Raw genomic sequence first — 48,668 nt, 5'->3', positions numbered from 1 at the left:
ATTGTTGTGGTGACTATATTATACAAAAAAGAGAGCTGAGTAAAACATTTTTTTTAAAATGTTACTCAGCTTTTTTTATATATAATTTTTCTATCACTTCTGTTTATATAAGAAAAATGAATATTTAAAAAATTTTTCTTTTTTTATTGTTGACAAAGAAAAAAAATTATGATAAAATCCTTTTGTTATTGGGGCGTCGCCAAGCGGTAAGGCAACGGACTTTGACTCCGTTATGCGTTGGTTCGAATCCAGCCGCCCCAGCCAACAAGAATTTAAACTCTCTGATTTCAGGGAGTTTTTTTTTCGCCCAAATTTTTTAAAAATATATTGACAAAGAAAATAAAAATGAGAAAATAGGATTACAATATAGATGAAGAAATAAAGATTTTATTATTTTATGGTAAAAGGGGAATTCATTATGAAAAGCTATGAAATGGATATGTGCAGCGGACCTTTGTTCCGTCGTATGCTTGTTTTTACTGTACCTTTAATATGTTCAGGTATTCTGCAGCTTTTTTTTAATGCTGCTGATATAATTGTGGTTGGAAAATTTTCTGGAGAGCATGCACTTGCAGCAGTAGGATCAACCAGCTCCCTGATAAATCTTCTTCTAAATCTTGTTATAGGAGTTTCTTTGGGGGCTAGTGTCATTGTAGGAAGGAATTATGGAGCAAAACATAAATCTGCTGTGAGAAAAAGTGTTCATACAGCAATAGCTGTTGCTTTGTGGTCTGGAGTTATAATGTTATTTATAGGAGTACTACTTTCACCACCTATATTAAAACTTATGGGAACACCTGATGATGTAATAAAACTTTCTACACTTTATATGAGAATATATTTTCTTGGTATGCCTTCTATGATGCTTTATAATTTTGGAGCTTCTGTTTTAAGAGCAGCAGGAGATACAAGGCGTCCTTTGTATATTCTTGCAGGTGCTGGAATGATAAATATATTTTTAAATCTTATCTTTGTAGTTGGAATGAATTTAAGTGTTGCTGGAGTAGCACTTGCAACTATTGTTTCTGAAACAATCTCAGCCTTTATGGTTATGAGAATTTTAATAAAAACAGATGGTTTCCTTCATCTTGATATAAAAAGAATAAAAATTCATAAGAAATTTTTTAAAGAGATGCTTAAAGTAGGGCTTCCTGCAGGAATTCAAGGGGTATTTTTCAATATATCAAATGTACTTATTCAGTCTTCAGTCAATTCTTTTGGTTCAGTTGTGATGGCAGGAAATACAGCTGCTGTAACTCTTGAAGGGTTTGTTGATACTTCAATTCTTGCAATTTATCAGACAACACTTAATTTTACAAGTCAGAATATGGGAGCAAGAAAATACAGCAGAATAGGAAAGATATTTACTTCTTCTCTTATAATGTCAGTAGTTACTGGTCTTATTTTTGGAGGAGGAACATATATTTTTGCAGATAAGCTTCTTAAAATATGTATTTCCACAGAGGAGGCTATATCTTATGGAGCAGTTCGTTTAGGAATAGTTGCAGTAAGTTATCCATTATGTGGAATAATGGATGTGGGAGCAAGTATTTTGAGAGGAATGGGATATTCTATTCTTCCAACAGTAGTTGTTCTTATAGGGGCATGTATATTTAGAGTTGTATGGATTCTTACAGTTTTCAAAGAATATCATAGTCTTGTGGTCCTTTATTTTTCTTATCCTATAAGTTGGTTTCTTACTTCGTTAATTCTTATAGGATGTTATTTATATCTTAAACGCCGTTTTGTTGAAAGGTAAAATAGGCATAAAAACAGAAAAGGATAATCTGATAACGGATTATCCTTTCTGCTTTTAATATATTTTTATGGGTAAAGGGCTTATTCAGCAACTTCTCTTTCCATTTCAAAAAGAGAGTTGTTTTCAAAGATTTCATCTTCCTGTTTTTTATTGCTTTCATCAGGAAGAAATCTTTTATAGAATGGAATAAACACAGAGATGCATGTAAGTACTAAAAGAATTTGTTGATACCAAAGAAGTGGAATTACTTCAAAAGGTGTTACAGCTCCTTTTGTAAATCCTATAAGGATAAGCATCTGAGCTCCATAAGGTATAATTCCTTGAGCAATACATGAGAATATTCCAAGAATACCTGCTATTCTTCTGTTATCAAGTTTGTGTTCTTCTGATATTTTTTTAGCAATAGAACCGTTGATGATAATAGCAACAGTATTATTTGCAACAGCAAAGTCAGTAAGAGCAACAAGGATACCTATTCCAAATTGTGCTGATTTTTTTCCTGTTATCATTTTTTGAATTTTATGCAGAATCCATTCTACTCCTCCAGCTTTTGTAACCATAGTTGCAAGACCTCCAGTAAGAAGAGAAAGGATGAATATTTCATTCATATTTACAAATCCTGTATAAATTTCTTTTGTAAATTGTATAAAAGTAAAAGAATCAGTCATTATTCCAATTATACCAGAGAAAATAATTCCTCCTGTAAGAACTATAAATACATTTATTCCTGCAAGAGAAAGTACAAGAACAAAAATATATGGAAGAATTTTTATAATATTGTAGTCATAATATTGTGCAGCAACAATAGTTTCAGGTTTTCCAAATACAAGGAAAAGAGCAAGAGCAGCAAGAGCAGCTGGAATTGCAATACTTATATTTGCCTTAAATTTGTCTTTCATAAGACATCCCTGAGTTCTTGTAGCAGCTATAGTTGTATCTGAAATCATAGAAAGGTCATCCCCAAACATAGATCCGCTCATTACAGCTGATAAGATTATTGCAAGGGGAACATTAGCTTTTGAAGAAAGTTCAAGAGCTATTGGAGCAATAGCAACAATGGCACCTACTGATGTTCCTGTAGCTGTAGAAATAAAACTTGTAATAATAAATATTCCTGCAGTTATATATTGTGGTGGTATAAAAGTAAGTCCAAGGTTAGCCGTAGATTCCACTCCTCCCATAGCTTTTGAAACTCCAGCAAATGCACCAGCAAGAAGATATATAATACACATAATTATAATATCAGAATGTCCGCATCCGCTTATAAAAGTTTCAAATTTTTCAGTTATAGTACCTTTGAAAAGAAGAAAAGCTGCAATTACACCGCACATTATGGCAACCGGTGAAGGAAGTTGATAGAAAGCCATTTCTACACCTCTTATTTCAAAGAATATCCCGGCTCCAAGATATACAAGAATAAAAACAATAAAAGGAATAAGTCCTTTAAAACTTGGTTTAACACTAGTCATGTATTGAGTCCTCCTGATGTATTGTGTGATAAAAATAGTTTTTAGCAAAACTGATTTTTATTTTATTTTTATGTGTGATATAATATAAAATAGTTCAATTAATAATCACATTATAAGATTTTAGAGTATAAAAATAAATTGGTCAATAAAACACTGTTAAAAGTGTTATGGAACAGAGTGTAAAAAAAGGAGAAAAGCGATGTTAAAAGAAAATGTACTGTTCAGTAAAACATCTGATGAAAAATATTATCTTCAGCTTTATAAAATTTTTAAAAGTGAAATAGATGCAGGGAAACTTTCAGCAGGTTCTAAACTGCCTTCAGTAAGACAAACAGCTATGAAATATAAAGTAAATATGAATACAGTTCTTCAGTCTTATAATCTTTTAGAGCAAAATGGTTTTATAGAAAAAATACCTGGAAAAGGATGTTTTATAAAAAAGGGTTCTGACTTTACTCTTGATACAAAAGTTCATCCTATTTTGGAAAATTTCAGATATGGACAAGAGAAATCAAAAGACATTATAAATTTTTCAAATGGTACTCCAACAGCAGAATATTTTCCTGCTTCTGTTTATAAAGAATTAGGAAAACAAATAATTGAAGAGTACGGGCCTGAAATATTTGAATATCAGAATGTACAGGGGCTTGAGAGTTTAAGAGTTGTTCTTTCGGAAGAACTTGAAAAAGATGATATTTTTGTAACTGAAGACGATATTCTTATAACTTCAGGAACACAGCAGGCTCTTGATATAATACTGAATCTTTTTCATTCAAAAACAGGTCTTACAATAGCTCTTTCAGATCCTTCATATCCAAATGCTCTTAACCTTTTTACAAATTTGTGCAGAGTAAAGGGGTTTGATTTAAAAAATGATGGTTGGGATATGGAAGAATTTGAAAAATTTTTAAAAACAGAAAAGATAAATCTTGTTTATGAAGTTTTTAATTTTCAAAATCCAACAGGAATTAAATGGAGTGAAGAAAAAAAGAAAAAACTTCTTGAACTTGCAGTAAAGTATGATTTTTATATTATTGAAGATGATACATTTTCAGAATTTTATTATGAAGGAGAAAGACCGAGCACTCTTAAAAGTTTTGATAAAACTGGGCATGAAAGAGTTATTTATATAAGGACATACTCTAAGACTATAATGCCTGGAATAGGGACAGCCCTTATGGTTGCTCCAAGAAGTTTTATGGAGAAAGCTGTTCTTGTAAAATATAGTCTTGATACAACAACATCAGGACTTAATCAGAAAATTTTAGAGTATTTTATAAAAGATGGATATCTTGAAAAACATATTTCAGATATAAAAAGTGTTTTTAAGGAAAAATATAACTATATGCTGAATCTTTTAAAAGAAGTTCCTTATCTTCAAATTATGCATGTACCTGCAGGAGGTTTTTTCATTTGGGTACTTTTGGCAGAACATATTGATGGAGAAAAGTTCTATAAAAAATGCCGTGAAAGAGGAGTGGCAGTGCTTCCAGGAAGTGTATTTTATAATGATAAGAGAGCTGAATGTAAAGTAAGACTTACATTTGTATCAGGTGAGCTGGAAGAAATAAAAAGAGGTATAGATGTAATAAAGGATATTTTAATTCATTGCAAACACCCTGAATAAGTAATATAATATCATCATAAAAAGAAAATCAGAATTAAATTAGGAGAGGAACACAGATGAGCAAACTAATAAAAAAAGTAGCAGCAATACATGATTTATCAGGATTTGGAAGAGCATCACTTACAACTGTAATTCCAATATTATCAACAATGGGAATACAGGTTTGTCCTGTGCCTACAGCAATTCTTTCAACTCATACAAGTAATTTTACAGGATATAGTTTTATAGATCTTACAGATTATATGGAAGAGCATATTGCTCACTGGAAAAAACTTAATCTAGAATTTGATTGTATATATTCAGGATTTTTAGGTTCCCCAAGACAAATAAAAATAGTTTCTGATTTTGTAGATCATTTTGGTCATAAAGATAATCTTGTTGTTGTGGATCCTGTTCTTGGAGATAATGGTTCTCTTTATGGAACAATGGGGCAAGAAATGGTAACTGAAATGAGAAAACTCGTTTCAAAAGCTGATATTATAACTCCAAATTTCACAGAAGCAGCTTTTCTTCTTGGTGAAGAATATAAAGAAGTTACAACAGAACAAGAGGTAAAAGAATGGCTTGTAAGAATAGCTGAAATGGGACCTAAAATAGTTATAATAACAAGTGTTCCAGATGAAAAAGTTAATGAATTTGAAAAAAATATGAGTGTAATAGCTTATAATAAAGAAGATGATGTTTTTTGGAAAGTATCATGTAAATATATACCTGTTTCATATCCTGGAACTGGAGATGCTTATACAAGTGTTCTTATTGGAAGTCTTTTACAAGGAGATAGTCTTCCAGTTGCAATAGACAGAGCTATGCAGTTTGTTACTCAATGTATAAAAGCTAGCTATGGATTTAAATATCCAAGTAGAGAAGGGGTTCTTCTTGAAAGAAATTTAAATATTTTAAATGTTCCAGTTCTTTTAGGAGCTTATGAACTATTGAAAAATGGTGAATGATAGTTTAAAAGATTATTTCAAATTGAAATAAAAAAACAAATATAAAATAATAAAAAAGCAGAACATGAAATAAAAACAGTGAGGTGTTTAAGATGAAAGTATTGCTTTTAAACGGAAGTCCCAGAATAAATGGGAATACTAAAACAGCTCTTAAAGCAGCTGCAGAAGGTATAGTAGAAAATTGTGAGCATGATGTTGAACTTATAGATGTATCCAAATATAATGTGAAAGGTTGTATGGCTTGTGAAAGCTGCAAAAAAACAAATGGGATTTGTGTTATAGAAGATGATGGAAGAATTTTAGCTGAAAAAATATATGAAGCTGATGTAGTTATATTTGGTTCTCCTGTTTATTGGTGGGGAATAACTTCACAAATTAAAGCTGTAATAGACAGAATATACTGTAAAGGTGAAAGCCTTAATAAACTTAAGAAAAAAATAGGAATAATCGCTGTTGGAGAAGCAGAACTTTCAGACAGAGAATATGAACTTATAAATGGTCAGTTTCAATGTATATGTGAATATTTAAACTGGGATTTGATTATTGATGAAAAAATTTCAGCTTGGGCAGTTGGAGATCTTGCAAGAGATATAGAAAAAGTAGAGGAACTTAAAAATCTTTGGAAAAAGATATAAGAAAAGGGGATTTTTACCCCCTTTTTTTTATTCTTCAGTTTTTCTTTCTTTTTTTGTAACCAAAAGTTGATCAATTTTGAAATTATCAACATCAACAACTTCAAAAGTATAATTTTCAAATTCAACTTTAGCAGCTTTTTTGGGAATACTTTTAAGCATAAACATCATGAAACCAGCAATAGTTTCATAAGTATCTTCTTCAGGTAATTTTTCAATACCTAGAACTTTTTTTACATCTTCTACAGATGTAACCCCATCAATAAGCCACGATCCTTCTCCCCTTGCTATAATTTGCTGCTCGTCCTGATCTTGATAAACAACATCTCCCATAAGAGTATTTACAACATCATAGAAAGTTACAAGTCCTACAACATGGCCGTATTCATTTAGAATGACAGCAAAATCTTCTCTAGCTTCATTGAACTTATCCAAAGCTTCGGAAATTGTAAGGGTATTAGGAAGAATTAAAAGATTTGTATTAGTTATATCTTTTATATCATTAAGACTTTTAAGTTCACTATTAAGTATTCTTGGAAGAATATTTTTAGAATCCACATATCCTATTACAGAATCAATGTCATCTTTACAGATAAGAAATTTTGAATGAGGATATGTACTTATTTTTTCTTTAATACTCTCTTCAGCTTCATCAACTGTGAAATAGATTATGTCATTTCTATATGTCATAATTGAAGAGACCCATCTTGTGTCAAGTTCAAAAACATTTTCAATAAGAGAATGTTCTTTCTTTTGAATAACTCCTGTTTCTGCCCCTTCATCAACTATAGCAAAGATATCATCATATGTAATTTCATCATTTCTATTTTGCTCTATTTTTAAAATTCTGAAAATGAAAGAAGCTATGCTGTCAAAGAAAATGATAAAAGGTCTGAAAAGGTAAATCAGAAAAAGCATAGGTTTAATAATAGATACAGCAGCTTTTTCAGGAGCAGCCATTGCAAGCCTTCTTGGAATAAGGTCAGCAAATTCTATAAAAAGGCTTGTAATAAATATAAAGGAAATTAAAGAACAAATAGTTTCTGCTCTATATGGAGATACAGAAAACCATGATATTACAGCAGGTTTTATAAAAGGAGTAAGGATATTTTCTCCTAGAATACCTGCAAGTATGGCAATAGCATTTGTTCCAATTTGTACAGCAGCAAAGAAATTTCCAGAAGTTTCTTGAACTTCTAAAACTTTTTCAGCATTTTTATTTCCTTTTTCTTTCATTATCTGAAGTTTCATTTTTCTTGCTGAAGCCAAAGAAATTTCACTGATAGCAAGAAAAACACTTAATACAATAAGTAATATAATTAAAAATATTCTTAAAAAAATATCAGTTTCCGAATTATGCATATTTTCCTCCTATATTAGTTAAAAATTAAGAAATTTTATAACTAATAAATACAACTTAAAAAAGACTGAATTAGTACTATATTATTATATAATTTTTAAAGCTAAAAAACAATATTTGAAAAAAGAGTTATAAAATAAAAAAAGGCTGAGCATAATTTATTTCAATCTTGCCTCAGTCTTTTATAAAAATTAACTTTTATATTATAAAAAATTAACTTGCCATAACTTTTATATCTCTGTTCATTTTTGCAGTGTAAACCTTTGAAAGTTCTCCTTCAGTTATATCTTTGCTTTTTACATCCAGAATAACTCTTCCTTTATCAAGCATGATTATTCTATCAGAGTATTTAACAGCATCTCTTAAGTTGTGTGAAATCATCATAGCTGTAATGTTTTGTTTATCAATAAGCTGCTTTGTTTTTACCATTATCATTTTAGAAGTTTTAGGATCAAGGGCAGCTGTATGTTCATCAAGAAGAAGAAGTTCTGGTTTTTTTAAAGTTGCCATAATAAGTGAAAGAGCTTGTCTTTGTCCTCCTGAAAGAAATTTTACTTGAGTATTTAATTTATTTTCAAGTCCTAAGTCAAGTTCTTTTAAAAGTTCTGTAAATTTACTAATATTATCTTTTTTTATAAGTTTTCTAAGAGAAAATTTTTCACTTTTTTTAGCAGCCAGTGAAAGATTTTCTAAAATAGTAAGAGAAGGAGAAACTCCTTTTGAAGGATCTTGATGAACTTTTCCTATTTTAGCAGCTCTTTCTTCTTCTTTCATTTTACTTATATCAGTACCTCCTAAAATAATATTTCCTCCATTATCCTTAAGAGAACCGCTGATAAGATTAAAAAGAGTACTTTTTCCGCATCCGTTAGAACCAAGTACAGCTACAAATTCACTTTCTTTAACTTCAAGATTAAAACCATTAAAAATATTTACTTCATTTTCTGTACCTTCATTAAAACTTTTTTTAAGATTTTTTATTGTCAGCATATTAATACTCCTTTTTATCTTTTTTTAAAATTTAAAAATGACATATTATTGTATCCTATGAATACAATTACAATTAGTGCACTTATGGCTTTTAAGTCTGTAGGTGCAAAACCTAAATCTATAGCAAGCCCTCCGATAAGTTTATAGCTTATAGCTCCAAGAATTGCTCTGGTAGTTCCTTTTATTCTGTTTGATTTTTTTAATATTGTATCTCCTATTATTATAGAAGCAAGAGCAGAAACAATTATAGATGTTCCCATATTAATATCTGAAAATCCTTGAGACTGAGCCATTAAAGCTCCACTTACTGAAACAATTCCATTTGAAAGAACAAGTCCTAAAAGTTTAAATTTATCACAGCTAACTCCAAGAGATTTAACAAGTGTTTCGTTGTCTCCTGTTGCTATAAGGAGATATCCTATCTCTGTTTTTAAAAACAAATCCATAAGAAATTTTATTATAAGAACTATCACTATAAGAACAAGAATTTTATTTCCATAGTCAAAAACAGAACCATTATTATAAAGAGGTATATTTGCTTTTCCATTTATTCTAAGATTTATTGAATAAAGTATTGTCATTGTAAGGATTCCTGCAAGAAGAGATGCTATTCTCATTTTAATATGAAGAAAATATGTAATAATTCCTGCAAGAGAACCAAAAGCAAAAGCAAGAAGTGTGCTTGAAATGGGATTTATTCCTGCAGTTGCAAATTTTGCAAATATAAATGCTCCTAAAGGGAAAGTTCCTTCAACAGACATATCTGGAAAATCTAATATTTTATATGTTATAAATACTCCCATTGCAAGAACGGCAAATATAAGTCCTTGTTCAACAGATATAGTGATAAGTGAATTCATAATTAAGCTCCTTGTTTTTGTAGATTTTATTTTATAAATATGGCTCCTTCAAAAGCTGGATTTTCTTTATCTAATTTTAATTTTTTCATTGTATTTTCATTAACTATTTTTGTTGTATTTTTTAAACTTTCAACAGGCATATCCTTAGGAGAAACTTTATCAATAAGGATTTTTTTTGCCATAGCTCCTGTTTGTTTTCCTAGTTCATAGTAACTAAGTCCATCAGTCATAAGAAGTCCGCCTTTAACAGGTCCTTCCTCTGCAGCTATTGAAAGAATTTTTCTTTCAATTGTTGATTTAGCTATAAGTCCTGCAGCTGAAGCTACAATATTATCTGTGACAGCATACAAAGCATCAGCTTTTGAAGCTAGGGAATTTACAGCCTGAGGAATATCATTTATATTATTGACTCCAACAGCTATAATTTCCATTCCAAGAGACTCGGCAATTTCTTTTGCCTGAGCAACTTGAATTTCAGAGTTTGATTCACTTGTATTGTATATAATTCCTATTTTTTTAATATTTGAATCAAGCTGTTTGAAAAGAGCAAGTTGTTTGTCCATTGGACTGGCATCAGTTGTTCCTGTAACATTTCCTCCTACATTTTCCATTGAATTAACAAGCTGAGAATGAACTGGATCTGTAACTGCACTGAAAAGTACAGGTATGGTATCAGTTGCTTGTTTAGCAGTTTGTGCAGAAATTGTTGCTATACCGAAAATTAAATCAACTTTATCTGCTGCAAATTTTTGTGCAATGATTCCTGCTACTCCTGTATCACCTTGAGCATTTTTATAAATAATGTCAGTTTCTATACCCTGAGCTTTAAGTTCATCTTCAAAACCTCTTCTTACTTCGTCAAGTGCAGGATGTTCTGCAAATTGACTTATTCCTATTACAAATCTTTCTGCTGCTTTTAAAGGTGTGCACTGCATAAGAAAGATTCCTGCTGTTAGTAATGTTGTGGCTACAAATCCTACTGTTCTACTTTTTAAGTTTCTCATTTTTTCCCCCTTTTGTTTTAAAAATAAAAAAGCCTTTTTACGAATTGTAAAAAGGCAGTTATTATATAAATAAATACAATACATCTAAAATTTATGTACTGTAACAAATATTATATTATTTTTCCTACTATTCTACAATTCTACAAATTTTTTACTTTTAAAACTTCTACTATTCTACATTTCCACTTTTGTGGTACTACTGTTAGAGCGATTATATACCAATCCTATTCTTTTGTCAATTAAAAAATTAAGAAATTTTAATTTTCATCAACAGGAATTGCTCTGTGTCCAAGACCTATTACAACATCATCTAAACGGAACATTCCTATTGTAAGAAAAATACATACAGAAAGGTGTTCTCTGTATCTTGCAATTCCTATTTTTCCTCCAATATTAAATCCTGCAGCTTTATTCATTACTTGTGCTATGGCTTCTCTTGTTGCTCCAGTTATAGCTCCATCATAAACATGAGAATCTTTTACAATTCCATTTCTTTTTGAAGCTACCAATGTTCTTTCAAGAATTTTTGAAATAGACTGAATAATATCTCCTCCTATATCAACAGCAGCACTTTTTATTCCAGTTTTTTTATAACTCTCTTTAAGTTCCATTTCTTCTTCACGGGTAGACATTGCAAGCATTATTGCAGCTCTTGCTATATCTTTACTTTTGTATTCCATTGTATTTTCCTCCGAAAAATTATTTTTAATAAAAAAGGTGTACATTATTTTATACTGCAATATATGGAAGTTGTCAAATGGAAAAATAGAAAAGGTTTTATAAATTTTTTTGTGTTAAGTATAGGTTAAAAATGCTGACTTTGCTTTAAACTTTAATGACATATAAGAAGATTTGTGCTAAAATATATATTATAATCTAATAAGTGTGACCAAAAAACAGGAGATGTGCAGATGGAAAAAATAAAGATACAAACTGAGTATATAAAACTTGACCAGTTTTTGAAATGGACAGGAACAGCAGAAAGTGGAGTAGATGCTAAAGATATGATTTTAGCAGGTGAAGTAAAAGTTAACGGAGAAGTAGAAGAAAGACGCGGGAAAAAGCTTCGTGCAGGTGATATAGTAGAAGCAGCAGGAAAAACTTACCAAGTAGAATAATTGAGGTGGAAAACTTGAAAATCTTAGAGATAAATTATATAAATTTCAGAAACTTATCAGACAGAAATATAAAATTTTCTCCTAAGATAAATTTATTCCTTGGAAAAAATGGACAAGGTAAAACAAGTATAATAGAAGCCGTTTATTTTGGAGCAACTGGAAAAAGTTTTCGGACTTCTAAAAATGCAGATCTTATAAAATATGGGAAATTAAAAACAGGATGCTTTTTAGAATATGAAGATAAACTGAGCGATAAAAATATCTCAGTAAAAATAGATAGCAGTAAAAAAGAATACAGGCTTAATAAAAAAAGGATACCTTATGATGAATACTATGGAAAAGTGAATGTTGTGTCATTTATTCCAGAAGATATTGAACTGATAGTAGGGTCGCCTGGCGTTAGAAGAAAGTTCTTTGACAGCGAGATAGCACAGAGCAGCCATGAATATTTTCAAAATCTTAAACAGTACACAAAACTTTTGAAAATTAGAAATAAGTATTTAAAAAACAGAGAGCATAAAGATCCTATGTTTTCTATATATGAAGATGAGTTTATAAAATATGGGGCAAAAGTTATAAAAAAAAGACTTGAATATGTAAAAAATATTTCCATTATTTTAAATCTTAATTATAGAAAACTTTTTGACAGCAAAAAAGAACTTAATCTTGTATATCATTCAGAAATGGGAGATATAAAAAAATATACTCTTACAGAGCTTGAAGAAAAATTAAGAGAAGATATAACAAGAGAATTTTCAAAAGAATTGAAATATGGCTATTCTATGGTAGGTCCTCAAAAAGATGACTTTCTTTTTCTTTTAGATGGAAGAGAAGCAAAGTCTTTTTCTTCACAGGGAGAAAAAAAGTCAATCATATTTTCGCTGAAACTTTCTGAGATAGATATGGTTCTTAAAGAAAAAAGAGAAAATCCAGTTTTTCTTATAGATGATGTATCTTCATACTTTGATTCTATAAGAAAAGAGAGTATAATAAATTATCTTAATAAGAGAGATATACAGGTAATAATCACTTCAACAGACCTTTTGAATATAGAATCAAAAAACTTCTTTGTAGAAAAAGGAGAGGTTTATGAACGGGATAATTAGTGTAAAAAGAATGATAGAAGATGCAGTTTCAAGAAGTAATACACTCCGTATATCTATTATTAAGGGAGCATGGCCTTCTATAGCAGGAGAACTCGGAATAAAATCAGAACCTCTTGGTATAAAAGATGGAATACTTTATACTGCTGTAGAAAATTCTATCTTTCTCCATGCTATGAATATGAAGAAAGATAAATACATTGAAAAAATCAACAGGCTTCTTAAAGGAGAATATGTTGTTGATATAAAATATAGAGTGAGAAAAATAGATTTAGAAGAGAAACTTAAAAGAGGAGAAACTCTTGAAGTTCCTGAAGCTAAAGAAGAAAAAATTATAGAATACAAGACAAAAGATATGTCAATAGAAGAAAGTATAAAATATCTTGCAGGACTTGCTAAAAAAAGAGAAAAATTTCTTCTTGAAAAAGGATATAAAAAATGTTTAAGTTGCGGAAGTATATTTTTGGGAAATGAAAAATTATGTTCTAAATGCAGAGGAGAAAAAGAAAATCTCACTATAAACAGGTATTAAAAAATTGAATTGAGATAAATTTTTAAGGTTTTTAATGTGAAAATCTTGTTTGTGAAATTCTGAATAAGAATATTTTTGGAGGGTATGTAAAATAATGAGTAATAATTATCAAGCAGAAAACATTACGGTCTTGGAAGGACTTGAAGCAGTTAGAAAAAGACCAGGAATGTATATTGGAACAACATCAGAAAGAGGACTTCACCATCTTGTGTGGGAGATAGTTGATAACTCTATAGATGAGGCACTTGCCGGATACTGTGACAAAATAATTGTTAATGTACTTCCTGACAATATAATTGAAGTTATAGACAATGGTAGAGGAATTCCTACTGGAATTCACCCTAAGTATGGAAAATCAGCACTTGAAATAGTTCTTACAGTTCTTCATGCTGGTGGAAAATTTGAAAATGATAACTATAAAGTTTCAGGAGGACTTCATGGAGTAGGGGTATCAGTTGTTAATGCTCTTTCAGAATGGCTTGAAGTTGAAGTTCAAAGAGATGGGAAAGTATGGTATCAGAAATATAACAGAGGAATTCCTGTTGAACCAGTAAAAACTATAGGAGAAACAACTGTTACAGGAACAAAAGTAAGATTTAAAGCTGATTATGAAATTTTTGAAACTCTTATATATAACTTTGAAACTCTTGATACAAGATTAAAAGAACTTGCATATTTAAATAAAGGACTTAGAATAATTCTTACAGATAAAAGAAAAAATCCTGAAGTTGTAGCAGATCTTAAATTTGATGGTGGAATCATTGATTATATAAAAGATGTAGAGAAAGATAATACAGCTCTTATAAAAGAACCCATATATATGTCAGGGGAAGCTGATGGAATTGTTGTAGAAGCTGTTATGATTTATAATACAAACCAAAGAGAAAATATTTATTCTTTTGTTAATAATATTCATACTATTGAAGGAGGAACTCATGTAAGTGGTTTCAGAACTGCTCTTACAAGAGTTATAAATGATGTAGGAAAGTCTCAAGGATTCTTAAAAGATAAAGATGGAAAACTTCAAGGATCTGATATAAGAGAAGGACTTTCTGCAATTGTTTCAATAAAGATTGCACAGCCTCAGTTTGAAGGACAAACAAAAACTAAACTTGGAAACTCTGAAGTGACAGGAATAGTGTCAAATATAGTTGGAACACAGCTTAAAATGTTTTTAGAAGATACTCCTGGTGACACTAAAATAATAATAGATAAAGTTTTAAATTCTAAAAGAGCGAGAGAAGCTGCTCAAAAAGCAAGAGAACTTGTACTTAGAAAATCAGCTCTTGAAGTTGGTTCTCTTCCAGGAAAACTTGCAGATTGTTCATCAAAAAATCCTGATGAATGTGAAATTTATATAGTTGAGGGAGATTCAGCAGGAGGATCAGCAAAACAAGGAAGAGACAGAAGATTCCAGGCAATACTTCCTTTAAGAGGAAAAATTCTGAATGTAGAAAAAGCAGGTCTTCACAAAGCACTTGAAAATGCTGAAATAAGAGCTATGATAACAGCATTTGGAGCAGGAATGGGAGATAATTTTGATATATCTAAATTAAGATATGGAAAAATAATCCTTATGACTGACGCCGATGTAGATGGTGCTCATATAAGAACTCTTCTTTTGACATTCTTCTATAGATACATGGTTGAGCTTCTTCATAATGGAAACATCTATATAGCACAGCCACCTTTATATAAAATAGCAACTGGAAGAACAGTGCAGTATGCTTATGATGATAAACAGCTTAAATTTATTGTAGATAATCTTGAAGGAGAAAATAAAAAATATGTTCTTCAAAGATATAAAGGTTTAGGAGAGATGAATCCTGAACAGCTTTGGGAAACAACAATGGATCCTGATACAAGAACTTTCTATCAGGTTAAAGTTGATGATGCAAGAGAAGCTGATATGATTTTTGATAAACTTATGGGAGATAAAGTAGAACCAAGAAGACAGTTTATTGAAGATGGAGCACAATTTGTTAAAAACTTAGATATATAGTTATTAATGAAAAAAATGTATATGAACATTAATAATATATATTGTCGGGAGGAAATGAAAGAATGTCTAATATAATTAACAGATATATAGAAGAGGAAATGAAACAATCTTATCTGGATTACTCCATGAGTGTTATAGTAAGCAGAGCACTTCCAGATGTAAGAGATGGTTTAAAACCTGTTCACAGAAGAATATTATTTGCCATGAATGAAATGGGAATGACTTATGATAAAGCATATAAAAAATCTGCCAGAATCGTAGGGGAAGTACTTGGTAAGTATCACCCTCACGGAGATACAGCAGTTTATAATACAATGGTAAGAATGGCACAGGAATTTAACTACAGATATGAACTTGTAGACGGTCATGGAAACTTTGGTTCTATTGACGGAGATTCTGCAGCTGCCATGAGATATACAGAAGCTAGAATGAAAAAAATAACAGGAGAGCTTTTAGAGGATATTGATAAAGATACAATAGATTTTAGAAAAAACTTTGATGATTCTCTTGATGAGCCAGTTGTACTTCCTGCAAAACTTCCAAATCTTCTTCTTAATGGATCTACAGGGATTGCAGTAGGTATGGCAACTAATATTCCTCCTCATAATTTAGGAGAGTTAGTTGATGGAACTCTTGCTCTTATAGATAACAGAGATATAACAACAGATGAACTGATGGAATATATTCCAGGTCCTGATTTTCCTACAGGAGGAATAATAGATGGTACAAAAGGTATAAGAGAAGCATATGCAACAGGAAGAGGAAGAATTAGAGTAAGAGGAAGAATAGAAGTAGAAGAATCAAAAACAGGAAGAGTTTCTCTTGTTGTAAAAGAAATACCTTATCAACTTAATAAATCTGCTCTTATTGAAAGAATAGTAGCTTTAGTAAGAGAAAAGAAACTTACAGGAATTTCTGATTTAAGAGACGAATCTGATAGAGAAGGTATAAGAATAGTAATAGAACTTAAGAGAGGTGAAGAACCTGAACTTGTTCTTAATAAATTATATAAATATACAGATCTTCAAAGTACATTTGGAATTATAATGCTTGCTCTTGTAAATAATGTTCCTAAGATACTTACATTAAAACAAGTATTAGAAGAATATATGAAACATAGATTTGAAGTTATTACAAGAAGAACAAAATATGATTTAGATAAAGCTGAAAAAAGAGATCATATTTTACAAGGATTCAGAATAGCTTTAGAAAATATAGATAGAATTATAGAACTAATAAGAGCATCAAAAGATGGAAATGAAGCTAAGGATGCTTTAATAGAAAGATATGCTTTTTCAGAAATTCAGGCAAAAGCTATTATGGATATGAAACTTCAAAGACTTACAGGTCTTGAAAGAGAAAAAATAGAACAAGAGTTTCAGGAACTTGAAATAAAAATAAGAGAACTGAAAGCTATTCTTGCTGATGAAAATAAAATATATGAGATAATGAAAAAAGAACTTTCTGAATTAAAGGAAAAATATAATGATTCTAGAAGAACAAGTATAGAAGATGAAAGACTTGATATTGATATGGAAGATCTTATAAAAGATGAAAAAGTCTTAATTACTATAACAAATAAAGGTTATGTAAAAAGAATAGAACTTGATAAGTATAAATCTCAGAAGAGAGGTGGAAAAGGAGTATCAACACAGCATACAGTTGAAGACGACTTTGTACAAGACATGGAAGTTATGTCAACACTTGATAGCATGATGATATTTACAAGCAAAGGAAGAGTATTTAATCTTAAAGCTTATCAAATTCCTGAAAGTTCTAAACAAGCAAGAGGAAAACTTATTGAAAATATCATAAAACTTCAAGAAGATGAGAAAGTAAGATTTACTATAAAAATAAGAGAATTTACAAGAAATAAAGAAATTCTGTTCCTTACTCAAGACGGAACTGTTAAGAAAACAAATCTTATGGAATTCCAGAATATTCATAGTGGAGGATTAAAAGCTGTAAAATTAAGAGAAGATGATGATTTAATATTTGTAGGTGTAGTAACTTCTGAAGATGACCAGTTATTTATAGCAACTAAACATGGATATTCTATAAGAATAAGAACAAATGAAGTAAGAAGCATGTCAAGAAATGCCACTGGGGTAAAAGGTATTACATTAAGACATGGAGATAGTGTTGTATCAGGACTTCTTATAAAAAATGGAGATGAAGAAACAATTCTTACTGTAACAGAAAATGGATTTGGTAAGAGAACAAGAGTAAATGAATATCCACTTCAAGGAAGAGGTGGAAAAGGTGTAATAAACCTTAAATGCAGTGACAAAACTGGAAATATTGTAGAAGTTAAACCAGTAAGAGAAGATGAAGAACTTATGGCAATTACTTCGTCAGGAGTAGTTATAAGAACACCTGTAGAGTCCGTTTCTGTTTATGGAAGAGCAGCTCAGGGAGTTAAAATAATGAGAACTTCAGATGATGAAAAGGTTGTGGCGATAGCAAAAGTAAAAAATGAAAAAGATGAAGAAAAAATACTTTCCGATGATAAAAGTGAAGAAATAGATAAAACAGAAAATACCAATAAAAAATCATCTGAAAATGACGATTTTGAAAATAAATACCTGAACACTTTTGAAAGCGAAGATGAGGAGCAGATGCAGTATGAAAGTGAGCAGGAACTAGATGACTCAGACGAAAACTAAAAAAGGACGTGGTGTTTATGGAAAGAAATGTACTTTTAGTATTAGGGAATGGTTATAATAGAGAAAATCTTATTGATAGTGCTATTTATTTAAGAGATAATTTTGGCTTTTCAATCAGACCTCTTCATGTAAGAGATGTGAGAAAAAAGGAATTTCTTCCAAATGCAGTTGATGGAATAATGCTTGAACCTATGATTGCAGGAATAAATGAAGAATGGAATCGTTATGAGGAACATGAAATTGCAAATATAAAAGAACAATTAGCAGAAAGAGGTGTTGATGCTGAACTTGAAGTAAAATTTGGTATAACTCCTGAAATTGTAATAGAGGAATTAAAAAAATCAGATATTCTTCTTATAGAGAAAGAAGATAAATTTTCTGAAGATTTAATTGCTATTTTAAAGCGTTTCTTTAAGCCTATTATAGTTGTGAGAGATAAAGTTTTAAAGCTTGATAAAGTGGCAATTTCAAATGACGATGGAACAAAAGTAAATAAGAGTTTCCAAAGATTCATAAATATTTTTACTCATGTGGATGAAATTACATCACTTGAGCTTATAGATCCTCAACAGCATGACCATGACGATGATGAAGTTCATGAAAATTATTTGAATGAATTTATAAAAGGAAAAGGAATAAAACTTGTTTCTAAACAAATAATGAAAGCTGATTCAGATGAATTCTTGAAGATATGTAAGGAAGAAGATATTCTTATTATGGGTAACTTAAGTAATTCTTACATGTTTGAAAAAATAACTAAAAAAATAGGTGTAAAAATAATGGAGGATGTAGAAACAACTCTGTTTATAGCTTAAAAAAGTATAAATTTCAGTTTAATAAATACAGGACAGGTAGCTTATGAAAATATTAGCTGTATCAGACACTCATGGGTGTTTTGAAAGATTTTATAAGGCATGTAAATGGGAAAAGCCTGATGTTGTATTGTTCTCAGGAGATTGCTCAGGAGATGCTTTAGAGATGGAACTTATTTTTCCGGAAATAAAATTTTTTATTGTTCGGGGAAATTGTGACTATGATGATTATAAAACAAAAGATGAAATGACTGTTGAGTTAGAAGGAGTAAGAATCTTTCTGACTCATGGTCATATTTATGGAGTTAAAAGGGACTATTCGCATATAGAGGAAAAAGGATATGAGGAGAAAGCAGATATTATTGTCTTTGGTCATACCCACAATCCGGATTGCGTAGATACTTTCACACGCCGTAATGGCAGTGATGAAGATAAAGTTATAACTCTGTTTAATCCGGGAGCGATACTTAATAACAGCTACGGAGTTATAGAAATAGAAAAAGATAAAAAAATAAAATTTACACATAAAAATTTGGATTAATTTTAGTGGGAGGAAAAATGAAAGATAAATTATCTTTACTAAAAAATGAAGCAAGACAAGAAATTCTGAATTCTTCAACTCTTCAAGAAGTAGAAGATTTAAGAGTTAAATTTTTAGGAAAAAAAGGTCAGTTGACTGAAATTTCTAAAGGAATGAAAAATCTGTCTGCAGAAGAAAGACCTGTTATTGGACAACTTCTTAATGAAGTAAGAAATGAAATAACAGATATGCTTGAAGGTAAAAAAATAGAAATTACAAAAGAGCTTAAAGCAAAACAGCTTAAAGAAGAAGTGATTGATATTACACTTTCAGGAAAGAAAACAACTCAGGGAGGAATTCATCCTATAACTGAAACATCAGAACTTTTAAAAACAACATTTATGGATATGGGATTTGATGTTGCTGATGGACCTGAAGTTGAATATGTAAAATATAACTTTGATATGCTTAACATTCCTGAATCACATCCATCAAGAGATATAACAGATACTTTCTATATATCAGATGATGTAGTTCTTAGAACTCAGACATCAGCAGTTCAAATAAGATATATGTTAGAGCATAAACCACCTTTTAGAATGGTTTGTCCAGGTAAAGTATACAGACCAGACTATGATGTATCTCATACACCAATGTTCCATCAGATTGAAGGGCTTATGATAGGAGAAAATATTTCCTTTGCAAATCTTAAAGCAATTCTTACAGAATTTATTGCAAAAATCTTTGGAGAAGGAACAAGAGTAAGATTCAGACCTCACTTCTTCCCATTTACTGAACCAAGTGCAGAGATGGATGTTGAATGTGTTATCTGTAAAGGAAAAGGATGTAGAGTATGTAAAGGAAGCGGATGGCTTGAAATCATGGGATGCGGAATGGTAGACCCTGCTGTACTTGAAGCTGTTGGATATAAAGCTGATGAAGTATCAGGATTTGCATTTGGAATGGGTATAGAAAGAATCACTATGCTTAGACATGGAATAGATGATTTAAGAGCATTCTTTGAAAATGATATGAGATTTTTAAAACAATTTAAGTAGGAGCGTGGAAAGAAAAATGTTAATTTCATTAGAATGGCTTAAGGAATATGTAGATATAAAAGAAGATGTAAAAGAGCTTGAAAATGCTTTGACTATGATTGGTCAGGAAGTTGAAGCTATAACAGTGCAAGGTAAAAATCTTGATAATGTAGTAATAGGGCAAATTGTTGAATATGGAAAACATCCAAATGCAGAAAAACTTACTTTAACAAAAGTTGATATTGGTGAAGAAGAGCCTCTTCAAATAGTGTGTGGAGCTCCAAATCACAGACTTGGTGATAAAGTAATTGTTTCAAAGGTAGGAGCAGTCCTTCCTGGAGATATAAAAATAACTAAAAGTAAAATCAGAGGAATTGAATCATATGGAATGATTTGCTCTGAAGTAGAACTTGGAATTGGAAATAATTCAGATGGAGTTGTTATTCTTCCAGAAGATGCACCTGTAGGTGAAGAATATAGAAAATATGCAAAACTTAATGATGTAATATTTGAACTTGAAATTACTCCTAATAGACCTGACTGTCTTTCTCATATAGGTATAGCAAGAGAAATAGCTGCTTATTATGGAAGAAAAGTAAAATATCCTTCATTTGATGTTTTTGAAACTCTTGAAGATGTTGCAAATAATGTAAGAATAGAAATAGAAGATAAAGAAAGATGCAAAAGATTTGCAGGAAGAGTAATGAGAAATGTTACAGTAAAAGAATCTCCAGAATGGCTTAAGAGAAAAATAAGAGCTATGGGATTAAATCCTGTAAATAATATTGTAGATGCTACAAACTTTGTAATGTTTGAATATAATCAGCCAATTCATACTTATGACTTAAGTAAGATAAAAGATATGACAATTGTAGTAAGAGCAGCTAAGAAAGGTGAAAAGCTTGTTACTCTTATGGGAGATGAACTTGAGCTTGATGGAGAATTAGTAATAGCAGACTCAGAAAAACCTATGTCAATAGCAGGGGTTATGGGAGGTCTTGACAGTGGAATTACTAATGAAACTAAAGATATATTCATAGAAGTTGCATACTTTACACCTGAAAATATAAGAAAAACAGGAAAGAAATTAGGAATAACAAGTGAATCTGGATACAGAAATGAAAGAGGAACAGATATAGAAAATGTTCCTGAAGTTTTAGATAGAGTTACAAGCATAATTTATGAAATAGCAGAAGGAAATATAGTAGGAAAAGCAAAAGATGTTTATCCTGTTAAATTTACAAAAATTGAAATTCCTTTAGATATTAAAAAATTCAGAAGATTTATGGGTAAAGATATAGATGCTCAGGAAGTAGCAAGAATTCTTACTAACTTAGGTCTTGAAATGAAATCTATAGGTCAGGAAACAGCAGTTGTAATTCCTCCTAGCTATAGACAAGATTTAACAAGAAGTGCAGATCTTTATGAAGAAATTATAAGAATGTATGGATTTGAAAACATAGAAAATAAAATGCCTGTTGAAAATATAAAAGCAGGAATAAAAGCTGAACCTATAAGACTTATGGATGAATCAAAAGAAATACTTTCAAAAATAGGATTACAGGAAGTTATAAATTATAGTTTTATAGATAAATCTGTAAGAGATATTCTTCATATAGAAGATGAAGTAATAATGATAAAAAATCCTATAGCAGAAACAATGAGCATGATGAGACCTTCTCTTATTTATAGTATTTTAACTAATATTAGAGAAAATCTTAACAGAAATCAAGATTCTATAAAAATATTTGAAACATCAAAAGTGTTCAAAAAAGCTGATGAACTTGCTCAGGAAGATATTCATGTAGCTATTGGTATTTGCGGAAGAGATCACAAAACATTATGGAATTCTAAACCTGAAGCATATGACTTCTATATGCTTAAAGGATATGTAGAAGAATATATGGAACTTGTAGGAGCAAAAAGATATAAGCTTGAAAGAACAAGTAATCCTAATTTCCATCCAGGAAGAGCTGCTGATATAAAAATTGGTAAGATAGTAGTTGGAACATTTGGAGAAATTCATCCAGACTTAGCAGAAAAAATGGATATTACAAAAGAAAGAGCTTATGTAGCTGAAATAAACTTAACATTACTTAAACAGTATATCAGCAAAAAATTTAAATATGAGAGAATTGTAAAATATCCTGAAGTAACAAGAGACCTTGCAGTTGTTTTAGATGACAGTGTTCTTGTAGGGGATATGATAGATATGCTTAAGAAAAGTTCTGACTTTATAGAAACAATAGAACTTTTTGATATTTATAAAGGAGAGCATATAGAAGCTGGTAAAAAATCAGTCGCAATCAGTCTGACTTTAAGAAATAAAGTAGGAACTTTAAACGAAGAAGATATTAATAAAGTTATTGATAAGGTACTTAATATAATAAGAACAAAATTTGCAGGAGAAATCAGACAGTAGTGTGAATTTTTTCTGAATAAAAAATAAAAGTATAATGTGATTATATTGTTAAGGAGGAAAAATGGATTCGTTAAAAGAGTTATTTAAGATTGGTAATGGACCTTCAAGTTCTCATACAATGGGACCTGAAAGAGCAGCAAGAAGATTTAAAGGTGAAACACCTCATGCAGCATCTTATAAGGTTGAACTTTATGGTTCTCTTGCCCTTACTGGAAAAGGACATCTGACAGACTGGATAATTGAAAAAACATTGGAGCCTGTTAAAACAGAGATAATATGGAAGCCTGAAGTGGTTCATCCATTCCACACAAACGGAATGAAATTTTTTGCTTATGACAAAGATGGAAATGAAATTAAAAGTTGGCTAGTATTTTCTGTAGGAGGAGGAACAATTGTAGAAGAAGGTCAGGATAGATATTCTGCCTCAACAGTTTATCCATTGAAAAAAATGGATGATATAATGGAATGGTGTAAAGAGAATAAGAAAGAGTTGTGGGAATATGTAACTCAATATGAAGATGATGACATTGAGAACTTCCTTCTTGAAATATGGAAAGCTATGGAAGAAGCTGTAGAGAGAGGAATAGCAAAAGATGGAGTCCTTCCTGGAAGTATAGGACTTAAAAGAAGAGCTCAAACTTTCTATAGAAGATCAAGATCAGAAGGAAAAGTAAGACAGTTCAGAGGTAAACTTTTTGCCTATACACTTGCTGTGTCTGAAGAAAATGCAGGAGGAGGAAGAGTTGTTACAGCTCCAACATGTGGAGCAGCAGGAGTTATTCCAGGAACACTTTATACTTTAAAAGAAGCTTTCAAGTTAGAGGATAAAGAAGTAGTAAAAGCTCTTGCAGTAGCAGGACTTATAGGAAATATTGTAAAAGAAAATGCAAGTATATCTGGTGCAGAAGCTGGATGTCAAGCAGAAGTTGGAACAGCTTGTGCAATGGCAGCAGGAATGGCAGCATTTTTAATGGGAGGAACAATTGAGCAGATAGAATATGCAGCTGAAATGGCTCTTGAGCATAATCTTGGACTTACATGTGACCCTATTGGAGGATATGTGCAAATTCCTTGTATAGAAAGAAATGCGTCTGCAGCAGCAAAAGCACTTGATACTGCAAACTATGCACTTTATACTGACGGACAACACAGTGTATCTTTCGACGAAGTTGTAATAACAATGGGTGAAACTGGAAGAGACATGAAAGAAGAATATAGAGAAACATCTCTTGGTGGACTTGCAAAACATTTTTGTGCAAACTGCTAAGACTATTAGAAAATAATTAAAAGGCTGATTAAAAAATCAGCCTTTTGCACTATGCAGAGATAAAAATTTATAAAAGAAATAGAATTGGAGAAACATAATTAATGAAATTAATAGTAGGACTGGGAAATCCGGGCAAAGAGTATGAAAACACAAGACATAATCTGGGGTTTATGGTTATAGATAAGCTGGCAGAAGAATTAAAAATATATGATTTTAAAGAAAAGTTTAAAGGATTAATGGGGGAAGGAAATTACAGAGGAGAAAAAATTCTTCTTTTAAAGCCTCAAACTTTTATGAATTTAAGTGGAGATTCAATAATTCAGGTTTTAAATTTTTATAAAATTGATCCTGAAACAGAGATGATAGTTATTTATGATGATATGTCTCTTCCTGTAGGGAAACTTAGAATAAGAGAAAAGGGAAGTGCAGGAGGACATAATGGAATAAAATCTATAATATCTCATGTTGGAGAAAAATTTTTAAGAATAAAATTTGGAATAGGAGCCAGTGGAGGTAAGGATAAAACTGTTGGATTTGTTCTTGGCCGTTTTTCTAAAGAAGATGAAGAAGATGTAAAAGAAGGAATAAAAAATTCTTCAAAAATGGTTTTAGCTCTTTTAGAAGGAGAAAAAATCGAAAAAATAATGCAACTTTATAATAAAAAATGCTAAAAAAAAGGTCGGTAAGTCCGAAAAAGATATTGTTAAAAATAAATAATTGTGATAAACTTTAATGTGAAGAAAAGTTTATATATTTATTTAAAATTAAATATAGTTTAAGGAAGGAGAGTTTGTATGAAGTTTTTTGGATTCAGAGGCGGAGTTCATCCACCTGATAACAAAGCCCAAACAGCTGAAATGGCAACAGAAAAAATGGCATCACCAAAAATGGTATATATACCATTACAACAACACATCGGAGCTCCGTTAGACCCGATTGTAAAAGTTGGAGACAAAGTTCTTAAGGGACAGAAAATTGCCGATTCTCAGGCATTTATGTCTACTACTATTCACTCACCAGTGAGCGGAACAGTAAAAAGAATAGAACAGCGTGTATTTCCTCTTATGGGAAAAGCCAACACAGTAGTCATTGAAAATGACGGAAACGATGAATGGTGTGAACTTGAGAAAATCGAAAACTGGCAAGAAGCATCAGTTGAAGATTTACTAAAACTAATCAGAGAAAAGGGGATAGTTGGAATAGGGGGAGCAAGTTTCCCTACACACATCAAATTAAATCCTCCGAAAGATACTAAAATTGATACTTTAGTTCTTAACGGAGCAGAGTGTGAGCCTTATCTGAATTCAGACAACAGACTTATGCTTGAAGATCCTCAATCAATAGTAGAAGGAATAAAAATCATTAAAAAGATTTTAGGTGTTGAAACTGCCGTAATTGGTATAGAAGAAAACAAACCTGAAGCTATTGCAAGTATGAAAAAAGCATGTGAAGGAACAGGAATAGAAGTTATGCCTCTTCACACAAAATATCCTCAAGGAGGAGAAAAACAACTTATAAAAGCAGTTTTAGACAGAGAAGTACCTTCAGGAAAACTTCCTGCATCTGTTGGAGTAGTTGTTCAAAACACAGGAACAGCAGCAGCTATTTATAGAGGAATAGTTCATGGAGAACCATTAATTGAAAAAATAGTAACTGTTTCAGGAAAGGCTATAAAACAGCCTAAAAACTTAAAAGTAGTAATAGGAACACCTTTCTCTGAACTACTTGAATATTGTGGAGTAGACAGAGATGCAGTTGATAAACTTGTTATGGGTGGACCTATGATGGGTATGGCACAATTCACAGAAGAAGTTCCAGTAATAAAAGGAACAGGTGGACTTTTAGCACTAACTAAAGAGGAAACTAATTACTGTAAACCTCAAGCATGTATAAGTTGTGGAAAATGTGTTGATGTATGTCCAATGCATTTAGTACCATTTATGTATGCAAGACTTGCAGTAAAAGAAAACTGGGAAGAATTACCAAAATATAATCTAATGGACTGTATAGAATGCGGTTCATGTGCATATATCTGCCCAGCAAACAGACCATTAACTGAAGCTATAAAAATTGGAAAAGCTAAGTTAAGAGCGATGAAATAAAATTCTTTAGGAGATAGGAGGAACAAAAGTGTCAAAAGTATATAATATGGGGCCATCACCTCACATAAGAACATCAGAAACAGTTGACAAAGTAATGTATGATGTAATTATTGCTTTAGTGCCAGCACTTTTAATGGCAGTTTATGTATTTAAAACTAGAGCTTTAATAGTTACAGCTGTTTCAGTTATATTCTGTATGCTTACAGAATTAGTATTTAACAAAATAAGAAAAGTTGAATGTACACTTCATGATGGAAGTGCGATTGTAACAGGACTTCTTTTTGCATTCGTAATTCCTGTTGGAATGTCTTTACAATATGTTGCAATAGGTGCAATAGTATCTATTGCTTTAGGAAAAATGTTATTCGGAGGGTTAGGACAAAATGTATTTAACCCTGCATTAGTAGGAAGAGCATTTGTTCAAGCTTCATGGCCTGTAGCTATCACATCATTTACCCTTGATGGAATGGCAGGAGCTACAATGCTTGACGCTATGAAAAGAGGAGTACCTGAAATTTTAATAAGAGAAGGAAATCCATATGCTCAAGCTTTAATCGGACAAATGGGTGGATGTCTTGGAGAAACTTCAGCAATAGCACTTCTTATCGGTGGAGCTTATCTAATCTATAAAAAACAAATAGATTGGAAAATGCCTGTAATTATTATAGCTACTGTAGCTATTCTTACAGGAATAGCAGGAAGAGATCCATTAATGCATGTTCTTTCTGGAGGACTTATGCTTGGAGCATTCTTCATGGCAACAGATATGGTTACAAGCCCAGTGACTCCAAAAGGAAAAATTATCTATGCTTTTGGTATAGGAGCTCTTATTGCTCTTATCAGAATGAAAGGTGGATATCCTGAAGGAACAGCTTTCTCTATATTAATAATGAATGGTGTTACACCTTTAATCAACAGATACACAATGCCTAAGAAATTCGGGGAGGTGAAAGCTGATGGAAAGAAATAGATTTATACATTATGGATCTGTCCTTTTAGCAATCGCAGCTGTTTGTGCCGGACTTCTTGCAGGTGTAAACGGAATGACTAGAGGAGTTATAGCAGACAATAAAGTTAAAGCTGAAAACGCAGCTAGAACAGCAGTTGTGCCTTTAGCAAAATCATTTGACGAATCTAAAGCAGTTATGGCTGATGATTTAAAATTCATACCTGGTTTAGATGAAAATGGAAATACAGTTGGATATGTTGTTGTTGTAAGCCAAGGTGGTTATGCAGCAAATATAGACTTCTCTCTTGGAGTAGGTCTTGATGGAAAAATTACAGGATTAAGCATAATGAATCACCAAGAAACTCCAGGATTAGGAGCTAAAATTTCTGGTGAAGAATGGCAAAAACACTGGATAGGAAAAGATAAATCTTATGAATTTACAAAAGCAGCTGATGCATTTGCTGGTGCTACAGTATCTCCTACAGCTGTTTATACTGGAATTCAAAGAGCTTTATCAGCTTTTGAAAACGGGGTGAGTAAATAATGGCAAAAAGTAAAATGGGAATCGTTTTAAACGGTATATTTAAGGAAAACCCTGTTCTAGTACTTTTATTAGGACTTTGTCCTACACTTGGAACATCAAGTTCTGCAATAAACGGAATGTCAATGGGACTTGCTACTACAGCAGTTCTTGTGTTCTCAAATATATTAATATCTGTATTCAAGAAAGTTATTCCTGATAAAGTAAGAATACCTGCTTTCATTATGATTATAGCTTCTCTTGTTACAATTGTTCAAATGTTAATGGAGGCTTATACTCCTGACATTTATAAAGTATTAGGGTTATATATACCTCTAATAGTTGTTAACTGTATAGTTTTAGGAAGAGCAGAAAGCTTTGCTTCTAAAAATAGTGTAATAGATTCAATGTTTGATGGTATTGGATCAGGACTTGGATTTACACTTGCTCTTACTGTTCTTGGAATGATCAGAGAAGTTTTAGGAAATGGAACTATATTCAATATAGTTATAACTCCTGCAAACTGGCAACCTGCATTAATATTTATATTACCACCAGGTGGATTCCTTACAATAGCTTGTGTTATTGCATTCCAAAATTACCTAAAACAAAAGAAGGAGGTATAGTTAAGTGGATTTAGCAAAATTATTTAGTATAATTATAACTTCAATCTTTATTCAAAACTATGTTTTCGGTAGAGTTCTTGGAATTTGTCCATACATGGGAGTTTCTAAAAAAGTTGAATCATCTATCGGAATGGGAATGGCAATTATATTCGTTATATCAATAGCATCTGCTGTTACTTGGTTAATATATCAATATATGCTTGTTCCATTCGGTCTTGAATATTTACAAACAATAATGTTCATTTTAATAATAGCTTCATTAGTTCAATTTGTTGAAATGGCAATTCAAAAAATGTCACCAAATCTTTACAATGCTCTTGGAGTTTATCTTCCTCTTATTACAACAAACTGTGTTGTACTTGGAGTTGCAATCTTAAACATTCAAGAAGGATATAACTTTATAGAAACAATTGTAAATGGTATTGGAGCTGCTGTAGGATTTACATTAGCACTTATTTTACTTGCTGGTGTAAGAGAAAGAATAGAATATTCTGATATTCCTAAGCCTTTCCAAGGTGTACCAATAGCATTTATTTCAGCAACTTGTCTAGCTTTAGCATTCATGGGATTTGCCGGAATGCAAATATAAATTTTTGGAGGTTATTATGGGAAGTGAAATATTAATAGCTGTAGTTATTCTTGGATTAACAGGATTAGCTATGGGATTATTCTTAGCTTTTGCCTCTAAAAAATTTGAGGTTAAAGTTGATGAAAGAGTATCAGCAATAACAGGATGTCTTCCTGGTGCTAACTGTGGAGGATGTGGATTCCCAGGATGTGGAGGATATGCTGATGCAGTTGTAAATAAAGGTGCAAAACCTAATATGTGTGCTCCAGGTGGAAAAGCTGTAGCAGATAAAATTTGTGAAATAATGGGAATGACTGCAGAAGTGTCAGATGGGCCAAGAATTGTTGCAAGAGTTCTTTGCCAAGGAAAACATGAAAATGCAGCAGAAAAATATAATTTCAGAGGAAACATCACAACATGTGCTTCTATGAATATATATGCTTCAGGGGAAAAAGCATGTTCTTATGCTTGTCTTGGAAAAGGAGACTGTATAAAAGTATGTCCTGTAGGTGCAATATCTATTGTTGACGGAATAGCTCATATAGATGAAGATAAATGTGTTGCTTGTGGAGCATGTGCAAAAGCATGTCCTAAACTTGTAATAGCAATGCTTCCTCAACCACAGAAAGTAAATGTTCTTTGCTCTTCTAAAGACAAAGGTGCAGATGCAAGAAAGAATTGTAAAACAGCTTGTATAGGATGTGGAATGTGTGCAAAAGCATGTCCTGTAGGTGCAATAACAGTTGAAAACAATTTAGCTAAAATAGATCCAGCTAAATGTATTCAATGTGGATTGTGTGCAACTAAATGTCCTACTAAAGCAATAAACAGTCTTGTAGTTCCTAAAAAAGCAGTTATTCATGAAGATAAATGTATAGGATGTACAATCTGTGCTAAGAACTGTCCTGTATCAGCAATTGAAGGTGCATTAAAAGAAAAACACAAAGTTGATCTTGCAAAATGTGTAGGATGTGGAATTTGTGCTTCTAAATGTCCTAAGAAAGCTATTGAAATGGAAGAAGTAAAATAATTTTTCTAGGATAGGGCTAAATAAAGTAAATTAATTTTATATAAAGCCATATTGATTTGAAAAGGTCAATATGGCTTTTATATTTTATAGGATCATAATATAAAATTTTGTTATGAATTTTTTCATATATAATAATGAAGAGATTTAAAAAGATAAATTTTTATATAAAATGTGTAAGAAATATGTAAAAATAAAATAATTTTCTAACAAATAAAAATCAAAAAAAATTTTTTGCAAAAAATCAAAAAAAAGCTTTGCAAATACTGGGATTTATGATATAATTCTCAAGGTGTACAAAGGATGTTAATATCCTTTAAATTAAAAAATTAATTAAAGGAGGTGTATAAATGGCTTCTAATAAATTAAGAATCTACTTGAAAGCTTACGATCATATGTTACTAGATCAATCAGCAAAGAAGATAGCTGAAGTTGCAGAAAAATCTGGAGCAGAAATAGCTGGTCCTATGCCACTACCAACTAAGATTAAAAAATACACTGTATTAAGATCAGTACATGTTAACAAAGATTCAAGAGAGCAGTTTGAAATGAGAATTCACAGAAGAATGGTGGAAATCAAAAACTCTACTCAAAAAACAATATCATCTTTAACAGCGGTTAACTTACCAGCTGGTGTTGGAATCGAGATTAAACAAGCGTAGTTTAAAAACACAAAAATGGCTGATTCTCGGGTAATTTGAAAATTTAAATTAAGGTTGAAATCAAATTATCCTTACAGAATAATACAAGTTGACGCTTTTTTTAAAGCAGGTTCATAGAACCACGAGGTCAAGTTGTCAACCAATATATTATTTGATGGAGGTTATAACAAATGTTAGGAATTCTAGGAAAAAAAATCGGAATGACTCAAATCTTTGAAGATGGAAAGTTCGTTCCAGTAACAGTTGTAGAAGCTGGACCAAACTTTGTTTTACAAAAGAAAACAGTAGAAGGTGAAGGTTATACAGCATTACAACTTGGTTTTGATGAGAAAAAAGAAAAAAATTCTACTAAACCAATGATGGGTATCTTTAATAAAGCTGGTGTAAAACCATTAAGATTTGTTAAAGAACTAAAAGTTGACTCAGTTGAAGGATATGAGTTAGGACAAGAAATTAAAGTTGATGTTCTAAATGGTGTTGAGTTCGTAGATATTACAGGAACTTCAAAAGGTAAAGGAACATCAGGGGTTATGAAAAGACATAACTTCGGTGGAAACAGAGCGTCTCACGGGGTTTCAAGAAACCACAGACTTGGAGGATCTATCGGACAATCTTCATGGCCTGGAAAAGTATTAAAAGGATTAAGAATGGCTGGACAATATGGAAATGCTACTGTAACAGTTCAAAACTTAAAAGTAGTTAAATTAGATGTTGAAAACAATGTAATCTTAATAAAAGGTGCAGTACCTGGAGCTAAAAACGGTTACCTTGTTGTAAGACCAGCTATAAAAAAATAATAAGGTTAGTAGAACGGAAGGAGGAAAAAAATGGCGGTTTTAAACATATATAACTTAGCAGGAGCACAAACTGGAACTGTTGAAGTAAACGACGCAATATTTGGTATAGAACCTAATAAAGTTGTTTTACACGAAGTTCTTGTAGCAGAATTAGCTGCAGCTAGACAAGGAAGTGCATCTACTAAGACTAGATCTATGGTTAGAGGCGGAGGAAGAAAGCCATTTAAACAAAAAGGAACTGGTAGAGCTAGACAAGGTACAATAAGAGCACCTCACATGGTAGGTGGAGGAGTTGTATTTGGACCAAGCCCTAGAAGTTACGAGAAAAAAGTAAACAAAAAGACAAGAGTATTAGCACTTAAATCTGCATTATCTGCAAAAGTTGCTGCTGGAGAAATTGTTGTATTAGATGGAATGATGGAAACTCCAAAAACTAAAACTATAGTTGCATTAACAAAAGCTTTAGAAGCTAACACAAAACAAATGTTTGTAGTAAATGACTTAACAGAACAAGGTGATTACAACTTATTCTTATCAGCTAGAAACTTAGAGAACGCAGTTGTATTCCAACCTAACGAATTAGGAATTTACTGGTTACTAAAACAAAATAAAGTTATCATTACTAAAGAAGCATTAGCTACAATTGAGGAGGTGCTTGGATAATGACAGCTTATGAGATCATCAGAAAGCCTCTAATTACTGAAAAAACTGAATTACTTAGAAGAAACAACAATAAATACACTTTTGAAGTAAATAGAAAAGCTAACAAAATAGAGATTAAAAAAGCAGTAGAAGAAATATTCAACGTTAAAGTTGCAAGCGTTGCAACAGTAAACATCAAACCTGTAACAAAAAGACATGGTATGAAATTATACAAAACTCAAGCTAAAAAGAAAGCAATCGTAGAATTAGCTTCAGGAACAATTTCATATTTCAAAGAAGTATAATAAAAACGGCTAAAGATAGTTATAGGTCTAATAGAAAATTTGGAGGTTATTACAAATGGCTATAAAGAAAATGAGACCAACAAGTGACGGAGTTAGACATATGTCAAGACTTGTTGTACCTGAATTAAGTAAGGTAAGACCTGAAAAGTCTTTAACTGTACCTTTAAAATCTGCTTACGGTAGAGATAACTACGGGCACAGAACAAATGTTAATAGACAAAAAGGTCATAAAAGACTTTACAGAATTATAGATTTCAAAAGAAACAAATTAGATATACCTGCAAGAGTTGTTACTATTGAGTACGACCCTAACAGAACAGCAAACATCGCTCTTTTACATTATGCTGACGGAGCTAAAGCATATATCTTAGCACCTAAAGGATTAAAAGTTGGAGATGTTGTAATGAACGGTTCTAACGCAGAAATTAAAGTTGGAAACGCTCTTAAATTAAAAGAAATGCCTGTTGGAACACAAATTCACAACATTGAACTTCAAAGAGGAAAAGGTGGACAATTAGTAAGATCTGCTGGAACTGCAGCAAGACTTGTTGCTAAAGAAGGAACTTACTGTCACGTTGAATTACCATCAGGAGAATTAAGACTAATTCACGGAGAATGTACAGCTACAATCGGTGAAGTAGGAAACGCAGAGCACAGCCTAGTGTCAATCGGAAAAGCTGGAAGAAATAGACTTATGGGAAAAAGACCTCATGTTAGAGGATCTGCAATGAACCCTTGTGATCACCCTCACGGAGGAGGAGAAGGTAAAGCTCCAGTAGGAAGAAAGAGCCCATTAACTCCTTGGGGTAAACCAGCACTTGGTGTTAAAACAAGAGGAAGAAAAACATCTGATAAGTTTATAGTAAGAAGAAGAAACGACAAGTAATTTCGAGAGGAGGTTTAATAGGCAATGGCTAGATCACTTAGAAAAGGACCTTTCTGCGACCATCACTTAATGAAAAAAGTTGAAGAAGCAGTAGCTGCTAACAACTTAAAAGCAGTTATTAAGACTTGGTCAAGAAGATCAACTATATTCCCTAACTTCATAGGATTAACTTTTGGAGTTTACAACGGGAAAAAACATATACCTGTATATGTAACTGAACAAATGGTAGGACACAAATTAGGTGAGTTTGCACCTACAAGAACTTACCACGGACATACAAAAACTGGTAAAAAATAATAAAAATTAATAATATTTTAGATAAATATAATTAAGAAAAGGAGGAGAAACTAGTGGAAGTTAAAGCAAGTACTAGATTCGTGAGAATGTCTCCAAGAAAAGCTAGATTAGTAGCTGACTTAGTGAGAGGAAAATCAGCTCTAGAAGCTCTTGATATTTTAGAATATACAAATAAGAAAGCAGCTAGAATTATAAAGAAAACATTAGCATCAGCTATAGCTAATGCTACACATAACGCAAAATTAGATGACGAAAAATTAGTTATATCTACTATCATGATAAACGATGGTCCAGCTCTTAAGAGAATAAGCCCAAGAGCAATGGGAAGAGCAGACATCATAAGAAAACCAACAGCTCATGTTATCGTGGGAGTATCTGAAAAGTAGAATTAGTTAAGGAGGTAAAACTGTGGGACAAAAAGTAGACCCTAGAGGATTAAGACTTGGAATTACAAGATCTTGGGACTCTAACTGGTATGCAGACAAAAAGGAATACGCTAAGTACTTCCATGAAGATGTAAAAATCAGAGAGTTTGTTAAGAAAACTTATTTCCATGCTGGAATATCTAAAGTAAATATAGAAAGAACATCACCTTCACATGTAGTAGTAATAGTTCATGCTGCTAAAGCTGGAATTGTTATCGGAAGAAAAGGTGCTGAAATAGAAGAATTAAGAACTAAATTAGAAGCTTTAACTGGTAAAAAAGTATTAGTTAAAGTTCAAGAAGTTAAAAACTTTAATAAAGATGCAGTATTAGTAGCAGAAAATATTGCTGGTGGAATTGAAAGAAGGGTTGCTTATAAAAGAGCAGTAAACCAAGCAGTTATGAGAGCTATGAAATCTGGAGCTAAAGGAATTAAAGTTATGGTTTCTGGAAGACTTAATGGTGCAGAAATCGCTAGATCTGAGTGGGTTGTTGAAGGAAAAGTTCCTTTACATACACTAAGAGCTGACATCGATTATGCAACAGCAACAGCTCATACAACTTATGGAGCATTAGGAATTAAAGTATGGATATTTAATGGTGAAGTACTTCCAACTAAGAAAGAAGGAGGGGAAGCGTAATCATGTTAATGCCAAAAAGAACAAAACATAGAAAAATGTTTAGAGGAAGAATGAAAGGTTCTGCTCAAAGAGGAAATACAGTAGCATTCGGTGACTACGGACTTCAAGCTCTTGAACCTGCATGGATTACTAACAGACAAATAGAATCATGCAGAATCGGAATCAACAGAACATTCAAAAGAGAAGGAAAAACATTCATAAGAATATTCCCTGATAAACCAATCACATCTAGACCAGCTGGAGTGAGAATGGGTAAAGGTAAAGGGGCAGTAGAAGGTTGGGTTTGCGTAGTTAAACCTGGAAGAATAATGTTTGAAGTTTCTCAAGTTAGTGAAGAACTAGCTATGGCAGCTTTAAGAAAAGCTTCTATGAAACTTCCTATCAGATGTAAGATAGTAAAAAGAGAGAATGGCGGTGATAAATAATGAAAGCTAAGGATATAAGAGAAATGTCTACTGAAGACTTAGTAGTTAAGTGCAAAGAACTTAAAGAAGAATTATTCAACCTAAAATTTCAACTTTCATTAGGACAATTAACTAACACTGCTAAGATCAGAGAAGTTAGAAGAGAAATTGCAAGAATGAACACAATTTTAAATGAAAGATAATATATTTTAGAGATGATTCTTAAGAAGAGGAGGTCAAAATCTTGAGAAACGATAGAAAAGTAAGAGAAGGTATAGTTGTTTCTGATAAAATGGAAAAAACTATAGTTGTTTCAATAGCTACAATGGATTTACATCCTATTTACAAAAAAAGAGTTAAAAAGACAACAAAGTTTAAAGCTCATGATGAAAACAATGTAGCTCAAGTTGGAGATAGAGTAAGAATAATGGAAACTAGACCTTTATCTAGAGATAAAAGATGGAGATTAGTTGAAGTATTAGAAAGAGCTAAATAAAATCCAATATAATTTTGGAAGGAGGATATTTTAATGGTACAACAACAAACTATCCTTAACGTTGCAGACAACTCAGGTGCAAAAAAATTAATGATCATAAGAGTTCTTGGTGGAACTAAAAAAAGATTTGGAAAAATCGGGGACATAGTTGTATGCTCAGTAAAGGAAGCAATACCTGGTGGAAACGTTAAGAAAGGTGACGTAGTTAAAGCAGTTATTGTAAGAACAAGAAAAGAATTAAGAAGAGAAGACGGATCATATATAAAATTTGATGATAACGCTGGTGTTATAATTAATAACAATAATGAACCAAAGGCAACAAGAATATTCGGGCCTGTTGCAAGAGAGCTAAGAGCTAAAAACTTTATGAAAATAGTTTCTCTAGCTCCAGAAGTAATCTAAGAGAGGAGGCTAAGAAGTGGCTAAACCTAAAATTAAATTCGTTCCTGCATCACTTCATGTGAAGACAGGAGATACAGTATATGTAATTTCTGGTAAAGATAAAGGTAAAACTGGTAAAGTTTTAAAAGTATTCCCTAAAAAAGGAAAAATAGTTGTAGAAGATGTAAATGTAGTTACTAAAAACATGAAACCATCTCAGACAAACCCACAAGGTGGAGTTGTAACTAAACCTGCTCCAATATTCTCATCAAAAGTAATGCTTTTTGATGCGAAAGCTGGAAAACCAACAAGAGTTGGATACAAAGTAGTGGATGGTAAAAAAGTTAGATACTCAAAAGTGTCTGGAGAAGTTCTATAAGAGAGGAGGATAACGTAAGTGTCTAAATACGTTTCTAGATATCACAAATTATTTGATGAAGTTATAAGAGAAAATCTAATGAAAGAATTAGATTTAAAGAATATCATGGAATGTCCAACATTAGAAAAAATTATCGTTAATATGGGAGTTGGAGAAGCTACTCAAAACGCGAAATTAATAGATGCAGCGATGAACGATTTAGGTATCATCACTGGACAAAAACCATTAGTAAGAAAAGCTAAGAAGTCAGAGGCTGGATTCAAATTAAGAGAAGGAATGCCAATCGGAGCAAAAGTTACTTTAAGAAAAGAAAGAATGTATGATTTTCTAGATAGATTAGTAAATGTAGTTCTTCCAAGAGTAAGAGATTTTGAAGGAGTTCCTTCAAACTCATTTGACGGAAGAGGAAACTACTCTTTAGGATTAAGAGATCAATTAGTTTTCCCTGAAATTGAATTCGATAAAGTAGATAAACTACAAGGTATGTCTATCACAATAGTATCTTCTGCTAGAACAGATGAAGAAGGAAGAGCTTTACTTAAGGCTTTCGGAATGCCTTTTAAAAAGTAATAGTTAGAGGAGGAGAATTAATGGCTAAAAAGTCAATGATCGCTAGAGATATAAAAAGAGCGGAACTTTGTGATAAATATGCAGCTAAAAGAGCTGAATTAAAGAAAAGAGTGCTTGAGGGAGATCAAGAAGCTATGTTTGAATTAACTAAACTTCCAGCTAACTCATCACCAGTAAGAAAAAGAAACAGATGTCAATTAGACGGAAGACCAAGAGGATTCATGAGAGAATTCGGAATGTCTAGAGTAAAATTCAGACAATTAGCAGGTGCTGGAGTTATACCTGGTGTTAAAAAATCATCTTGGTAGAAAGCACGTTTTATTGATATGGAAGGAGGATTATAGTAAATGTTTTTAACAGATCCAATCGCAGATATGTTGACAAGAATAAGAAATGCTAACGCAGTTATGCATGAGAAAGTTGATGTTCCTTATTCAAACTTAAAACTTACAATAGCTAAGATTTTAAAAGAAGAAGGTTATATCGCTAACTATAAAGTTATAACTGATGGTAACGTAAAAAATATAAGAGTTTACTTAAAATATGCAGGAAAAGAAAGAGTAATCAAAGGATTAAAGAGAATATCTAAACCAGGTAGAAGAGTTTACGCACCAGTAGACGAATTACCAAGAGTACTTTCAGGTCTTGGGATTGCTATCGTATCTACATCAAAAGGAATTGTTACTGATAGAGTAGCAAGAAAAGAAAATGTAGGTGGAGAAATCCTTGCATTCGTATGGTAAAATAAACTAGGAGGTGTCCATTAAATGTCAAGAATAGGTAAAAAACCTATAGTGGTACCTGCTGGGGTTACTGTTACAGTTGACGGTCATAAAGTTACTGTAAAAGGGCCTAAAGGTACTTTAACAAAAGAATTTAACAAAAATTTAACAATAGCTTTAGAAGATGGTCATGTAGTTGTTACTAGACCAAATGATTCAATAGAAATGAGAGCTTTACATGGAACTACAAGAGCACTTATCCATAACATGGTTGTTGGTGTAAGTGAAGGGTTCAAAAAAGTTCTTAACCTAGTAGGGGTTGGATACAGAGCAGCATTAAAAGGTAAAGGATTAGAATTAGCTTTAGGATATTCTCATCCAGTTATTATTGATGAAGTTCCTAACATCACTTTCGCAGTTGAGAAAAATACTACTATCATAGTAGAAGGAATTGAGAAAGATGTTGTTGGTCAAGTAGCTGCTATCATCAGATCTAAGAGAGCTCCAGAGCCTTATAAAGGAAAAGGAGTTAAATATGCTGATGAAGTAATAAGAAGAAAAGAAGGTAAAAAATCGTAGGATATAGCTCAAAAAGGAGGTAAGTGAGTTGTTTAAAAAGGTAAATAGACAAGCTGTTAGAGATAGAAAACACTTATCAATCAGAACTAAAATTTCTGGTACAGCTGAAAGACCAAGACTTTCTATATATAGATCAAACACTAATATGTTTGCTCAGTTAATAGATGATGTTAACGGAGTAACTTTAGTTTCTGCATCAACTGTTGATAAAGAGTTAAAAGCTCAAATCGCAAACGGTGGAAATGTAGAAGCAGCTAAATTAGTTGGAAAACTATTAGCAGAAAGAGCTGTAGCAAAAGAAATAAAAAATGTCGTATTTGACAGATCAGGATACATTTATACAGGAAGAGTTGCCGCTCTTGCAGAATCAGCAAGAGAAAACGGATTAAACTTCTAATTTCTTTTAGAGAGGAGGATTTCACTTGTCTAAGTTAATGGATAGAGAAGAAAAAGAATTTGCAGAAAAATTATTAAAAATTTCTAGAGTATCTAAGACAACTAAAGGAGGAAGAACTATATCTTTTTCTGTTTTAGCTGCTGTTGGAAATAAAGAAGGAAAAGTAGGAATTGGTTTAGGAAAAGCTAACGGTGTTCCTGATGCAATCAGAAAAGCTGTTGCTGCTGCTAAGAAAAACATGATAGATGTTTCTCTTAAAGGAAGAACAATTCCTCACGAAACTGTTGGAAAATGGGGAGCAACATCTATATGGATGGCACCTGCATACGAAGGTACTGGGGTAATTTCTGGTTCTTCATGCAGAGAAATCCTTGAATTAGTAGGAGTTCATAACATCTTAACTAAAATTAAAGGATCTAAAAACAAACATAACGTTGCAAAAGCTACTATTGAAGGCTTAAGAGGATTAAGAACTGCTGAAGAAGTAGCAGAATTAAGAGGAAAAACTGTTAAGGAAATCTTAAGCTAGGAGGTTTGAAGAAATGGCAAAGGTTAGAATAAGACTTGCAAAAAGTATAATAGGAAGAAAGCCTAACCATATAGCTACTGTAAAGTCGCTAGGGCTTAAGAAGATGAATAGCGTGGTAGAACATGAAGCAACTCCAGAATTAATGGGAAAAATTGCTCAAGTTTCTTACCTGCTTGATGTAGAGGAGGTGCAATAGTAACATGGAATTAAATGAATTAAAACCTTCTGTACCAAGAAAAGCTAGAAAAAGAGTTGGAAGAGGAGAATCTTCAGGATTAGGAAAAACTGCTGGTAAAGGAAGCAACGGTCAAAAATCAAGAGCTGGTGGAGGAACTAAACCTGGTTTTGAAGGTGGACAAATGCCTATCATCAGAAGAACTCCAAAAAGAGGATTCAGCAACTATCCATTCAAGAAAGAATACGCTATTATTAATTTAGATGTATTAAATAGATTTGAAGAAGGTACAGTTGTTACTCCTGAACTTTTATTAGAAACTGGATTAGTAAGTAAATTACTAGATGGATTAAAAGTTCTTGGAAACGGAAACTTAGAAAAGAAAATTTCAGTAGAAGCTCACAAAGTTTCTAAAAGTGCTCAAAAAGCAATTGAAGAAAAAGGTGGTTCAGTAGAAATCATTGAGGTTAAAACTTTTGCTGATGTAGCTAAAAACAATAAGTAATTATTGATTATAAGCGAGGTGAAAAACTTTGACTTTAATGGAAAGCTTTAACGCTAAACTAAGAGGAATCATGAAGATTCCTGAATTAAAAGCTAGAATCGTTTTTACCTTGTTGATGTTCCTAGTTGCTAGAGTGGGGACTTATATCCCTGCTCCAGGAATTGATATTGAAAGACTGTCAGCAATGACAGCTCAGAACGACCTTTTAGGGTTTATCAATATGTTTTCGGGAGGAGCCTTCCAGAGAATATCTATATTTGCATTAGGAATTGTTCCATATATCAATGCGTCTATTGTATTTAGTTTACTTGCTGTTATTATTCCGAAAATTGAAGAAATTCAAAAAGAGGGAGAATCAGGAAGAGCTAAAATAAGTCAGTGGACGAGATATGTGACAATCCTTATTGCGATTATGCAGGGTATTGGGGTATGTGTGTGGCTTACATCTTCTGGATTAGTAATCGATCCTGGATTAAGATTCATGTTGGTTACAATCACAATCTTAACAGCAGGAACAGTGTTCCTTATGTGGGTTGGAGAACAGATATCAGTTAACGGAATAGGAAACGGAGTTTCTCTTTTAATATTCTTAAATGTTATTTCAAGAGGTCCGTCAAACATAGTTCAGACTATGCAGATAATGAAAGAAAGTAAATTTTTAATACCTATACTTCTAGCAGTTGCAGCAGCAGCTGTTGTAGTTGTAGGTGGAATAGTTTTATTCCAGCTTGGTCAAAGAAAAATCCCTGTTCACTATGTTGGAAAAGGATTTGGTGGAAGAGGAGGAATGGCTCAAAATTCCTATATTCCTTTAAAACTTAATACTGCAGGAGTAATGCCTGTAATCTTTGCATCAGTAATGATGATGATACCATCATTGCTTATAAGATCATTACCTGCAACATTCCCGTTCAGAGATTATTTAGTTTTATTCTTTGACAGTAAACATCCTGTTTACATGGTGCTTTATGCTTTAATAATTATATTCTTCTCATTTTTCTATACATCTATTATGTTTGATCCAGAAAAAGTTGCTGATAACTTAAAACAGAGTGGTGGAACTATTCCTGGTATAAGACCAGGATTAGAAACAGTTGAATATCTAGAGGGAGTTGTTACAAGGATAACTTGGGGAGGAGCAATCTTCCTTGCAGCAATCTGTATACTTCCTATAATAGTCTTTACAGCAGCAGGACTTCCAGTTTTCTTTGGGGGAACAGGAATAATAATTGTTGTAGGGGTTGCACTAGATACAGTTCAGCAAATAGATGCCCACTTAGTAATGAAAGAATACAAAGGATTTCTATAAAAAAGATAACACAGTATTTTCTGTGTTATCTTTTTTGTTATATTTATAAAAATTTGAAAAGCCATAGAGTAAGTGCTATTATATATACAGCAAATCAATATTTTTTAAGGAGAGAATTATGAAAATAGGTCTTGTACTTGAAGGCGGAGGTATGAGAGGAATTTATACTGTAGGAGTTCTTGATACACTTTTGAATTATAATTATCTTGCAGATTATCTTATAGGAGTTTCTGCAGGAGCTTCAAATGGTGTTTCATATATTTCAGGTCAGAAAGATAGAGCAAAGAGAACTATAATAAATTATATAGGAGACAAAAGATATCTAAGCATTTCAAATTATATAAAAACGGGTTCTCTTTTTGGAATGGACTTTCTTTTTAAAGAAATACCAGAAAAACTTGAAATATTTGATCATGATACTTTTTTCAGATGCAAATGTGATTACAGAGTGGGAGTAACAAATGTAGAAACAGGAAAGGAGGAATATTATGGGAAAGAAGCTCTTGTAAAAGAAGATAAGAATATACTCCTTCAAGCTTCAGCTTCTATTCCAATGGCAGCTCCCATAGTGAACTACAAAGGAAAAAAATATCTTGATGGAGGAACAGCAGATCCAATTCCTATAAAAAAAGCTTTTGAGGATGGGTGTGATAAGGTTATAGTAGTTCTTACAAGAGATAGGAATTATAAAAAGAAACCTACACCAGCAAAACCAATTTATAGTTTTGTTTTTAGAAAATATCCAAAGATGGTAGAGCTTTTAAAAATGCGTCATCAAATATATAATGATACTCTTGATTTTATAAAAGAAATGGAGAGAGAAGGAAAAGCATTTGTAATAGCTCCTGATAAGCCAATAGAAATAGAAAGATTTGAGAAAGATAAAAATAGATTGCTTAAAATCTATAGTAATGCAGTGAGAGATACTGAGAAATTTTGGGAAAAATATAAAGATGAATTGGAGGCAGAAACACACAAAAGAGTTTAATGGAGGTCAAAAATGTATGTATACTTATGCTATTTTTTAATTTACTCTTTTTTGGGTTGGTGTATTGAAGTGTGTTATGCGGCTCTGAATACAAAAAAATTTATTAACAGAGGATTCCTTAATGGTCCTTACTGTCCAATTTATGGTGCTGGTGCAGTAGCTGTAATGTATTTTATATGTCCTTTTAAGAAAAATCTTCTTGTATTTTTTGCAGTTTCAGTAATATTAACTTCTGCAATAGAACTTTTTACAGGATTTGGTTTAGAGAAGGCATTTCATTACAGATGGTGGGATTATTCAGAAGTTCCTTTTAATTTAGGAGGATATATGTCTGAAATTTTCAATAATATGGGGATTTGCCTGTGTATTTGTTGTTGAGATAATACATCCTGTAGTAAAAGATAGAGTTTCATGGATTGAAAAAAGAATTATGTCTTCATTCCCTGATATGAAATCTACTAAATATAGTGATAAGATTTTTAAAGATATTCGTACAAGAAATTTTAATAAAAATAACAAATCTTAAAACTTTCAGAAGTATTGAAAACTATTGAAAAAAATGTTAGAATTAAAAGAACTAAAACATATCTTGGAGAATAAAATGATAACATTAAACAATGTATTTTTAACAGCTTCATATTATTACAGCAGATAGAGAATGTTTAAAATTTTTAAAATTTTAAACATATTTTAAGGTGCAGTAATTTAATAAAAAGAAAGCTGAAGAATATGTTGAAAGGTAAGAGTCTGTTGATAATATTCAGCAGGCTTTTGTTTTATTAATGCTTTTAAAAGCATTGTCTTTATGTTAAAATAAAAAATGTAAAAATAATATAGGGGGATATAATAATGGAAAATGTTTACGATGTACTGAAGGACCGTGGATATTTAAAACAGTTCACAGACGAGGAAGCAATAAAGAAACTTTTAGGAGAAGAAAAAATTACTTTCTATATAGGATTTGACCCTACAGCAGACAGTCTGCATGTTGGGCATTTTATAGCCATGATGTTTATGGCACATATGCAGAAATTTGGACATAGACCAATTGCTCTTGTAGGAGGAGGTACAGCAATGGTTGGAGATCCAAGTGGAAGAACAGATATGAGAACAATGATGACAAAAGAAACAATAGCACATAATGTTTCATGCATAAAAAAACAAATGGAAAAATTTATAGATTTTTCAGATGGAAAAGCAATCCTTGAAAATAATGCTGATTGGCTTTTAGGTCTTAACTATATAGATTTTTTAAGAGATATAGGAGCAGAATTTTCTGTTAATAAAATGCTTGCAGCAGAATGTTTTAAATCAAGAATGGAAAAAGGATTATCTTTCCTTGAATTTAACTATATGCTTATGCAAGGGTATGATTTCTATGTGTTAAATCAAAAACACAATTGTAAAATGGAACTTGGTGGAGATGACCAATGGTCAAATATTATAGCTGGAATTAATCTTGTAAGAAAGAAAAAGCAAGAAACAGTATATGGAATGACTTGTACTCTTCTTACAAACAGTGAAGGAAAGAAAATGGGAAAAACAGCTAAAGGAGCATTATGGCTTGATCCTGCAAAAACAACTCCATATGAATTTTATCAATATTGGAGAAATATTGCTGATGAAGATGTAGAAAAATGTCTTGCTCTTTTAACATTTATTCCTATGGATGAAGTAAGAAGACTAGGAGCCTTAAAAGATGCTGAAATCAATAAAGCAAAAGTTGTTTTAGCTTATGAAATAACTAAAATGATTCATGGAACAGAAGAAGCAGACAAGGCTAAAGCTGCAGCAGAAGGAGCGTTTGGTACAGGAGGAGATGTATCTAATCTTCCTACAACAGAATTTAGTCAAGATAATTTTGGTATAAATCTTATAGATTATCTAACAGAACAAGAAGTTTTAAAAACTAAGAGTGAAGGAAGAAGACTTATTCAACAAAATGGTATGTCTTTAAATGGAGATAAAGTAACTGACATAGGATATACTATTAATGAGGAATCTTTCAAAGATGGAGAAGCTCTTGTAAAAATGGGTAAAAAGAAATTCCATAGAATAGTTTTAAAATAAAAGACATTTTAGTTTAATATGTATATAATCAATAATAAAATTAACAGGTGATTTTTTTGATTCTTTTAAGAGAAACGACAGAAAGCGATATTGAAGAGATATATAACCATATACATCTTGATTATGTAAAAAAATACTGTAATGATTATGAGGAACAATGGAAAGCTCATGAAAGATGGTATAAATTTTTGATACATTCAGATGCTTATCTTTTATATACAATAACAAGCACAGAAACAGGAAAATTTTTAGGATGTGTAAAATTTGAACTTGATGGAGAATGTGCAGTTATAAATATATATCTTGTGAAAGATATAAGAGAGCAAGGATATAGTCATGGAATATTAACACTTAGTATAGAAGAACTTCAGCATGAAAAACCTGAAGTAGTTGTTGTATTGGCATATATTCTTGAAGAAAATGAGGTTTCAATAAATGCTTTTAAAAATCTTGGTTTTCAATATGAAGGAGTTGAAAACTATAAAGGAATTGAACATCTGCTTTTTGTAAAAACATTATAATAAAATATTACATTCCTTTTCTTTGTGTAAATAAAGAAAAGAAATCAAAAGAAAATTGCCCTGCTGGTAAAAAATATTTCATTATTAATGCAGTGAACAAAGCGTAAAAAATTCATATGTTTGAGGGCAAAGCCTGAGTTTATGAATTTTAGCTTTGAAAACAAAATTAATAGAAATATTTTTTAAGGCAGGGTTGTTTTAAATACTTTTATTTTTATATTAAGAAAAAATAGGAGAGATTGGGAGGAAAGATGACAAAAAAAGAAAAAGTAAAATATGTTTTACAGAAATTGGAAGAAAAATTTGGAAAACCTAAATGTGCTTTAAATTTTGAAACTCCTTTTGAACTTCTTGTGGCAGTAATTCTTTCTGCCCAATGCACAGACAAGCGTGTAAATATAGTTACAGAAAAAATGTTCCGTGAAGATAAGATAAATACACCAGAGCAGTTTGCAACTATGGATCTTTCAGAAATAGAAGAACTTATAAAGAGTACAGGTTTTTATAAAAATAAAGCAAAAAATATTCAGAAAGCAGCAAGGCAGCTGCTTGAAAAATATAATGGAGAACTTCCAAAAGAGATGGATAAACTTTTAGAGCTTGGAGGAGTAGGAAGAAAGACAGCAAATGTTGTCAGAGGAGAGATATGGGGTTTAGCAGACGGTATAACTGTTGATACTCATGTAAAAAGAATTACTAATCTTTTAGGTCTTACAGAAGAAACAGATCCTGTAAAAATAGAAAGAGATTTAATGAAAATAGTTCCTAAAAAAAGTTGGATAGATTTTTCTCACTACATAATTCTTCAGGGAAGAGATAAATGTATTGCAAGGCGTCCTCAATGCCAGGAATGTGAAATAAAAGAAGCATGCAGATATTATTCTAAGTCTATAAAAAAATAAATTAATTTTTTATATATTTATATGATTATTATATTTTTTAGGCTAGAAACCTTTGAAAAAATTTGATAAATATAAATAATAATTCTTGACATAATAAATAAAGAATGGTATAAAATAGATGGGAAAGAAATTAATTCTTGGGAGCTGATTTAAAAATGAAAATATATTTAGATAACAATGCAACAACAAGACTTGATGATGATGCTTTTAATGCTATGATACCTTTCTTTAAAGAAGAATATGGAAATGCATTCAGTCTTCACTTATTTGGAAGAGAAACAGGAAAAGCAGTATCAGAATCTAGAAAAGTAATAGCTGATCTTTTAGGAGTTATTCCTGAAGAAATAATATTTACTGGTTCTGGAACTGAAGGAGATAACCTTGCAATAAGAGGAGTTGCTAGAGCATATAAAAACAGAGGAAAACATATAATTGTAAGTTCAATAGAACACCCTGGTGTAAGAAATACATGCAAAGATTTAGAAAAAGAGGGATATGAAATAACAGTTTTAAATGTTGACGAAAATGGAGTTGTAGATTTAGAGCAACTTAAGTCAGCAATTAAAGATGAAACAATCCTTATTTCAGTAATGCATGCAAATAATGAAACAGGTGTAATACAGCCTATAGAAGAAATAGGAAAAATAGCTAAGGAAAATAAGATTTTATTCCATGTAGATGCAGTTCAGTCTATGGGAAAACTTCCTATTGATCCTAAAGGAATGGGAATAGACCTTCTTGTATTTACTGCTCATAAATTCTATGGACCAAAAGGAGTAGGAGCATTATATGTAAGAAATGGTGTGAGACTTGGAAAAGTTATTACAGGTGGAGGTCAAGAAAGAAAATTAAGACCAGGAACAACTAATACTCCTCTTATAGTTGGTATGGCTAAAGCCTTAGAAAAAGCTTATGCTGAAAGAGAAGAAGAAAATAAAAGAGTAGGGGCTTTAAGAGATTATTTTGAAGAGGAAATTTTAAAAAGAATACCTGAAATAGTAATCAATGGTAAAAATGTTCCTAGACTTCCTGGAACTTCAAGTGTAACTTTCAAATATGTAGAGGGAGAATCAATTCTTCTTTCACTTAGTATGAAGGGAATAGCAGTAAGTTCAGGATCTGCATGTTCATCTGATGAACTTCAGGCATCACATGTACTTCTTGCTATGGGAATTCCTGAAGAATTTGCTCATGGTACAATAAGATTCAGTCTTGGAAAATATAATACAAAAGAAGAAATAGATTATACAATAGAAGCTGTGACAGAAGTTATAGGAAAACTTAGAATGATGTCACCACTTTGGAATGAATTTAATAGATAATATTTGTTTAAAAAACAGGGAGGAAAATAAATAATGCAATATTCAGAAAAAGTAATGGATCACTTTATGAATCCTAGAAACATGGGAGTAATAGAAAATCCAGATGGATACGGAAAAATAGGAAACCCATCTTGTGGAGATATAATGGAAATATTCCTAAAAATAGATAACGATATTATAACTGATGTTAAATTTAGAACATTTGGATGTGCATCAGCAATAGCAACATCATCAATTTCAACAGAAATGATTATAGGGAAAGATATTCATGAAGCATTAAAAATTACAAATAAAGTAGTTGCTGAAGCTCTTGATGGTCTTCCACCAGTAAAAATGCACTGCTCAGTGCTTGCTGAAGAAGCAGTTAAAGCTGCTATAGAAGATTACTTATCTAAAAAACAAAAATAGTTAAAAAAGAAAATATATTTAGGAAAGGGCAGTTAAAAGCCCTTTCTTTTTTTTGGAAAAACGGATATAATCTAGTGGTATAAAAAGTTTTTGAGGGGGAATAACTTGCTGAAAAAAATTTTGCTTATAATTTTAGCTCTGGTATTTAATTTTAATATTTTTGCAGAAGAAATAATAACAGAAGAAAATATTCAAGAAGAAAAATCTTTATGCAGGTCTTTTGTTCTAGGAGATGCAAAAGGAAATATATTTTATTTAGAAAATGAAAATGAAATGCTTCCCCTTGCATCAGTGACTAAAGTAATGACTCTTATGCTTACTTATGATGCTTTAGAAGAGGGAAGAATAAAATTAACAGATAAAGTGACAGTAGATAAAACAATGGCGCAGATGGGTGGAAGCAGAATATGGATGAAAGAAGGAACAAAAATATTAGTTGAAGATCTTATTAAAGCAACCGCACTTCATTCAGCTAATAACGCTGCTTATGGGCTTGCTAAGCTTGTTGGAGGAGATATTGATACATTTGTTGCCATGATGAATAAGAAAGCTGAAGAATTAGGTTTCGGAAGGGATATAGACTATAACACACCAACAGGTCTTCCGCCTCACATGACAGGAAGAGGACAAGATGTTGGAAGTGCTCTGGGAGTGTATAAACTTTCTCTGGCGGCTTTAAAATATCCAGAATATATAAAAATGGCTTCCCAAAAAGAAGATACTTTAATTTACTCTGGTAAAAATAAAATTTATAACAGAAATAAGCTCTTAGGAAAAGAAGGAATTTATGGAATAAAAACAGGGCATCTTGATAATTGGTATAATATAGCAGTTGCAAGTAATCTTGATAATATAAATTCTATAGTTGTTGTTTTAGGAGCTCCTACTGAAGAAATAAGAGACAAAAAAATTGTAGAAGAACTAAAAACTTTCCATGAAGAATATAAAGTTGTGGAATTTTTAAATGTAGATATTCCTGTAGATGAAATAGAAATATTAAATGGAGCAGTGAAAAAAGCAGAATTATATCCAGATAAAAACTATTCAGATATAGCAAAAGACAGTACAGATATAAGATTTATTACTTATAGAAAAGATTATGTAAAAGCCCCACTTTATGAAGGGCAGGAAATTGGTAAATATGAACTTTATATCAATGGTAAATTAGTTGATGAGGGAAATTTAATCATTAAAGAAAATATAGAAAAAGCAGGTAATATTTTTAACATATGATAGAAAAATTAAAAAATTTTAGTATTTTTATAAAATATTAAGAAAAAATTTTTAAAATATTTTATATAAACAAAATATTGATTTGTAAAGGATAGTTTAAATTTTGTAAAAATAAAATAAAAATTTTTAATATTTTTTCAAAAAAGTTGTTGACGGATTTCAGATATTGTGGTATTATACATCTTGTCCGTGAGAAACAGGA

Annotated in this window: 55 protein-coding genes, 1 tRNA gene and 2 pseudogenes; 52 read left to right on the top strand and 6 right to left on the bottom strand. The window is 31.6% G+C overall.

What is annotated here, in order from left to right:
* The first annotated feature begins 189 nt into the window (after positions 1-189).
* Together I6E17_RS08480 and I6E17_RS08475 are read left to right on the top strand one after the other, a co-directional pair.
* Positions 190-264 (top strand) — tRNA-Gln (locus I6E17_RS08480).
* Positions 265-418: 154 nt separating this feature from the next.
* Positions 419-1,759 (top strand): MATE family efflux transporter, encoded by a 1,341-nt coding sequence (locus I6E17_RS08475; RefSeq protein ID WP_235236716.1) that lies wholly within the window; start codon positions 419-421, stop codon positions 1,757-1,759.
* A gap of 80 nt (positions 1,760-1,839) precedes the next feature.
* Here the strand turns inward: I6E17_RS08475 and I6E17_RS08470 are convergent, their stop codons facing one another.
* Positions 1,840-3,228 carry a Na+/H+ antiporter NhaC family protein gene (locus tag I6E17_RS08470; RefSeq protein WP_235236714.1) on the bottom strand — a complete coding sequence of 463 codons (1,389 nt, stop codon included), beginning with the start codon at positions 3,226-3,228 and terminating at the stop codon, positions 1,840-1,842.
* A 199-nt stretch (positions 3,229-3,427) separates the two neighbouring features.
* Between I6E17_RS08470 and I6E17_RS08465 the strand changes: the two genes are divergently transcribed.
* From I6E17_RS08465 to I6E17_RS08455, 3 genes are all read left to right on the top strand, one after another.
* Positions 3,428-4,855, top strand: coding sequence for a PLP-dependent aminotransferase family protein (locus I6E17_RS08465; RefSeq protein WP_235236712.1), 1,428 nt, complete (start codon positions 3,428-3,430; stop codon positions 4,853-4,855).
* Positions 4,856-4,911: 56 nt separating this feature from the next.
* Positions 4,912-5,805: a pyridoxamine kinase gene (locus I6E17_RS08460; protein ID WP_235236710.1), complete on the top strand. Its 894-nt coding sequence runs from the start codon at positions 4,912-4,914 to the stop codon at positions 5,803-5,805.
* Positions 5,806-5,897: 92 nt separating this feature from the next.
* Positions 5,898-6,440: a flavodoxin family protein gene (locus I6E17_RS08455; protein ID WP_235236709.1), complete on the top strand. Its 543-nt coding sequence runs from the start codon at positions 5,898-5,900 to the stop codon at positions 6,438-6,440.
* A 27-nt stretch (positions 6,441-6,467) separates the two neighbouring features.
* On the opposite strand, the gene I6E17_RS08450 is transcribed toward I6E17_RS08455, so the two are convergent.
* The 5 genes from I6E17_RS08450 to I6E17_RS08430 all read right to left on the bottom strand — a co-directional run bounded on the left by I6E17_RS08450 (position 6,468) and on the right by I6E17_RS08430 (position 11,331).
* Positions 6,468-7,799 carry a hemolysin family protein gene (locus tag I6E17_RS08450; protein WP_235236707.1) on the bottom strand — a complete coding sequence of 444 codons (1,332 nt, stop codon included), beginning with the start codon at positions 7,797-7,799 and terminating at the stop codon, positions 6,468-6,470.
* Between the two features lie 211 nt (positions 7,800-8,010).
* On the bottom strand, positions 8,011-8,787 hold the full coding sequence (locus I6E17_RS08445) for an ABC transporter ATP-binding protein (RefSeq protein WP_176829319.1): 777 nt from the start codon (positions 8,785-8,787) through the stop codon (positions 8,011-8,013).
* A gap of 14 nt (positions 8,788-8,801) precedes the next feature.
* A complete protein-coding gene (locus I6E17_RS08440; protein WP_235236705.1) occupies positions 8,802-9,647 on the bottom strand; it encodes an ABC transporter permease in 846 nt (281 codons plus the stop codon).
* A gap of 26 nt (positions 9,648-9,673) precedes the next feature.
* The gene (locus I6E17_RS08435) at positions 9,674-10,651 is read right to left on the bottom strand and encodes an ABC transporter substrate-binding protein (RefSeq protein ID WP_235236703.1); all 978 of its coding nucleotides are present in this window, start codon (positions 10,649-10,651) and stop codon (positions 9,674-9,676) included.
* A gap of 257 nt (positions 10,652-10,908) precedes the next feature.
* Entirely contained in the window at positions 10,909-11,331 is a 423-nt protein-coding gene (locus I6E17_RS08430) for a HutP family protein (protein WP_235236701.1), read from the bottom strand.
* A 231-nt stretch (positions 11,332-11,562) separates the two neighbouring features.
* Here I6E17_RS08430 and yaaA point away from each other — a divergent pair, with 231 nt between their 5' ends.
* The 47 genes and pseudogenes from yaaA (at position 11,563) to I6E17_RS08190 (ending at position 48,466) form a co-directional block, all read left to right on the top strand.
* Entirely contained in the window at positions 11,563-11,769 is a 207-nt protein-coding gene (gene yaaA, locus I6E17_RS08425) for a S4 domain-containing protein YaaA (RefSeq protein WP_176829316.1), read from the top strand.
* Positions 11,770-11,783: 14 nt separating this feature from the next.
* On the top strand, positions 11,784-12,875 hold the full coding sequence (recF, locus tag I6E17_RS08420) for a DNA replication/repair protein RecF (RefSeq protein WP_235236720.1): 1,092 nt from the start codon (positions 11,784-11,786) through the stop codon (positions 12,873-12,875).
* Positions 12,859-13,404, top strand: coding sequence for a DUF721 domain-containing protein (locus tag I6E17_RS08415; RefSeq protein WP_235236699.1), 546 nt, complete (start codon positions 12,859-12,861; stop codon positions 13,402-13,404). The genes recF and I6E17_RS08415 overlap by 17 nt, the downstream gene beginning before the upstream one ends.
* Positions 13,405-13,498: 94 nt before the next feature.
* Positions 13,499-15,406, top strand: coding sequence for a DNA topoisomerase (ATP-hydrolyzing) subunit B (gyrB, locus tag I6E17_RS08410; RefSeq protein ID WP_176829313.1), 1,908 nt, complete (start codon positions 13,499-13,501; stop codon positions 15,404-15,406).
* 62 nt (positions 15,407-15,468) lie between these two features.
* Positions 15,469-17,898: pseudogene (gyrA, locus tag I6E17_RS08405) on the top strand (DNA gyrase subunit A); the annotation flags it as partial.
* Between the two features lie 191 nt (positions 17,899-18,089).
* Positions 18,090-18,887, top strand: a complete 798-nt coding sequence (locus tag I6E17_RS08400; protein WP_176829311.1) for a hypothetical protein — start codon at positions 18,090-18,092, stop codon at positions 18,885-18,887.
* A 43-nt stretch (positions 18,888-18,930) separates the two neighbouring features.
* Positions 18,931-19,425 (top strand): YfcE family phosphodiesterase, encoded by a 495-nt coding sequence (locus tag I6E17_RS08395; protein ID WP_176829310.1) that lies wholly within the window; start codon positions 18,931-18,933, stop codon positions 19,423-19,425.
* A gap of 17 nt (positions 19,426-19,442) precedes the next feature.
* A complete protein-coding gene (gene pheS, locus I6E17_RS08390) occupies positions 19,443-20,462 on the top strand; it encodes a phenylalanine--tRNA ligase subunit alpha (RefSeq protein WP_176829309.1) in 1,020 nt (339 codons plus the stop codon).
* A 16-nt stretch (positions 20,463-20,478) separates the two neighbouring features.
* Positions 20,479-22,863 (top strand): phenylalanine--tRNA ligase subunit beta, encoded by a 2,385-nt coding sequence (pheT, locus tag I6E17_RS08385; protein WP_176829308.1) that lies wholly within the window; start codon positions 20,479-20,481, stop codon positions 22,861-22,863.
* A gap of 61 nt (positions 22,864-22,924) precedes the next feature.
* On the top strand, positions 22,925-24,130 hold the full coding sequence (locus tag I6E17_RS08380) for an L-serine ammonia-lyase (protein ID WP_235236697.1): 1,206 nt from the start codon (positions 22,925-22,927) through the stop codon (positions 24,128-24,130).
* A 101-nt stretch (positions 24,131-24,231) separates the two neighbouring features.
* Complete coding sequence (pth, locus tag I6E17_RS08375; RefSeq protein WP_176829306.1) at positions 24,232-24,801, top strand: aminoacyl-tRNA hydrolase; 570 nt, start codon at positions 24,232-24,234, stop codon at positions 24,799-24,801.
* A 123-nt stretch (positions 24,802-24,924) separates the two neighbouring features.
* Complete coding sequence (rsxC, locus tag I6E17_RS08370) at positions 24,925-26,232, top strand: electron transport complex subunit RsxC (RefSeq protein WP_176829305.1); 1,308 nt, start codon at positions 24,925-24,927, stop codon at positions 26,230-26,232.
* 28 nt (positions 26,233-26,260) lie between these two features.
* Positions 26,261-27,202, top strand: coding sequence for an RnfABCDGE type electron transport complex subunit D (locus I6E17_RS08365; RefSeq protein ID WP_419180985.1), 942 nt, complete (start codon positions 26,261-26,263; stop codon positions 27,200-27,202).
* Positions 27,189-27,725, top strand: coding sequence for an RnfABCDGE type electron transport complex subunit G (locus I6E17_RS08360; RefSeq protein ID WP_176829304.1), 537 nt, complete (start codon positions 27,189-27,191; stop codon positions 27,723-27,725). The genes I6E17_RS08365 and I6E17_RS08360 overlap by 14 nt, the downstream gene beginning before the upstream one ends.
* Positions 27,725-28,327, top strand: coding sequence for an RnfABCDGE type electron transport complex subunit E (locus I6E17_RS08355; RefSeq protein ID WP_176829303.1), 603 nt, complete (start codon positions 27,725-27,727; stop codon positions 28,325-28,327). Before I6E17_RS08360 ends, I6E17_RS08355 begins: the two co-directional genes overlap by 1 nt.
* Positions 28,328-28,331: 4 nt before the next feature.
* Positions 28,332-28,916 carry an electron transport complex subunit RsxA gene (gene rsxA, locus I6E17_RS08350; RefSeq protein WP_176829302.1) on the top strand — a complete coding sequence of 195 codons (585 nt, stop codon included), beginning with the start codon at positions 28,332-28,334 and terminating at the stop codon, positions 28,914-28,916.
* Positions 28,917-28,932: 16 nt separating this feature from the next.
* Positions 28,933-29,925 (top strand): RnfABCDGE type electron transport complex subunit B, encoded by a 993-nt coding sequence (locus tag I6E17_RS08345; protein WP_235236695.1) that lies wholly within the window; start codon positions 28,933-28,935, stop codon positions 29,923-29,925.
* Positions 29,926-30,272: 347 nt separating this feature from the next.
* A complete protein-coding gene (rpsJ, locus tag I6E17_RS08340; RefSeq protein WP_176829300.1) occupies positions 30,273-30,584 on the top strand; it encodes a 30S ribosomal protein S10 in 312 nt (103 codons plus the stop codon).
* A 170-nt stretch (positions 30,585-30,754) separates the two neighbouring features.
* A complete protein-coding gene (rplC, locus tag I6E17_RS08335) occupies positions 30,755-31,381 on the top strand; it encodes a 50S ribosomal protein L3 (protein WP_176829299.1) in 627 nt (208 codons plus the stop codon).
* A 30-nt stretch (positions 31,382-31,411) separates the two neighbouring features.
* Positions 31,412-32,044, top strand: coding sequence for a 50S ribosomal protein L4 (gene rplD / locus I6E17_RS08330; RefSeq protein WP_176829298.1), 633 nt, complete (start codon positions 31,412-31,414; stop codon positions 32,042-32,044).
* Positions 32,044-32,328 carry a 50S ribosomal protein L23 gene (rplW, locus tag I6E17_RS08325; protein WP_176829297.1) on the top strand — a complete coding sequence of 95 codons (285 nt, stop codon included), beginning with the start codon at positions 32,044-32,046 and terminating at the stop codon, positions 32,326-32,328. Before rplD ends, rplW begins: the two co-directional genes overlap by 1 nt.
* A 55-nt stretch (positions 32,329-32,383) precedes the next feature.
* The gene (rplB, locus tag I6E17_RS08320; RefSeq protein ID WP_176829296.1) at positions 32,384-33,214 is read left to right on the top strand and encodes a 50S ribosomal protein L2; all 831 of its coding nucleotides are present in this window, start codon (positions 32,384-32,386) and stop codon (positions 33,212-33,214) included.
* Positions 33,215-33,238: 24 nt separating this feature from the next.
* Positions 33,239-33,511: a 30S ribosomal protein S19 gene (gene rpsS / locus I6E17_RS08315; RefSeq protein ID WP_176829295.1), complete on the top strand. Its 273-nt coding sequence runs from the start codon at positions 33,239-33,241 to the stop codon at positions 33,509-33,511.
* Positions 33,512-33,564: 53 nt separating this feature from the next.
* Positions 33,565-33,897 carry a 50S ribosomal protein L22 gene (gene rplV, locus I6E17_RS08310; protein WP_176829294.1) on the top strand — a complete coding sequence of 111 codons (333 nt, stop codon included), beginning with the start codon at positions 33,565-33,567 and terminating at the stop codon, positions 33,895-33,897.
* A 22-nt stretch (positions 33,898-33,919) separates the two neighbouring features.
* Positions 33,920-34,576, top strand: coding sequence for a 30S ribosomal protein S3 (rpsC, locus tag I6E17_RS08305; protein WP_176829293.1), 657 nt, complete (start codon positions 33,920-33,922; stop codon positions 34,574-34,576).
* Between the two features lie 2 nt (positions 34,577-34,578).
* The gene (rplP, locus tag I6E17_RS08300) at positions 34,579-35,001 is read left to right on the top strand and encodes a 50S ribosomal protein L16 (RefSeq protein ID WP_176829292.1); all 423 of its coding nucleotides are present in this window, start codon (positions 34,579-34,581) and stop codon (positions 34,999-35,001) included.
* Positions 35,001-35,183, top strand: a complete 183-nt coding sequence (gene rpmC / locus I6E17_RS08295) for a 50S ribosomal protein L29 (RefSeq protein WP_176829291.1) — start codon at positions 35,001-35,003, stop codon at positions 35,181-35,183. The genes rplP and rpmC overlap by 1 nt, the downstream gene beginning before the upstream one ends.
* A gap of 41 nt (positions 35,184-35,224) precedes the next feature.
* Positions 35,225-35,476, top strand: a complete 252-nt coding sequence (gene rpsQ / locus I6E17_RS08290; protein ID WP_235236693.1) for a 30S ribosomal protein S17 — start codon at positions 35,225-35,227, stop codon at positions 35,474-35,476.
* Between the two features lie 33 nt (positions 35,477-35,509).
* Positions 35,510-35,878, top strand: coding sequence for a 50S ribosomal protein L14 (gene rplN / locus I6E17_RS08285; RefSeq protein ID WP_176829289.1), 369 nt, complete (start codon positions 35,510-35,512; stop codon positions 35,876-35,878).
* Positions 35,879-35,894: 16 nt separating this feature from the next.
* Complete coding sequence (rplX, locus tag I6E17_RS08280; protein ID WP_176829288.1) at positions 35,895-36,236, top strand: 50S ribosomal protein L24; 342 nt, start codon at positions 35,895-35,897, stop codon at positions 36,234-36,236.
* An 18-nt stretch (positions 36,237-36,254) separates the two neighbouring features.
* Complete coding sequence (gene rplE / locus I6E17_RS08275; RefSeq protein WP_176829287.1) at positions 36,255-36,806, top strand: 50S ribosomal protein L5; 552 nt, start codon at positions 36,255-36,257, stop codon at positions 36,804-36,806.
* A gap of 20 nt (positions 36,807-36,826) precedes the next feature.
* The gene (rpsN, locus tag I6E17_RS08270; protein WP_176829286.1) at positions 36,827-37,114 is read left to right on the top strand and encodes a 30S ribosomal protein S14; all 288 of its coding nucleotides are present in this window, start codon (positions 36,827-36,829) and stop codon (positions 37,112-37,114) included.
* 39 nt (positions 37,115-37,153) lie between these two features.
* The gene (gene rpsH, locus I6E17_RS08265) at positions 37,154-37,549 is read left to right on the top strand and encodes a 30S ribosomal protein S8 (protein ID WP_176829285.1); all 396 of its coding nucleotides are present in this window, start codon (positions 37,154-37,156) and stop codon (positions 37,547-37,549) included.
* A 24-nt stretch (positions 37,550-37,573) separates the two neighbouring features.
* Complete coding sequence (gene rplF, locus I6E17_RS08260; protein WP_176829284.1) at positions 37,574-38,107, top strand: 50S ribosomal protein L6; 534 nt, start codon at positions 37,574-37,576, stop codon at positions 38,105-38,107.
* Positions 38,108-38,135: 28 nt separating this feature from the next.
* Positions 38,136-38,504, top strand: coding sequence for a 50S ribosomal protein L18 (rplR, locus tag I6E17_RS08255; RefSeq protein WP_176829283.1), 369 nt, complete (start codon positions 38,136-38,138; stop codon positions 38,502-38,504).
* 37 nt (positions 38,505-38,541) lie between these two features.
* The gene (rpsE, locus tag I6E17_RS08250; RefSeq protein WP_176829334.1) at positions 38,542-39,033 is read left to right on the top strand and encodes a 30S ribosomal protein S5; all 492 of its coding nucleotides are present in this window, start codon (positions 38,542-38,544) and stop codon (positions 39,031-39,033) included.
* A gap of 13 nt (positions 39,034-39,046) precedes the next feature.
* Positions 39,047-39,229 (top strand): 50S ribosomal protein L30, encoded by a 183-nt coding sequence (rpmD, locus tag I6E17_RS08245; protein WP_176829282.1) that lies wholly within the window; start codon positions 39,047-39,049, stop codon positions 39,227-39,229.
* Positions 39,230-39,233: 4 nt separating this feature from the next.
* The gene (rplO, locus tag I6E17_RS08240; protein ID WP_176829281.1) at positions 39,234-39,713 is read left to right on the top strand and encodes a 50S ribosomal protein L15; all 480 of its coding nucleotides are present in this window, start codon (positions 39,234-39,236) and stop codon (positions 39,711-39,713) included.
* A 28-nt stretch (positions 39,714-39,741) separates the two neighbouring features.
* Positions 39,742-41,022, top strand: a complete 1,281-nt coding sequence (gene secY / locus I6E17_RS08235; RefSeq protein ID WP_176829280.1) for a preprotein translocase subunit SecY — start codon at positions 39,742-39,744, stop codon at positions 41,020-41,022.
* 118 nt (positions 41,023-41,140) lie between these two features.
* Positions 41,141-42,010, top strand: coding sequence for a patatin-like phospholipase family protein (locus I6E17_RS08230; protein ID WP_235236692.1), 870 nt, complete (start codon positions 41,141-41,143; stop codon positions 42,008-42,010).
* 12 nt (positions 42,011-42,022) lie between these two features.
* Positions 42,023-42,536 (top strand): annotated as a pseudogene (locus tag I6E17_RS08225) (putative ABC transporter permease).
* A 323-nt stretch (positions 42,537-42,859) separates the two neighbouring features.
* A complete protein-coding gene (gene tyrS, locus I6E17_RS08215; RefSeq protein WP_235236690.1) occupies positions 42,860-44,080 on the top strand; it encodes a tyrosine--tRNA ligase in 1,221 nt (406 codons plus the stop codon).
* A gap of 56 nt (positions 44,081-44,136) precedes the next feature.
* A complete protein-coding gene (locus I6E17_RS08210; protein ID WP_268825984.1) occupies positions 44,137-44,601 on the top strand; it encodes a GNAT family N-acetyltransferase in 465 nt (154 codons plus the stop codon).
* Positions 44,602-44,852: 251 nt separating this feature from the next.
* Positions 44,853-45,503 carry an endonuclease III gene (gene nth, locus I6E17_RS08205; protein ID WP_176829276.1) on the top strand — a complete coding sequence of 217 codons (651 nt, stop codon included), beginning with the start codon at positions 44,853-44,855 and terminating at the stop codon, positions 45,501-45,503.
* Between the two features lie 155 nt (positions 45,504-45,658).
* A complete protein-coding gene (gene nifS, locus I6E17_RS08200) occupies positions 45,659-46,825 on the top strand; it encodes a cysteine desulfurase NifS (protein ID WP_235236688.1) in 1,167 nt (388 codons plus the stop codon).
* 33 nt (positions 46,826-46,858) lie between these two features.
* Positions 46,859-47,233: a Fe-S cluster assembly scaffold protein NifU gene (nifU, locus tag I6E17_RS08195; RefSeq protein WP_176829274.1), complete on the top strand. Its 375-nt coding sequence runs from the start codon at positions 46,859-46,861 to the stop codon at positions 47,231-47,233.
* A 105-nt stretch (positions 47,234-47,338) separates the two neighbouring features.
* Entirely contained in the window at positions 47,339-48,466 is a 1,128-nt protein-coding gene (locus tag I6E17_RS08190; protein WP_235236687.1) for a D-alanyl-D-alanine carboxypeptidase family protein, read from the top strand.
* Positions 48,467-48,668: the final 202 nt, after the last annotated feature.

The organism is Fusobacterium perfoetens (assembly GCF_021531595.1).
Classification (GTDB): domain Bacteria; phylum Fusobacteriota; class Fusobacteriia; order Fusobacteriales; family Fusobacteriaceae; genus Fusobacterium_B.
This window is presented reverse-complemented; position numbering and strand designations above follow the sequence as displayed.

Coding starts and splice junctions, on each gene's coding strand:
- rplW (WP_176829297.1), top strand. CDS start 32,044: ATGACAGCTTATGAGATCATCAGAAAGCCTCTAATTACTGAAAAAACT.
- pheT (WP_176829308.1), top strand. CDS start 20,479: ATGTTAATTTCATTAGAATGGCTTAAGGAATATGTAGATATAAAAGAA.
- nifU (WP_176829274.1), top strand. CDS start 46,859: ATGCAATATTCAGAAAAAGTAATGGATCACTTTATGAATCCTAGAAAC.
- I6E17_RS08455 (WP_235236709.1), top strand. CDS start 5,898: ATGAAAGTATTGCTTTTAAACGGAAGTCCCAGAATAAATGGGAATACT.
- I6E17_RS08450 (WP_235236707.1), bottom strand. CDS start 7,799: ATGCATAATTCGGAAACTGATATTTTTTTAAGAATATTTTTAATTATA.
- I6E17_RS08460 (WP_235236710.1), top strand. CDS start 4,912: ATGAGCAAACTAATAAAAAAAGTAGCAGCAATACATGATTTATCAGGA.
- rplC (WP_176829299.1), top strand. CDS start 30,755: ATGTTAGGAATTCTAGGAAAAAAAATCGGAATGACTCAAATCTTTGAA.
- gyrB (WP_176829313.1), top strand. CDS start 13,499: ATGAGTAATAATTATCAAGCAGAAAACATTACGGTCTTGGAAGGACTT.
- rpsJ (WP_176829300.1), top strand. CDS start 30,273: ATGGCTTCTAATAAATTAAGAATCTACTTGAAAGCTTACGATCATATG.
- I6E17_RS08395 (WP_176829310.1), top strand. CDS start 18,931: ATGAAAATATTAGCTGTATCAGACACTCATGGGTGTTTTGAAAGATTT.
- rplN (WP_176829289.1), top strand. CDS start 35,510: ATGGTACAACAACAAACTATCCTTAACGTTGCAGACAACTCAGGTGCA.
- I6E17_RS08355 (WP_176829303.1), top strand. CDS start 27,725: ATGGCAAAAAGTAAAATGGGAATCGTTTTAAACGGTATATTTAAGGAA.
- I6E17_RS08445 (WP_176829319.1), bottom strand. CDS start 8,787: ATGCTGACAATAAAAAATCTTAAAAAAAGTTTTAATGAAGGTACAGAA.
- rpsH (WP_176829285.1), top strand. CDS start 37,154: ATGTTTTTAACAGATCCAATCGCAGATATGTTGACAAGAATAAGAAAT.
- I6E17_RS08360 (WP_176829304.1), top strand. CDS start 27,189: ATGGAAAGAAATAGATTTATACATTATGGATCTGTCCTTTTAGCAATC.
- yaaA (WP_176829316.1), top strand. CDS start 11,563: ATGGAAAAAATAAAGATACAAACTGAGTATATAAAACTTGACCAGTTT.
- rplD (WP_176829298.1), top strand. CDS start 31,412: ATGGCGGTTTTAAACATATATAACTTAGCAGGAGCACAAACTGGAACT.
- rplP (WP_176829292.1), top strand. CDS start 34,579: ATGTTAATGCCAAAAAGAACAAAACATAGAAAAATGTTTAGAGGAAGA.
- I6E17_RS08415 (WP_235236699.1), top strand. CDS start 12,859: ATGAACGGGATAATTAGTGTAAAAAGAATGATAGAAGATGCAGTTTCA.
- rsxC (WP_176829305.1), top strand. CDS start 24,925: ATGAAGTTTTTTGGATTCAGAGGCGGAGTTCATCCACCTGATAACAAA.
- pth (WP_176829306.1), top strand. CDS start 24,232: ATGAAATTAATAGTAGGACTGGGAAATCCGGGCAAAGAGTATGAAAAC.
- rpmC (WP_176829291.1), top strand. CDS start 35,001: ATGAAAGCTAAGGATATAAGAGAAATGTCTACTGAAGACTTAGTAGTT.
- tyrS (WP_235236690.1), top strand. CDS start 42,860: ATGGAAAATGTTTACGATGTACTGAAGGACCGTGGATATTTAAAACAG.
- I6E17_RS08380 (WP_235236697.1), top strand. CDS start 22,925: ATGGATTCGTTAAAAGAGTTATTTAAGATTGGTAATGGACCTTCAAGT.
- rplF (WP_176829284.1), top strand. CDS start 37,574: ATGTCAAGAATAGGTAAAAAACCTATAGTGGTACCTGCTGGGGTTACT.
- I6E17_RS08230 (WP_235236692.1), top strand. CDS start 41,141: ATGAAAATAGGTCTTGTACTTGAAGGCGGAGGTATGAGAGGAATTTAT.
- I6E17_RS08475 (WP_235236716.1), top strand. CDS start 419: ATGAAAAGCTATGAAATGGATATGTGCAGCGGACCTTTGTTCCGTCGT.
- I6E17_RS08430 (WP_235236701.1), bottom strand. CDS start 11,331: ATGGAATACAAAAGTAAAGATATAGCAAGAGCTGCAATAATGCTTGCA.
- pheS (WP_176829309.1), top strand. CDS start 19,443: ATGAAAGATAAATTATCTTTACTAAAAAATGAAGCAAGACAAGAAATT.
- rplO (WP_176829281.1), top strand. CDS start 39,234: ATGGAATTAAATGAATTAAAACCTTCTGTACCAAGAAAAGCTAGAAAA.
- nth (WP_176829276.1), top strand. CDS start 44,853: ATGACAAAAAAAGAAAAAGTAAAATATGTTTTACAGAAATTGGAAGAA.
- rplB (WP_176829296.1), top strand. CDS start 32,384: ATGGCTATAAAGAAAATGAGACCAACAAGTGACGGAGTTAGACATATG.
- I6E17_RS08440 (WP_235236705.1), bottom strand. CDS start 9,647: ATGAATTCACTTATCACTATATCTGTTGAACAAGGACTTATATTTGCC.
- I6E17_RS08465 (WP_235236712.1), top strand. CDS start 3,428: ATGTTAAAAGAAAATGTACTGTTCAGTAAAACATCTGATGAAAAATAT.
- I6E17_RS08345 (WP_235236695.1), top strand. CDS start 28,933: ATGGGAAGTGAAATATTAATAGCTGTAGTTATTCTTGGATTAACAGGA.
- nifS (WP_235236688.1), top strand. CDS start 45,659: ATGAAAATATATTTAGATAACAATGCAACAACAAGACTTGATGATGAT.
- rpsS (WP_176829295.1), top strand. CDS start 33,239: ATGGCTAGATCACTTAGAAAAGGACCTTTCTGCGACCATCACTTAATG.
- rpsN (WP_176829286.1), top strand. CDS start 36,827: ATGGCTAAAAAGTCAATGATCGCTAGAGATATAAAAAGAGCGGAACTT.
- rpmD (WP_176829282.1), top strand. CDS start 39,047: ATGGCAAAGGTTAGAATAAGACTTGCAAAAAGTATAATAGGAAGAAAG.
- I6E17_RS08435 (WP_235236703.1), bottom strand. CDS start 10,651: ATGAGAAACTTAAAAAGTAGAACAGTAGGATTTGTAGCCACAACATTA.
- I6E17_RS08400 (WP_176829311.1), top strand. CDS start 18,090: ATGGAAAGAAATGTACTTTTAGTATTAGGGAATGGTTATAATAGAGAA.
- I6E17_RS08470 (WP_235236714.1), bottom strand. CDS start 3,228: ATGACTAGTGTTAAACCAAGTTTTAAAGGACTTATTCCTTTTATTGTT.
- rpsE (WP_176829334.1), top strand. CDS start 38,542: ATGGATAGAGAAGAAAAAGAATTTGCAGAAAAATTATTAAAAATTTCT.